Origin of the sequence: Pseudomonas sp. SZ57 (assembly GCF_009495975.1) — a bacterium.
Taxonomy (GTDB): Bacteria; Pseudomonadota; Gammaproteobacteria; order Pseudomonadales; family Pseudomonadaceae; genus Aquipseudomonas; species Aquipseudomonas syringae.
The window spans coordinates 1-56,347 of record NZ_WIBD01000023.1 but is presented as its reverse complement, the minus strand read 5'-3'; the positions used below and the strand labels follow the sequence as shown (position 1 = coordinate 56,347).

The following is a 56,347-nucleotide window of genomic DNA, read 5'->3' as shown; positions in this document are numbered from 1 at the left end:
CACGCAGGTACGAGTACGCCACGTCGATGGTCAGGTCGTCGGTCGGGCTCCAGCCGGCACCGAAGCTGATGATCTTGCGATCGCCCGTCGGGATGCGTGGGGAGCGGTTGACGTTGTTGGTCGGCGACTGATCAACGGAGAAACCGGTACGCAGCGTCCACTCTTTATTGACCTTGTACGAAGCACCGATGGCGTGCGCCCAGGTGTCGTGCCAGTTCTGTTCTTCGGTGATGGTGCCGATCGGGCCGGCAGAGCCGCCCAGCAGGGCAGGGACGCCATCGTTGTTGACGGTGATGTCTTGCAGGCGGCTCCAGCGAGTCCAGGTACTGCCGGCATAGACCGTCCAGTTTTCGTCGATCTGCTGGGTGATGGAGAAGTCCACGGACTCAGGCGTGGAGATGTCCAGAGAAGCGTCATACTTCTGACCGCCGAAAGGACCGAAACCCGAACCTTCGATCTTGGTCTTGCCCTTGAGCTTGTAATCGACCTTGGAGTGGTAAGTCAGGCCCAGGCGAGTGGTGTCGGTAGCCTGCACCAGGATACCGGCATTGAAGCCGATTGCGGTGTCATCGCCTTCGATCTTCACCTTGCCGTCGTTACGGCCAGGTGTTGCGGAGTTCAATGTTGCCGAGGTCAGCTCGCCGTCGATACGGTTGAGCGTCGGGCCGAAACCGATGGAGACCTTGTCGTTGAATGCATAGCTGACGGTCGGCTGAAAGGTCACGACCTGGACGTGACTCTTGTCACCCCAGTAGCGGCCAGCGAAGCCTTTTTCGTAATCGGTGACCAGGCCGAACGGTACGTACACGCCCAGACCAAATGCCCAGTGATCATCGATTGGTTTGACGTAGTAGCCCATGGGTACGCCGACCACCGGAACCATGTCGCCGTCGTTGCTGCCGCCAAATGTACCGCGACCATTCTTGATATCGGTCTTGGCGATCACGGCAGCTGCACCGACGCTGATTTCTTCACGTTTAAGGCGGGACATACCGGCAGGGTTGCCGAATACGGTACTTGCGTCATCGGCTGACGAGGAGCGACCTGCAAAGCCGGTGCCCATGCCGCTGATGCTTTGTTCGTTGAGGGCAAAGCCGGCAGCGAGCAGTTGAGAAGAGGCCAGACCCAGTGCGAGTCCAAGCGTTGTCCGGTTCAGTGCTTTTGTCATTATTTTCATTATTAGAACTCCTTGTTGTTCACCGGTCGAAAATTACCAACATTTTCGACGGCGCGCTATAGGCTGAGGAGCCCGATTTAGAGCTATTCTTGTAGGACAATCCCCTCAAGGGAGTAGGAATTGCTATTTAGAGCAGGTTCCAGTGCTGCAGGCATTGTGTAATGCAGAGGATACAAAGCGCGCATAAAAAAAGCCCCGCCTTTGCAGTGCGGGGCTTTCGGCTTGCGGTGCAGCGTTTTCGTCAGGCGATGAGGGCCTGACGGGTACGCTCGATCACGGCCTGCAGCGGTTCGGCGCTGGCGTACTGATCGGGGTACAGGCGTTCGCTGTGGCGGGCGATGCCGTGTTCATTGACGATGGTGAAGCTGAAGCAGCCTTTGCGAGCGGCCATGATCAGGCAGTTCATCGGGGCAAAAGCGTTGGTCAATGTGTGAATTGCATGTTGAGTCTGAGTATTCATATTCAAGGTGTTTCCTGAAGCAACACGGAACAATACCGTGCAAAAATAAAGATTCCAGTAAACGCGGGCCGACATTTGATACAAAAGCCTGGCTGGGCGGAGAACCTGACTGGAACAAAGACAGGCAGTTGAAGCGCGCTTTATCGTATGGCGCTCTGGCTGACCGGTAGGTACTTAGGAGGGCAGGCAACACAACAGGAGCAAAGGTTCTACGCTCCGGGTGAAGATCCTGATCAATTGCAGGCTGGTTGAAGCAGACCATGAGAGCCGTGTCGGCACTGTCACCCCAAATGGTGCATCAGCGCGAAAGGTTCATGTCTGGAAACCATCGAGGTGGTCGATCCCTTGTTGCCAACATTCTCGTCGCATGGAGGAGTGTCTGTCGGGGGACTTGTCGACCGGAATTGATTTTCAGCTTGGTACTAACGGCGGCGATGTTACCCGCCTGATCGGGGCATTGCAAGTGGCAGTGTATAAATCTTCACCAGTGCCCGGCCAATCGATAGATCAGTACGGTGATTGACGCAACCATCGAGCAGCCCAGCAGGTAGGCGGTGATGGTAAGCCGCAGCGACCTGCGGCTTTCAATGGCGCGCATGATGTCGCCTGTCGCGTTGATACGCCCGTTGCTCAGGTCACTGCAGATGATCAGCATCAGGGCGATCGCTGACAGCAACACGCTGTAGGCAAACACGCCGCCGTCCGGGGGTGGCAGTACGATACTGACTGCCAGGGCGACGAGGCAGACAGCCAACAACAGCAGGAAGAACTTGGCTATCTCCTTCATGGATCCCTTCACTGAATCGTTCGTAAATTAGGGTGAGCTGCATTTTTGCCAGTGCTTGGACCGCAATATGTGCAATTTGTCGCCCGAGTCGCTTTGATTGCCCAGAGTAATGCGCGAAATGCGCCGTCGCCCGTGTCGAGCCAGAAACCGAAAAACTGCTGAAAGCCTTGTATTCATTGAGAATGCGATGCGTTCGGGCACGCAAAATATGATGCATGAAATGACCAAAAACGGCCTTGATGAGGAGTTGTGCACATTAGCGGCACAAGCTGCTACATCACTGTCACAAGCGAAGCTAAAGGTTTGATTTATGATGGTGAATTATTAAGTCAATGAAAAACATCGTTTTTTTTAGCTGGTGAAAAAATCGTCAGTTTGAGCGCAGGCCCCATGCTGCTTGCGTTTGCGGAAGTTAAAGGGGGGTTGTCCACTGAGTTATCCACAGCTTCTGTGGATTGTCCCGCGCAAAATGTCCCCCTAATAGGGGCTGTGTGCCGTGTTGAAAACGCGTACAATCCGTTCCCCCGATTTGCCCCCGCCTGTTGATCCCGTCTCACCCGAGATGATGTTTCTGCTGCACTATCACGCTCTACCCAATCTGCCGCTGGCCTTTATTATTCAGCCCGCATGGAGTCTTTATGGCACTGGACCTGAACAGCCTGTTACTGGGGCTTGGCGCAGCAGCGTTGCCCTTGCTGGGCCTGCTCTGGCATCTACAGCGCCGGCTGGCCGCTCGTCAGGCCGAGAGCGCGCTGCTCGATGAGCGTCTGAGCATGGCGCAAATGGCGCAGGAAGGTCTCAATGCCCAGTTGGATGCGTGCCGTGACGAGGTCAGCGACCTCAGTCAGGCCAATGCCGCCAAGCAGGCTGATCTTGCGGCGTTGCGCCGCGAGGTCGAGTTGCTGCGCCAGGAAAGCGATAACGCGCGCGAAACGGCGCAGGACTGGAATCATGAGCGTGCCGCCAGAGAGGCTGAGTTGCGTCGCCTTGATGCGCAGTGTGCAGCGCTTAACGCTGAGCTGCGCGAACAGCAGGATGGCCATCAGCAGCGCCTGAACGATCTGCAGGGTTCCCGGGATGAGCTGCGCGCGCAGTTCGCCGAACTGGCGGGCAAGATTTTCGATGAGCGCGAGCAGCGCTTCGCCGAGACCAGCCAGCAGCAGCTGGGCCAATTGCTCACGCCGCTCAAGGAACGTATCCAGTCGTTCGAAAAGCGTGTCGAGGAGAGTTACCAGAACGAAGCGCGCGAACGCTTTTCCCTGGCCAAGGAGCTGGAACGTCTGCAGCAGTTGAATCAGCGTTTGAGTGATGAGGCGACCAACCTGACACGCGCCTTGAAGGGGCAGAAGACCCAGGGCAACTGGGGCGAGCTGATCCTGGAGCGCGTGCTGGAGCATGCCGGGCTTGAAAAGGGCCGTGAGTACCAGACGCAAATCAGCCTCAAGGGGCCGGACGGCGAACGCTTTCAGCCTGATGTGTTGATCATGTTGCCGGGCGACAAGCAGGTGGTGGTCGACGCCAAGGTCAGCCTGACGGCCTACCAGCAATATGTGTCTGCCGATGACGAGGTCATTGGTCAGGCTGCGCTGAAGCAGCACGTACTGTCGCTGCGTAACCATGTCAAAGGCTTGTCGGGCAAAGATTACAAACGTCTCGAAGGGTTGCACAGTCTGGATTTCGTTCTGCTCTTCGTGCCTATCGAGGCCGCCTTTTCTGCCGCCTTGCAGGCCGAGCCGAACCTCTTCCAGGAAGCCTTCGACCGCAACATCGTGATTGTCAGCCCTACGACCCTGCTGGCCACCTTGCGAGTGATTGACAGCCTGTGGAAGCAGGAGCGTCAGAGCCAGAACGCCCGTGAGATCGCCGAGCGGGCAGGTTGGCTGTACGACAAGTTCGTGTTGTTCATCCAGGATCTGGATGAGGTAGGCAACCGCTTGCAGCAACTTGACAAGGCTTATTCGGCAGCACGCAACAAGCTGACCGAAGGGCGCGGCAACCTGATCAGCCGCAGCGAGCAACTCAAACTGCTGGGTGCGCGCGCCAGCAAGAGTCTGCCCGCCGATTTACTGGAGCGGGCTATGACCGACGGCGATGGCCTGATCAGTCCGCCAGACTGAGCCGGTCGACTCGTCGACGTAATGTTCAGTAACAGGCCGTCCGTCGCAAAGACTAGAAGCGATCCTGCACAAATGTCACATTGGCTCCATCGGGAAAATTGTTTCTCGTTGCACTCGGCTAACAGTTCATTTGCTTCTATGATCTCTAGTGAGTGATGAGTACGGATCGACTGCCGAGTATTTCCCTCAAGGGGGCTCTATGAATAGCAAACTGCAAGAATGGCTCCACGATGTAGGCGTTGCATTGGGTCTGATAGAACGCCCAAAACTGCAACCCATTCCGGTTCGTGCCGACGATGATCGTCGCCGCCAACGCCGGTAAGCCTCTCGCCTGACCCTGGCCACAGGGTAGTGAGCATGTTGAGTTTCGTCGGGGCGCACAGGGCGTCCCGATACAAGGGCCGGCTTTCAATGCTGATGCCCGGGCTTTTCCTCAGACTTTCCCGGTTCCTTTTTCACCTCATGCAAAATCAGCTTGATGATCTTGTTCAGCGCAAACTGATCTGGTCTGGCGATTGCTTTTTCCCTGATGGCTTCAGGGAGGGTGAAATCGAAGGCTTCCTCCAGCGCGCGGAAAAAGCGCTCGATATCATCGTCATCAAGGGCCAGATCGGCGAGCGTTGCGTTATCCTGAATGGCGCTCTTGTCCACTAGGATGATGCCCAGGGCGTCGAATACCTTTTGCCTGATCTCTTTGCGGTTCATGAAAGCCCCTGATGTGGATCTTGTCAGATACAGCAGGCGTACTTCATTTCTCCAGCCCAGACCCATGAGGCTAGCTCAAATCGCCGTTGCGGCTGTGGATTGACCCGCGTTTGCGACGCTGATTTGTTTAAAATGCCTGGCTGTTCGACAGGCGGTGTGCCGCAACGCTGATTCGTCGCGCAGCGCAGCCTTTTTAACCTTGTGAGATTGACCGAGTGCCCATCGATGTCCCGCGCCCGTTGTGAACGCTGTCTGCGTCCTGCCACGCATTGTCTGTGCGCCCTGATTCCACAGCTGGACAGCCGCACGCGGGTGTTGATCCTGCAGCATCCCGATGAAGTCGGCCATGCCTTGAACACCGCCCGACTGGCCGCGCTCGGTCTGCTCAATGCGCAGTTGCTGGTGGGCGAGGTATTCGACGATCTGCAGGCGCTTCTGAATCCGCCAGGCTATCAACCGCGATTGCTGTTTCCGGGTGACGCTGCGCAGACGCTGACGCCTTATGCGCAGGATTCGCTGCCCATGCTGCTGGTCGTGCCGGATGGCACCTGGCGCAAGGCGCGCAAATTGCTGCACCTCAACCCCTTGCTCGCCGAGCTGCCAAGGGTGACGCCGGGCGCTGCGCCTGCTTCGCGTTATCGCTTGCGCAAGGCGCCGGGCCCGGAGGCCTTGTCGACGCTCGAGGCCATCGTGCATACCTTGCAGACGCTGGAAGCACCTGACTCGTTCGAGGCCTTGCTGAAGCCGTTCGATGCGTTGATCGAAGGTCAGATTCAGGCCATGGGCAGTGAGACCTACCAGCGCAATCACGGCGGCCAGGGGTAAGGAACACAATTCGCGCCGTTAACTGCACCCAGCTGTAACTGTTGCTTTGCCGATCAGCGCCTAGAATGGGTGTTCTGTTCTATCTCTTGCGGAAGTTGCAATGCACATCTCGTCTGGTCGCTGGGTCTATGGCCTCTGTCTGTCACTGTTGACCGCGCTGCTGTGGGGCATTTTGCCGATCAAGCTCAAGCAGGTGCTGCAGGTGATGGATCCGGTGACCGTGACCTGGTTCCGCCTGGCTGTGTCCGGAGCGCTGTTGTTCATCTGGCTGGCGTCGGTCAAGCGCCTGCCCAGCTTCAAGGTACTGGGGCGCAAGGGCAGGGTGCTGGTCGGGCTGGCGGTGTTCGGTCTGGTCGGCAACTATGTGCTGTACCTCATCGGCTTGCGCCTGCTGAGCCCTGGCACCACGCAATTGCTGGTTCAGGTCGGTCCGATTTTTCTGCTGATCAGCAGCATCTTTCTGTTCAAGGAGCGTTTCAGTCTGGGGCAGGGCATCGGCCTGATGGTACTGCTGGTGGGCTTCGGGTTCTTTTTCAATCAGCGTCTGGTGGAGCTTTTCACCTCGTTGGGCGAATACACCCTGGGCGTGCTGGTGGTGCTCCTGGCCTCGACCATATGGACGTTCTACGGGCTGAGTCAGAAGCAGCTTCTGACGGTGTGGAATTCGCTGCAGGTGATGATGGTGATCTACCTGTTTTGCGCCCTGTTGCTCACGCCATGGGCGCACCCTGCCGAGGCATTGCTGTTGAGCCCGTTGCAGGGCTGGCTGCTGCTGGCCTGCTGTCTGAACACGCTGGTGGCCTACGGTGCCTTCGCCGAAGCGCTGGCGCACTGGGAGGCCTCGCGGGTCAGTGCGACGCTTGCCTTGACGCCGTTGGTGACGCTGACCGCCGTGGCGGTTGCCGCCTGGCTGTGGCCGGATTACGTGCAGGCTGAAGAGTTGAACATGCTGGGTTACGGCGGTGCGTTGCTGGTGGTGGCCGGGTCGGCGCTGACTGCGCTGGGCCCTTCGCTGGTCGCCGGCCTCAGGGCACGCAAGGCCCGGCTGGCGCAGGCCTGAGGTGCGGGTGGCTGCGCAGATCAGCGTCTGCCCAGCCCTTGCGCCTGAATAATCCACTCCTGACGCTGCTGTTCGCTGGCGCTGTGTACCGGGGCGAACTCAGTCAGGCGTTTGGTCTTTATCCCGCAAAAGCCGAGTATGGTCCGCACCATCTGCCGGTGCGCCGGCGCGCCGTAAATCCACTGAAAGTAACGCGGCGGCGTGTCCATGGCGACCAGCAGTTCCGCCGTCCTGCCGCGAAGCAGTTCATTGGATGAGTGCTTGCGGCCGTGGACCTTGAACGCAAAACCCGGTGTCAGTACCCGGTCGAAAAAGCCGGTCAGCAACGCAGGCAAACCGCCCCACCAAACCGGGTAGACGAAGACCAGATGCTCGGCCCAGTGGATCTGACGCTGGGCTTCGAGCAGGTCGGGCTCAAGGGTTTGAGTCTGATCGTAGCCGTTGTGCAGAATCGGATCGAAGTCCAGTTCGCCCAGCTTGATGACCCGCACCACATGCCCCTCGCTACGCGCCGTTTGCGCATAGGCGTCGCCCAGGGCGTGACAGAAACTGATGGCCTTCGGCGTGCCGTAGACCATCAGGATTCGTTTGCCATTACCTTCCAGCGGCGTTGCGCCGCTTCTGGCATCAGCCATTACTGCCTGCCTCGAGCATTTTATCCGGCCGCACCCAGGCGTCGAACTCTTCATCGGTCAGGTAACCCAGCGCCAATGCCGCTTCGCGCAACGTCAGACCTTCGGTGTAGGCTTTCTTGGCAATCTGCGCCGACTTGTCATAGCCGATATGCGGATTGAGGGCGGTGACCAGCATCAGGCCGCGCTCCAGGTGCTCGGCCATTTTTTCGCCATCCGGCTCCATGCCCGCGATGCAGTGCTCGTTGAAATTGCTGCAGCCATCGGCCAGCAGGCGAATCGACTGCAGAACGTTATGAATGATCACCGGCTTGTAGACGTTGAGTTGCAGGTGACCCTGACTGGCGGCAAAACCGATGGTCACGTCGTTACCCATGACCTGGCAGGCCAGCATCGACAAGGCCTCGCACTGGGTCGGGTTGACCTTGCCGGGCATGATCGAACTGCCGGGTTCATTGGCAGGCAGTCTGACTTCTGCCAGCCCGGCACGTGGGCCTGAGCCCAGCAGGCGCAGGTCGTTGGCAATTTTCATCAACGTACCGGCCAGCGTTTTCAATGCGCCGGACAGCGCTGCAAGTGGCTCGTGACCGGCCAGCGCGGCGAACTTGTTGGGGGCGGTGACGAATGGCAGGCCTGAGAGAGCGGCCAGTTCTGCGGCAATGGCCTCGGCAAAGCCTTTGGGCGCATTGAGCCCGGTGCCAACTGCCGTGCCGCCCTGAGCCAGTTCGTAAACGGCGGGGAGGGCTGCGCGAATGGCTTTTTCCGCGTAATCGAGTTGCGCGACAAACCCCGACAGCTCCTGGCCGAAGGTGATCGGCGTCGCATCCATCATGTGCGTGCGCCCGGTCTTGACCAGCTTCATGTGCCGCGCGGCCTGTTCGGCCAGGCCGCTGGACAGCTCGGCGATGGCGGGCAGCAACTGCTCCTTGACCGCCTGGGCAGTGGCGATGTGCATGGCCGTCGGGAAGCAGTCGTTGGAGCTTTGCGAGCGATTGACATGATCGTTGGGATGGACTGGCGACTTGCCGCCACGACCCTGGCCAGCCAGTTCGTTGGCGCGGCCTGCGATCACCTCGTTGACGTTCATGTTGCTCTGCGTGCCACTGCCGGTCTGCCAGACCACCAGCGGAAATTGCGCGTCATGCTGACCGTCGAGCACTTCGTCGGCAGCCTGCTCGATCAGGCGGGCGATGTCGGCAGGCAAGTCGCCATTTCGATCGTTGACTCGTGCGGCGGCTTTCTTGATCAGAGTCAGCGCGTGCAGGACGGGCAGCGGCATTCGCTGGTCGCCAATCGCAAAATTGATCAGTGAGCGTTGGGTCTGCGCGCCCCAGTAGGCATCTTCGGGGACTTCGATCGGGCCAATGCTGTCGGTTTCGGTGCGGCTCACTGGTCTTACTCCTTTAAGTACGTTGCAGGGTTAGGTGTCCATATGCCCACAGGGTTCCCGCGCAGTGCTTTTTAACCGCTGGGTGAACCGGGGGTTGAGCCAAAAGCCCAGATAAGCGCAGAATGGTCGGCCCTGGGGTAATGCCTCGTTTGCTAGATAAGGAAACTCGATGACCCGTCTTCGTGCCATTTGTACCGCGGTAGCCCTGGTCTGTGCCAGCGGCCAGGTCTTCGCCGACACCGCCAGTCACAACGCGAGCGCCGAAACGTTCCTGAAGCTTGCCAACGCCGATCGCCTGGGCGCTCCGGTCTACGCTCAGGTTCAGCAGATGTTCGCTCAGCGTTTTGCTGAAACCAAGGCACCTGCGTCGAAAAAAGCCCTGCTTGAAACCTATCAGGCCAAGGCCAACACCGCTCTGGACCAAGCCATTGGCTGGAACAAGCTCAAGCCTGAGATGGTCAAGCTGTACACCGCCAACTTCACCGAAAGCGAGCTGAAGGATCTGGTTGCGTTCTACCAGTCGCCACTGGGCAAGAAAGTGATGACCAAGATGCCTGAGCTGGCTCAGCAGTCGGCCCAGCTGACCCAGAGCAAGCTGGAAAGCGCTGTTCCGGTCGTCAACAAGCTGCTGGCTGACATGACTGCCGAACTGGAACCTGCCAAGGCAGCTGCTCCGGCTCCGGCCAAAAAGCCCTGACAGGCGATTTCCATCATGACCATGCAACAACGAATCGAGTCGGCGCTTGCGCTGCTGCAACCGCATCACCTGCAAGTGCTCGACGAGAGTCATATGCACAGTCGTGGTCAGCAGACCCATTACAAGGCTGTTCTGGTCAGTGATCAGTTTCAGGGCCTGAACTCGGTCAAGCGGCACCAGAAGGTTTACGCCACGCTGGGCCCGCTCATGGGCGAGTTTCATGCACTGGCGTTGCACACTTACACGCCTGAAGAATGGTCGAAGATCGGTGCAGCGCCTGCTTCGCCTACCTGTGCCGGCGGGCATTGATCAGGGCTTTTTACTGATCCGCCCCCCTTGCCGGGGCGATTGCCCCGCCGAGCTGCCTGCTGTACTCCGGTTTTTGCTAGAATCCGCACCGCGCCGCCTGGCCGGTGCGTTTTTTTGGTCCGCAATTTTTTACCCGGTAGGCCCTTTGCGAGGGTCGCCACTGGAGAGATACATGACTCAAGAGCCGATGACTCAGCCGATCGTCGTGGCTGCGCTGTACAAGTTCGTTACCCTCAGCGATTACGTGGAACTGCGCGAGCCGCTGTTGCAGGCCATGATCGACAACGGCATCAAGGGCACGCTGTTGATCGCCGACGAGGGCATCAACGGCACGGTGTCCGGCAGTCGCGAAGGCATCGATGGCCTGATGGCGTGGTTGAAGAACGACCCGCGCCTGATCGACATCGACCACAAGGAATCCTACTGCGACGAGCAGCCGTTCTATCGCACCAAGGTCAAGCTCAAGAAAGAGATCGTGACCCTGGGCGTCGAAGGCGTCGACCCGAACAAGAGCGTCGGTACGTACGTCGAGCCCAAGGACTGGAACAACCTGATCAGCGATCCGGAAGTGCTGCTGATCGATACCCGCAACGATTACGAAGTCTCGATCGGCACCTTCGAGGGCGCCATCGACCCGAAGACCACGTCGTTTCGAGAGTTTCCGGAATACATCAAGGCGCATTTCGACCCGGCAGTACACAAGAAGGTCGCCATGTTCTGCACCGGTGGCATCCGCTGCGAAAAAGCGTCGAGTTACATGCTCGGCGAGGGCTTTGAAGAGGTCTATCACCTCAAGGGCGGCATTCTCAAGTACCTGGAAGAGGTCCCCGAGCAGGAAAGTCACTGGCGCGGCGAGTGTTTCGTGTTCGACAATCGGGTCACGGTGCGACACGACCTGACCGAAGGCGATTATGATCAGTGCCACGCCTGCCGTACGCCTATCAGTGCCGAAGACCGCGCCAGCGAGCATTACTCGCCGGGCGTCAGCTGCCCGCATTGCTGGGATTCGCTGAGCGAGAAGACGCGTCGCAGCGCCATCGACCGGCAAAAGCAGATCGAACTGGCCAAGGCACGTAACCAGCCTCATCCGATCGGTCGCAACTATCGTTTACCTTCCGAGGCCTGAGCCATGTCTGCCCGCCTGATCTATGTCATGGACCCGATGTGCTCCTGGTGCTGGGGCTTCGCTCCGGTTGCCGACGCGTTGGTGCAACAGGCTCGGGCGGCGGGCGTGCCGCTGCATCTGGTCATGGGCGGTCTGCGCTCCGAAGGTGCGGCGCTGGAGCCGGCCAAGCGTCGTTACATTCTTGAGCACTGGCAGGCGGTTGAAGAGGCCACCGGCCAGCCGTTTCGTCGCGAAGGTGCGCTGCCTGAAGGGTTTGTCTACGACACCACGCCTGCCTGCCTGGCCGTGACTGCGGCACGGCAGCTGGACCCGGATCGCGCCTGGCAACTGGTCGGACTCATCCAGCGGGCGTTCTACAGCGAAGCCCGGGACGTAACGCGTCCGTCATTGCTGGCTGAGCTCGCGGAGCAGACGGGGCTGTCGCGTCAGGCATTTGCCGATGAGTTCGAAAGTCCGCAACGGCAGGCGGCCACCGCCGCCGATTTCGCCTGGGCACAGGATCTGGGCATTGCCGGCTTCCCGACCCTGCTGGCCGAGCGCAACGGTCAGCTGGCGTTGCTGACCAACGGTTATCAGCCGCTGAGCAGCCTTGCGCCCTTGCTGGGTCGATGGCTGGAGCGTGCAGCCAGTGCATGATGAAGTGCCTGAGGCTGCCCGACAGCCGCACGCCACGCGCAGCGATGCATTGAGCTGGGCCGAGATCCGTCGTCTCGCCTTACGGCATAAAAAGTCCCTGTGGCTGGCCAACGGTGTCGCGGTGCTGGCCACACTGTGCAGTGTGCCTATCCCGTTGCTGCTGCCGTTGCTGGTCGACGAGGTGTTGCTGGGCCGTGGCGATGCTGCGCTCAAGGTCATGGATCACCTGCTGCCTGGCAACTGGCAAAAGGCGGCGGGCTACATTGGCCTGATGCTGTCGTTAACGCTGGTGCTGCGGGTCGGAGCGCTGGTGTTCAATGTGTTGCAGGCGCGGCTGTTCGCCGGGCTGGCCAAGGACATCGTCTATCGTATCCGGCTGCGGCTGATCGAGCGGCTCAAGCGCATTTCCCTGCGCGAATACGAAAGCCTGGGCAGCGGCACGGTGACCACGCACCTGGTCACCGATCTGGATACGCTGGACAAGTTCGTCGGTGAAACCCTCAGTCGCCTGTTGGTGGCCACGCTGACCCTGGCAGGCACTGCGGGCATTCTGATGTGGATGCACTGGAAGCTGGCGCTGCTGATCATGCTGTTCAACCCGCTGGTCATTCTGCTCACGGTGAAACTGGGCAAGCGCGTCAAGCACCTCAAGAAGCTGGAGAACGACAGCACGTCGCGGTTCACCCAGGCACTGAGCGAGACGCTGGATGCGATACAGGAAGTCAGGGCAGGGAACCGACAAGGCTTCTTTCTGGGGCGCCTGGGCGTGCGTGCGCAGGAAGTGCGTGACTACGCAATCAATTCACAATGGAAAAGCGACGCCTCGGGCCGTGCCAGCGGGCTGCTGTTCCAGTTCGGTATCGATATCTTTCGCGCCGCGGCAATGCTTACGGTGCTGTTCTCGGACCTGTCCATCGGGCAGATGCTCGCGGTGTTCAGCTACCTGTGGTTCATGATGACGCCGGTCGAGCAACTGCTGAACCTGCAATACGCCTACTACGCGGCGGGCGGGGCGCTGACGCGCATCAACGAGCTGCTGGCGCGTGCCGACGAGCCGCAATATGCCGGTGGCACCGACCCGTTCGAAGGCAAGGAAACCGTAGGGGTCGAGGTGCGTGGCCTGACCTTCGGCTATGGCGAAGACCTGGTGCTGGACCAGTTGAACCTGAACATCGCGCCGGGAGAAAAGGTCGCCATTGTCGGTGCCAGCGGCGGCGGCAAGAGCACCTTGGTGCAGTTGCTGCTGGGTCTCTATACGGCGCGTACCGGGGTGATCCGTTTTGGCGGCGTCAGCCAGCAGGATATCGGCCTGGAGACTGTGCGCGAGAACGTCGCCGTGGTGCTGCAGCATCCAGCCCTGTTCAATGACACCGTGCGCGCCAACCTGACCATGGGCCGTGACTGCAGCGATGAAGACTGCTGGCGCGCGCTGGAGGTTGCGCAACTCGACCCTGCTATACGCGATCTGCCACAGGGCCTGGACAGCGTGGTCGGACGCTCCGGAGTCAGAATGTCGGGCGGCCAGCGCCAGCGCATGGCCATCGCCCGCATGGTGCTGTCCGACCCCAAGGTGGTGATCCTCGATGAGGCCACCTCGGCGCTGGACGCGGCCACCGAGTACAACCTGCATCAGGCGCTCGCACGTTTTCTGCGCAGCCGTACGACGCTGATCATTGCCCATCGCCTGTCGGCCGTGAAGCAGGCGGACCGTGTACTGGTGTTCGACGGCGGGCGTATCGTGGAAGACGGTGACCATCAGCAGCTGATTGCCGATGGAGGTCTGTACGCCAAACTGTACGGACATTTGCAACAAATCTGATGCGCGAAGCCTCGATCAGCGCACAGGTTGGCCCGATTGCGGGAGAATCACCTGCCCTCAAGGGCGAATTTAGCCTAGTCTCTGCGCTAGACGTTTATTCAGGCATGTGGTGACGTGAAACCCATGAAGCAACCATGGATCTTCTCCAAGCCCCGTCTGTTGGGCATTGTGTGGCCTTTCATTGCTGTCGCGCTGTTTCAGGCGTTGCTGGGATGCGTCAGTCTCTACACCATGTCTGCCGTGCGCAGCTATGTGGCGGGGGAGAGTCTCTGGTCCAAGGGGCAAAAGGACGCTATCCACTACCTGAGCCTGTACGCCAACCGGCATGACGAGCGTGACTACCTCAAGTATCAAAAAGCCTTTTCCGTACCTCAGGGCGGCCACGCGCTACGCAGGGCCCTCGATCAGCCCAATCCGTCCCTGGCCGATGCCAGAAGTGGAATCATTCAGGGCGGCAATCACCCCGATGACGTAAACGGCATCATCTGGATGTACCTGAATTTCCACAGCTTCAGCTTCATGAAGCAGGTTATTCACTTCTGGGAAGTGGGTGACGGCTATCTCATGCAGCTCGATGAGCTTGCGCGGCATATTCATGAGCGGGTCGGGCAGGGCGCTGTGAGCGCCGCCGAGGTCGATCAATGGCGCGAGCAGATCAATGTCATCAATGAAGGCGTCACGCCTGCTGCGCGCGCGTTCAGTGATGCGCTGGGCGAAGGCTCCAGGCTGATCCTCAACCTGTTGATAGCGGTCAATCTGGTCACCGCCGTGATATTGATTCTTCTGGCGCTGCTGCGGGTGCGTCGTCTGATCGTCCAGCGCCGCGTGTTTGCCGACGCCCTGCAACTGGAGAAGGAGCGGGCGCAGATCACGCTGGAGTCCATCGGCGACGGGGTGATCACCATCGATGTGGCCGGTGCCATCGTCTACATGAACCCGGCCGCCGAGGGCCTCACCCACTGGAAAGCCAATCAGGCCAGCGGGCTTCCGCTGGCTGCGCTGTTCAATCTGCTGGATGAAAACGATCAGAAAGACCAGTCAACGCTGGTCGAGCAGATCATCGCCGGCAAGCTCAAGGGTGGCAGCGCCAACAGCAAGCTGATCCAGCGCCTTGATGGCAGCACGGTGTCCGTCGCGCTGGTCGGCACGCCGATCTACACCGAAGGCGTGATCAGTGGCGCGGTGCTGGTGCTGCATGACATGACCCAGGAGCAGCAGTACATCGCCGATCTGTCCTGGCAGGCTGCCCACGATCCGCTGACCGGCCTGGTCAACCGCAGCGAATTCGAACGCCGTTTGCAGTGCGTGCTCGACGAAGACTGCGGTCAGGGCCGGAGCCATTGCCTGATGTTTCTCGATCTGGACCAGTTCAAGCTGGTCAATGATACCGGTGGTCATGCGGCGGGCGATGAACTGCTGCGCCAGCTGTGTCGGGCCTTGCCGGAGGGCTTGCGCGAGGGGGATACGCTGGCCCGGTTGGGAGGTGACGAGTTCGGCGTGCTGCTGGTCGACTGCCCCGACGAAACGGCGCTCGATATTGCCGAGGCGTTGCGCGAGGCGGTGCAGCGTTTGCATTTCATGTGGAAAGGTCGGCCATTCATGACTACCGTCAGTATTGGCCTGGTGCACCTCGGCGACACACCTGCGTCTCTGGAAGGGTCATTGTCTGCCGCCGACATGGCCTGTTATATGGCCAAGGAAAGAGGTCGCAACCGGGTCCAGGCCTACAGTGTGGATGACCTGACACTGTCGATGCGTTTTGGTGAGATGGCCTGGATACAGCGGCTGCACATGGCCATGGACGAAAATCGCTTTTGCCTTTATGCGCAGGAAATCGCCTCGATAAAGGGTGAAGCGGGCGAAGTACGACACATTGAAATCCTCCTGCGCCTGCGCGACGAGTCTGGACGAATGGTCGTGCCGGACAATTTCATTCCGGCCGCCGAGCGCTACGGGCTCATGACTACGCTGGATAGGTGGGTGGTGCACAATGTGTTCAAAGTCATAGCCCAGTGCCAGAGTGATGATCGGCATCAGGTGCCTCAGGCGCTATGTGCTATAAATTTGTCTGGATCGAGTATCGGCGATGATACGTTTCTCGAATACCTGAAACAGCAATTCAAGACGTTTGCCGTATCGCCCGGGATGATCTGCTTCGAGATCACCGAGACCAGTGCGATTGCCGACCTGCAAAGTGCGATCAGATTCATCAATGAGTTGAAGGGCCTGGGTTGTCAGTTTTCCCTTGATGATTTCTGCTCGGGCATGTCGTCTTTTGCCTATCTCAAGCATTTGCCGGTGGATTTCCTCAAGATCGATGGCAGTTTTGTAAAGGACATGCTCGACAATCCGATCAATAAGGCTATGGTCGAGGTGATCAATAATATCGGTCATGTCATGGGCAAACGCACCATTGCAGAGTACGTTGAAACGCCGCAGATCGAATCTGCGTTGCAGGAAATGGGCGTGGATTTTGCACAGGGCTATCTGATTTCCCGCCCTGAATTGTTCACTTGCGAGAGTCTTTATATTCAGCCCGTACGGCCTGACCCCCTGATGTTCGGCGCGCCAGGAACGCTACGTTAATCAGTTGAAACCCTCATAAGGAGATACCCCAGTGATCGACGCTTTCGAAAGAACCGGTCCGCTCATGGAAGCCAGCAGTTATCCGGCCTGGGCGCAGCAGTTGATCAAGGATTGCAGCGCTGCAAAAGCACGGGTGGTCGAGCACGAGCTGTACCAGCAGATGCGTGACGCAAAGTTGAGTCCGCAGATCATGCGCCATTACCTGATCGGCGGGTGGCCAGTCGTCGAGCAATTTGCCGTGTACATGGCCAAGAACCTCACCAAGACCCGTTTCGGTCGTCACCCGGGTGAAGACATGGCGCGCCGCTGGCTGATGCGCAATATCCGCGTCGAACTCAATCATGCCGACTACTGGGTGAACTGGTGTGCGGCCCATGGGGTGACGCTTGAAGACTTGCACGATCAACGGGTAGCGCCCGAGTTGCACGCGCTGAGCCACTGGTGCTGGCAGACCAGCTCATCGGATTCGCTGGCCGTGGCGATGGCGGCTACCAACTACGCCATTGAGGGGGCGACCGGCGAATGGTCTGCCGTGGTCTGCTCCAGCGGTGTGTACGCCGAAGCCTTTCCTGAAGAGACCCGCAAGAAAGCCATGAAGTGGCTCAAGATGCATGCACAGTACGACGACGCGCACCCTTGGGAGGCGCTCGAGATCATTTGTACGCTGGTGGGTAACAAGCCGAGTGTGCAATTGCAGGCCGAGCTGCGTCAGGCCGTTACTAAAAGCTACGACTACATGCACCTGTTTCTTGAGCGTTGCATGCAGCTGGACAGGGTCAAGCCGCGAGGACGTGTTGCCGCGCTGGAGGCGTAGGGACGGGCGAGAAGGCGGGAGAGAGAGCTAGCTGGCCATGGCGATACGATTGCGGCCTTCGCGCTTGGCGACGTACAGCGCATTATCGGCACGGCGCAGCAGGCTGTCGGCTGTCTCAGTCGGCAGCAGTGTCGAGCAACCCAGGCTGACAGTCATGGTCAATGCCGGGCTAAGCTCGCGAAACTCGAGATTACGCACGGCCTGGCACAGCCGCTTGCCAATCAGTTCGGCAGAATCGGCGCCGGTGTTGGACAGAATCACTACGAACTCTTCACCGCCATAGCGGAACACCCGATCGATATTGCGCAGTTGCGCTTTCAGGCTCTGCGCGACGGTTTTCAGCACATCGTCACCGGTGTGATGACCGTATTCATCATTCACTTTCTTGAAGTGGTCGATATCCAGCATCAGCAGGGACAGGGGTTGCTTGTGGCGACGTGAAATTTCGATTTCACGGGCCAGGCCCTGATCCATGGCGATGCGGTTGCCGGTGCTGGTCAGCGGGTCACGCAGGGCAGTTTGTGTGGCAATGCGGTACAGCAGCGCATTCAGCAGCGGATACACCAGGCAGACCAGCAGGGATTCGAGGTCGCTCAGTTGCCGCGTGTCGAATGGCCTGGCGCCCTGGAACTCCAGTTCGCCGATGCATTTGCCTTCGTGACGCAGGTGAAAACTGGCGCTGTCGGATGACATCTCGCCCAGACGCAGCTGCAAGTCGCTTTCGATATGTCGATACATCAGACCGCTCAATGGCAGAAACCGTTGTACGCCTTGAAAGAACAGGGTCAGTATCCGCTCGGCTTCAAGACTGGTCTGCAATTGTCGTCCAAGCTGGTAGATCAGTTCGGGCAGTGACGGGGGTGGAAGCACGGCGTCAGGTCGATTTCTAAAACCCAGGCGCTGCAGTTCAGCCGTATCGAAGTCGATTGCATGGGTCTGGGTAGGAAAATTCATCTCTTCGCTCCTCAGCACATATTGCTGGCTTGGCTGGGTTAGAGGGGACGTGGTGCCATTCGGTTCATTTTTGGCCAGACTTATTAAAATCAGTGGTTTAGCTGACGCCATCTCTCTGACAGTGGCCCCGGATCGGCAATTCCTTGACTTGAAAAGCCGCTCGAAACAGCCTTTTTGACGGTTTTCCGTCACGACGGCCTTCCCCCTTCACTGGGCATTCAATGCCTGCCCATTGATGCCTTTGCTGTCCGGCCCCATCAGGTACAGATAGACCGGCATGATCTCGTCAGGTGCCGGATTGTTCTGCGGGTTTTCGTCCGGGTAGGCCTGCGCGCGCATGCCGGTACGGGTCGCGCCTGGGTTGATGCTGTTGGTGCGGACCGTGCTGACGCCTTCCAGCTCGTCAGCGAGGGTTTGCATCAGGCCTTCGGTGGCAAACTTCGATACGCCGTAAGCGCCCCATTGCGCGCGCCCCTTGCGGCCCACGCTGCTGGAGGTGAAGGCTATCGACGCATCCTCCGAACGCTGAAGCAGCGGCAGCAGTGCCTGTGTGAGCATGAAGGTGGCATTGACGTTGACGTGCATAACCTGCATGAAGTCTTCGCCGGGCAGGTGCTCCACTGAGGTACGCGGGCCGATGATCGAGGCGTTGTGCAGCAGCCCGTCAAGACGGCCGACTGTGCGCTCGATCATGGTCGCCAGCGCGTGGTACTGCGCAGGGTCGGTGCTTTGCAGATCGAAGGGTATGACCAGCGGCTGCGGCTGCGGCTGGCCTGCTGCTTTTATCTCGTCATGGACCTGCGCCAGGCTGGCTTCGGTCCTGCCCAGCAGCAGGACGGTGGCGCCATGTGCTGCGTAGGCTTTGGCGGCTGCGGCACCGATGCCGCGAGCGGCGCCGGTAACCAGAATGATCCGGCCCTTGAGCAGTTCCGGGTGCGCGGAGTAATCAAACATGTAGAGCCTCGTTCAGCAACTGCACAGTGCGTTATCCAGCACCTTGCGCAATTCCAGCGGATGATCGACCACCACGTCGGCGCCCCAGTGGTCGGGGTTGTCGTCGGGGTGGATGTAGCCGTAGCGCACGGCGGCGGTCTTTGTGCCAGCGTCGCGCCCGGACTCGATGTCGCGCAGATCGTCGCCTACGAACAGAACGCTGGCCGGGTCCAGGTCAAGCATCCGGCAGGCCAGAATCATCGGTTCCGGGTGTGGCTTGCTGTGTGTGACATGGTCCGGGCAGATCAGTAGCGCCGAGCGTTCCGCCAGGCCGAGGCGCTCCATGATGGGCTGAGCGAAGCGCACCGGTTTGTTGGTCACCACACCCCAGATCAGACCAGCCTTCTCGATGTCGGCCAGCAGTTCGTCCATGCCGTCGAACAGTTTGCTGTGGACGGCGCAGTCACGCTGATAGCGTTCCAGAAACTCCAGACGCAACGCCTCGAATTGTGGGTCTTCGGGGGACATCGCAAAGCTGGCCGCGACCATGGCTCTGGCGCCGCCGGAAACTTCATCGCGGATCAGTTTGTCCGGTACCGCAGGCAGGTTGCGATCGGCGAGCATCGCCTGGGCAATGGCGATGAAGTCCGGTGCGGTGTCGAGCAAGGTGCCGTCCATGTCGAATAAAACCGCTCTCAGGCGCATCTGTCATGCCTCCCGCAGGGTCTGGATCATGTAGTTGACGCCGACGTCGGAGGTCAGCTTGTAATGCTTGGTCAGCGGGTTGTAGGTCAGGCCGATGACGTCCTTGACCTGCAGGCCGGCGTCACGGCTCCAGGCGCCCAGCTCGGAAGGGCGGATGAATTTCTTGAAGTCGTGGGTGCCGCGTGGCAGCAGGTTGAGGATGTATTCGGCGCCGACCACCGCGAACAGATAGGCTTTCGGGTTGCGGTTGATGGTCGAGAAGAACACCTGGCCGCCTGGCTTGACCATGCGATAGCAGGCGCGGATCACCGAGGAGGGGTCCGGCACGTGCTCGAGCATTTCCAGGCAGGTCACTACATCGTATTGCTCGGGCATTTCTTCGGCCATGTCCTCGGCGGTGATCTGTCGATACTCAACGCTGACACCCGATTCGAGCTGATGCAGCTGCGCGACGGCCAGCGGCGCTTCGCCCATGTCGATGCCGGTCACCGTGGCGCCGCGCAGGGCCATCGCCTCGCTGAGGATGCCGCCGCCGCAGCCGACGTCCAGCACCTTCTTGCCCGCCAGGCCGACACGCTCGTCGATCCAGTTGACGCGCAGCGGGTTGATGTCATGCAGCGGCTTGAATTCGCTTTCGCGGTCCCACCAGCGATGGGCCAGGGCCTCGAATTTGGCGATTTCTGCGCGGTCGACGTTGCTCATGGGTGTCCCTCTTGAACTCAAAATTCTTTTCATCAGTCAGGCTTATAGATAAGCCTGACTGGCATGTGTTCGGTCCGAATCGAATTATTCGGCTTTACCGGAAATACGCTGGCCCCACGCAATCGCGGTGTCGCGCAGAGCGTGTTCATCCATACGAGTCAGCTGGCGAGCGTCGAGCAATTGCTTGCCGGCCACCCAGACATGGCTGACGCAATCGCGGCCAGTGGCATATATAAGCTGCGATACCGGGTCGTAGATCGGTTGCTGGGCCAGACCCGACAGGTCGAAAGCGACCATGTCCGCCGCCTTGCCGATCTCCAGCGAGCCGGTCTCGGCCTGAATACCCAGGGCGCGAGCGCCGTTCAGCGTCGCCATGCGCAACGCGCGGTGTGCATCCAGCGCCGTGGCCGAACCGGCAACAGCCTTGGCCAGCAAGGCGGCGGTGCGGGTTTCGCCGAGCAGGTCCAGGTCATTGTTGCTGGCGGCGCCGTCGGTGCCCACTGCAACGTTCACACCCGCCTGCCACAGTCGCTCGACCGGGCAGAAACCGCTGGCCAGCTTTAGATTGGATTCCGGGCAATGAATGACGCTGGTATTGCTTTCCACCAGCAGGGCCAGATCGTCGTCGCTGATCTGCGTCATGTGCACGGCCTGGAAGCGCGGCCCGAGCATGCCCAGTCGGTTGAGGCGGGCAAGAGGGCGTTCCTGGCGCTGTTCGACAGCCTGCTCGACTTCAAATGCGGTCTCGTGGACGTGCATCTGGATCGTGGCGTCCAACTCGTCGGCAATCACCCGGACCTTCTCCAGGTTCTCATCGCTCACGGTATAGGGCGCATGCGGGCCGAAGGCGATCTTGATGCGTGGATGGTGAGCGAGGTCGTTGAACAGTTCGATGCCGTTGTGCAGGGCTTCAGCCGTGGTGTGGGCACCTGGAATCGGAAAATCCAGCACCGGGACGGTGATCTGCGCACGCATGCCGCTGGCGTGGACGCGTTCGGCGGCCACCTTGGGGTAGAAGTACATGTCGGAGAAACAGGTGATGCCGCCCTTGAGCTGCTCGGCGATGGCCAGGTCTGTGCCGTCACGTACGAAGTCTTCATCCACCCACTTGCCTTCGGCAGGCCAGATGTGGTCCTGCAGCCAGGTCATCAGTGGCAGGTCGTCGGCCAGCCCGCGAAACAGGGTCATCGCCGCATGGCCGTGGGCGTTGATCAGGCCGGGGCTGAGCAGCATGCCGGGCAGTTCCTGCACCTGCACGGCGTTTTGCCGCAGCGCTTCGGCGCGTGGACCGATATAGACGATACAGCCATCGCGGATGCCGATGCCGTGGTCCTTGAGCACGACGCCTGCGGGCTCGACCGGCACCAGCCAGGCGGGCAGGAGCAAAAGGTCGAGCGGTGCTGTAGCGTTCGGCATGAGAAGGTTTCCATCGTTTATTACGTTGATGACGAAGTATACCCGAGCGTCTTCGCAGGCGGCTCGCTATAATCAGCGGCTTTTGATGCTGGGTTTCGGATGTTCAAGATGGAGTTGGCGATGCGCGATCGAATGTTGGCTGCAGAGAAAGTTAAGGCCATCGATTGGCGAGACGACGCTCTGTACCTGCTGGACCAGCGGGTACTGCCGTTCGAGGAAGTCTGGCACCGCTATACCACCGCCGAGGGAGTCGCCGAAGCGATTCGCACGATGGTCGTGCGCGGCGCGCCCGCTATCGGCATCAGTGCTGCCTATGGTGCGGTGCTGGCCGCACGTGCGCGTATCGCGCAAGGTGCAGACTGGTATCCGGCGCTGGAAGAGGACTTGCAGTTGCTGGCCGATTCGCGCCCGACGGCAGTGAATCTGTTCTGGGCGCTGAACCGGATGCGTGATCGTCTGATGCGCGTCAAGGACGGCGATGACCCACTGGCGGCCCTTGAGGCCGAAGCCGTGGCGATTCACCTGAGCGACCGCGAGGCCAATCTGACTATGGCGCAGCTGGGCGCCGACCTGATCCGCAAGCATCAGGGCAATCTGCAGACGGTGCTCACCCACTGCAATACCGGGGCGCTGGCCACTGGGGGCTTTGGCACGGCGCTGGGCGTGATCCGTGCGGCGCATCTGGAAGGCATGATCGAGCGGGTCTACGCCGACGAAACCCGGCCCTGGCTGCAGGGCTCGCGTCTGACCGCATGGGAGCTGGCCAATGAAGGCATCCCGGTGACCCTGAACGCAGATTCCGCCGCCGCGCACCTGATGCGCACCAAGGGCATCACCTGGGTCATCGTTGGCGCCGACCGCATCACCGCCAACGGCGACGTGGCGAACAAGATCGGTACCTATCAGCTCGCTGTTGCCGCCATGCACCACGGGGTGCGCTTCATGGTGGTCGCACCGAGCTCGACCATCGACATGGACATGGCCAGTGGCGACGACATCATCATCGAAGAGCGCGACGGCCGCGAACTGCTTGAAGTGGGCGGTCAGCGGGTAGGCGCCGAAGTCGAGGCATTCAACCCGGTGTTCGATGTGACGCCGGCAGACCTGATCGACGCCATCGTGACCGAAAAGGGCATCGTCGAGCGTCCCGATACCGCGCGCATGGCTCAATTGATGAGCCGTAAACACCTCCACTGAGGTCGACAGGCCCGACCCTTCGCCGCTGTGCAATGCGGCTGGACGGGCCTGTAAGCGTTTCTCAGGCGTGTTATGTGTCTGTGGCTTGCTTTCAGCGCCTGCAAAGGATGTGAGCGCCTCGGCGATTGTGGTAATATCCGGCGGTTATCGGGGACACTGATTGTGGTCGCCCACGCTGCGTAGATTCATGGCATAACTCGTTGATTTGTCGTAAGTCGCTGCCCTGCACATGCTGGCAGCGGCGAGCTTCGTATACCCCGAATGGGTTTGCGAGGTTTCACCAGAAAAAGGAATCAGGCTTCTCATGGGCGAACTGGCCAAAGAAATCCTCCCGGTCAATATCGAAGACGAGCTGAAGCAGTCCTACCTCGACTACGCAATGAGCGTAATCGTCGGTCGCGCACTGCCCGATGCACGCGATGGCTTGAAGCCCGTGCACCGGCGCGTGTTGTTCGCAATGAGCGAGCTGGGTAACGACTGGAACAAGCCGTACAAGAAATCCGCCCGTGTGGTTGGTGACGTGATCGGTAAGTATCACCCGCACGGCGACACCGCCGTGTACGACACCATCGTTCGTATGGCTCAGCCATTCTCGCTGCGCTACCTGCTGGTAGACGGTCAGGGCAACTTCGGTTCGGTCGACGGCGACAACGCTGCCGCCATGCGATACACCGAAGTGCGCATGACCAAGCTGGCGCACGAGCTGCTGGCCGACCTGCACAAGGAAACCGTGGACTGGGTGCCGAACTACGACGGCACCGAGATGATCCCGGCGGTCATGCCGACCCGTATTCCCAACCTGCTGGTCAACGGTTCCAGCGGTATCGCTGTGGGCATGGCGACCAACATTCCGCCGCACAACCTCGGTGAAGTCATCGACGGTTGCCTGGCACTGATCGACAACCCCGAGTTGACGATCGACGAGTTGATGCAATACATCCCCGGTCCGGATTTCCCGACCGCGGCGATCATCAACGGTCGCGCCGGCATCATCGAAGCCTATCGCACGGGCCGTGGACGCATTTACATGCGTGCCCGCTCCATCGTCGAAGACATCGACAAGGTGGGCGGTCGCCAGCAGATCGTCATCACCGAGCTGCCTTACCAGCTGAACAAGGCACGTCTGATCGAGAAGATCGCCGAGCTGGTCAAGGAAAAGAAACTCGAAGGCATCACCGAACTGCGCGACGAGTCCGACAAGGACGGTATGCGCGTGGTCATCGAGCTGCGTCGCGGCGAAGTGCCTGAGGTTATCCTCAACAACCTCTACGCCCAGACCCAGCTGCAAAGCGTTTTCGGTATCAACATCGTTGCCCTGATCGACGGTCGTCCGCGCATTCTGAACCTCAAGGATCTGCTGGAAGCCTTCGTTCGTCACCGCCGCGAAGTGGTGACCCGTCGTACCGTCTTCGAACTGCGCAAAGCGCGCGAGCGTGGCCACATCCTTGAAGGTCAGGCCGTTGCGCTGTCCAACATCGATCCGGTCATCGCCCTCATCAAGGCCTCTCCGACACCTGCCGAAGCCAAGGAAGCGTTGATCAAGACGCCTTGGGAGTCGAGCGCAGTGGTCGAGATGGTCGAGCGTGCCGGTGCCGATTCGTGCCGCCCCGAGAACCTCGATCCGCAATACGGTCTGCGTGAAGGCAAGTATTTCCTGTCGCCGGAACAGGCTCAGGCCATTCTGGAGCTGCGTCTGCACCGCCTGACCGGTCTCGAGCACGAGAAGCTGCTGGGCGAGTACCAGGAAATCCTCAATCAGATCGGCGAGCTGATCCGCATCCTGAACAGCGCAACGCGCCTGATGGAAGTGATCCGCGAAGAGCTGGAACTGATCCGCTCCGAATACGGCGATGCCCGTCGCACCGAAATTCTCGATGCGCGTCTGGACCTGACGCTGGGTGACCTGATCACCGAAGAAGAGCGTGTCGTCACTATTTCCCACGGCGGCTATGCCAAGACTCAGCCATTGGCGGTCTATCAGGCTCAGCGTCGCGGCGGCAAGGGCAAGTCGGCCACCGGCATCAAGGATGAGGACTACATCGCTCACCTGCTGGTCGCCAACAGCCACACCACGCTGCTGATGTTCTCCAGCAAGGGCAAGGTCTACTGGCTCAAGACCTACGAGATTCCGGAAGCGTCCCGCGCTGCCCGTGGTCGTCCGCTGGTCAACCTGTTGCCGTTGAGCGACGGCGAATACATCACCACCATGCTGCCGGTCGATCTCGAAGCCATGCGCAAGCGTGCCGATGAAGAAGGCGAAGCCCTGGAAGGCGAGCTGGACGACGCGGAAAACAGCAGCGAGACCGAAGAAGAGCGCAAGGCCCGTATCAAGGCTGCCGACAAGAAGAAGGCTCCGTTCATCTTCATGTCCACCGCCAACGGTACCGTCAAGAAGACCCCGCTGGTTGCATTCAGCCGTCAGCGCAGCTCGGGCCTCATCGCCCTCGAACTGGACGAGGGCGACATCCTGATCTCTGCAGCCATTACCGATGGCGAGCAGGAAATCATGCTGTTCTCCGACGGTGGCAAGGTGACCCGCTTCAAGGAATCCGACGTACGCGCCATGGGCCGTACCGCCCGCGGTGTTCGTGGTATGCGTCTGCCAGAAGGGCAAAAGCTGATTTCGATGCTGATCCCGGAAGAAGGCAGCCAGATTCTGACCGCTTCCGAGCGCGGCTACGGCAAGCGTACGGCCATTTCCGAGTTCCCTGAGTACAAGCGCGGCGGTCAGGGCGTCATCGCCATGGTCAGCAACGAGCGTAACGGCCGTCTGGTCGGCGCGGTTCAGGTGCTCGATGGCGAAGAAATCATGCTGATTTCCGACCAGGGCACGCTGGTTCGTACCCGCGTCGGCGAAGTCTCCAGTCTGGGTCGTAACACCCAGGGCGTTACCCTGATCAAGCTGGCCAGCGACGAGAAGCTGGTTGGTCTGGAGCGTGTTCAGGAGCCGTCGGAAGTCGAAGGCGAAGAGCTTGAGGGTGAGCTTGTCGACGGCGTGATCGTCGATGCCGCTGAAGTGGACGATGCCGGTGAAGACCTGCAGGCGGATGCTGCGTCAGACGAAGACGAACCACAGAACTAAACGGTAACGTAAATCAGGTAAGGGCTGGCTCGTCTGTGCATGCATCTGCATTCCAGGCAAGTCCAGCCCTTGCAGCATTCGGCCAGCCCGGCGGCCGGATCAAGATTCCCGCAAGGAGCTGCCAGTCGCTGCGGCGTCTGTCTGCTCGTGGCAAGCAACCAGAAACAAGCGCGTACAGACCCAACGTATTTGACGAGAGTGGATATGAGCAAGCGAGCCTTTAACTTCTGCGCAGGTCCTGCTGCGCTTCCTGAAGCTGTTCTGCTGCGTGCCCAGGCGGAACTCCTCGACTGGCATGGCAAAGGCCTTTCCGTCATGGAAATGAGCCACCGCAGTGATGAGTTCGTCTCCATTGCCACCAAGGCCGAGCAGGATCTGCGTGACCTGCTGTCCATTCCTTCGAATTACAAAGTGTTGTTCCTGCAAGGCGGTGCCAGCCAGCAGTTCGCCCAGATTGCGCTGAACCTGCTGCCTGAAAACGGCAAGGCTGATTACATCGACACCGGCATCTGGTCGCAGAAGGCTATCGACGAGGCGTCGCGTTACGGCGCAATCAACGTCGCGGCCAGCGCCAAGGCCTACGATTACTTTGCGATTCCCGGCCAGAACGAGTGGAAGCTGTCCAAGGACGCGGCTTACGTCCACTACGCGCCAAACGAAACCATTGGCGGCCTGGAATTCAACTGGATTCCGGAAACCGGCGACGTGCCCCTGGTGGCCGACATGTCTTCGGACATCCTCTCGCGTCCGCTGGATATCTCGCGTTTCGGCATGATTTACGCCGGCGCTCAGAAGAACATCGGCCCCAGCGGCATCGTGGTGGTGATCATTCGCGAAGACCTGCTGGGCCGCGCGCGCTCGCTGTGCCCGACCATGCTCGACTACAAGGTCGCGGCCGACAATGGCTCGATGTACAACACGCCGCCGACCCTGGCCTGGTACCTGTCCGGGCTGGTGTTCGAATGGCTGAAAGAGCAGGGCGGTGTCGAAGCGATCGGCAAGCGCAACGAAATCAAGCAGCGCACGCTGTATGACTTCATCGACGCCAGCGAGCTGTACAGCAACCCGATCAACAAGCCTGATCGTTCGTGGATGAACGTTCCGTTCCGTCTGGCTGACGATCGTCTCGACAAGCCGTTCCTGGCCGGTGCCGATGCAAACGGCCTGCTTAACCTCAAGGGCCATCGCTCGGTGGGTGGCATGCGTGCATCCATCTACAACGCAATCGATATCAACGCTATCAACGCGCTGGTGGCCTACATGAAAGACTTCGAGAAGGAGCACGGCTGATGTCCGAGCAAGAACTCAAGGCGCTTCGCGTCCGTATCGACAGCCTCGATGAGAAGGTTCTGGAACTGATCAGTGAGCGTGCCCGCTGTGCCCAGGAAGTGGCCAGGGTCAAGATGTCCTCGCTGGCTGAAGGCGAAGTGCCTGTGTTCTATCGTCCGGAGCGCGAAGCTGCGGTGCTCAGGCGAGTCATGGAACGCAATCGCGGACCGTTGAGCAACGAAGAAATGGCGCGTCTGTTCCGCGAAATCATGTCTTCCTGCCTGGCGCTGGAACAGCCGCTCAAGGTTGCCTATCTTGGCCCTGAGGGGACGTTCACCCAGGCCGCTGCGATGAAGCATTTCGGCCACGCCGTCATCAGTCTGCCGATGGCTGCAATTGACGAAGTGTTTCGCGAAGTGGTCGCCGGTGCTGTGAATTTCGGCGTGGTTCCGGTGGAAAACTCCACCGAAGGCGCGGTCAATCACACCCTCGACAGCTTTCTTGAACACGACATGGTGATCTGCGGCGAAGTCGAATTGCGCATTCACCACCATCTGCTGGTGGGCGAAAGCACCAAGACGGAAAGCATCACGCGCATCTATTCTCATGCCCAGTCACTGGCTCAGTGCCGTAAATGGCTGGATGCCCATTACCCGAATGTCGAGCGCGTCGCCGTTGCCAGCAACGCCGAAGCCGCCAAGCGGGTCAAGGGCGAGTGGAACTCGGCGGCCATCGCCGGCGATATGGCGGCAGGTCTGTATGGCCTGACCCGTCTGGCAGAAAAGATCGAAGATCGTCCAGACAATTCCACGCGCTTTCTCATTATCGGCAATCAGGAAGTCCCGCCGACCGGCGATGACAAGACGTCCATTATTGTGTCGATGAGCAACAAGCCCGGCGCGCTGCACGAGCTGCTGGTGCCGTTTCACGAGAATGGCCTGGACCTGACGCGTATCGAGACCCGTCCTTCGCGCAGCGGCAAGTGGACCTACGTGTTCTTCATTGACTTCGTCGGCCATCACAAGGATCCGCTGGTCAAGGCCGTGCTGGAGCAAATCAGCAGCGAAGCCGTCGCCTTGAAGGTGTTGGGTTCTTACCCGAAGGCGGTTCTCTGAGGGTGCGGTCCATGATTCGTATGTTTTTTACCTTGCCGGGCTGTCAGGTGTGTTCGCGTGGTTGATGTGATTGCAGAGCCGTCGGTACGGCCGGTGATCGGTCGTCTGGTGGTCGTCGGACTCGGGCTGATCGGTGGTTCATTTGCCAAGGGTGTGCGCGAAAGCGGCCTGTGTCGCGAGGTGGTCGGCGTCGACCTCGATCCGCAGTCGCGACAGCTGGCGGTCGAGCTGGGGGTCGTGGACCGTTGTGAGGCTGACCTTGCCACCGCCTGCCGTGGCGCGGACGTGATTCAACTGGCGGTGCCGATACTGGCCATGGAAAAGCTGCTTGGGCTGCTGGCGCCGATCGATCTGGGTCATGCAATCCTGACCGACGTCGGCAGCGCCAAAGGCAATGTGGTGAGGGCTGCACGTCAGGCGTTCGGGCACATGCCGTCGCGCTTCGTGCCTGGCCATCCGATTGCCGGTTCCGAGCAGAGCGGCGTCGAGGCCTCCAATGCGGCGCTGTTTCGTCGTCATAAGGTCATTCTCACGCCGCTGGCTGAAACCGATTCCCAGGCGGTGGCGATTGTCGACCAGTTGTGGTCAGCCCTTGGGGCCGACGTAGAGCACATGCAGGTCGAGCGCCACGACGAGGTGCTGGCTGCCACCAGCCATCTGCCGCATCTGCTGGCATTCGGTCTGGTCGATTCGCTGGCCAAGCGCAACGAAAACCTGGACATATTCAGGTATGCCGCAGGCGGGTTTCGTGACTTCACGCGCATCGCAGGCAGCGATCCGACCATGTGGCACGACATTTTCATGGCCAACCGTGATGCCGTACTGCGCACTCTGGACAGCTTTCGCACCGATCTCGACGCCTTGCGTGACGCGGTGGATGCCGGTGATGGCGCGCAGTTGATGGATGTATTTACCCGTGCACGCGCCGCGAGGGAGCACTTCGGCAGAATTCTCGCCAGCCGTGCCCGTGTCGATAGCGCCGCTGGCGAGCCTCGTGCAGTTCACGGCGGGCCTGCGGAGGGTGTCAGTCATCGCATCAAAGGGCCGGTAGATTTGACGTCAGCGGTGCTGTTCATGGTCGCGACGTCGATCAGTGAAGGCTGCGACCTGCTGCTGGAGGACGTTCCCGTCAGTTCCTCATGCGAGGGTGCGATCGATATTTTGCGCCTGATGGGCGGCGATATCGTGCTGCAGAACGTCCGCAAGCTGGCGGATGAAACGGTCGCTGACCTGCATGTTCGCTCGGCCCGGCTCAAAGGCGCTGACATCCCGGAAGCACTGGTGCCGCTGGCGCTGAATGCATTTCCGGTGCTTCTTGTTGCCGCAGCCTGTGCAGAAGGGCGTACCATTCTGCGCGGCGCGCAGGCTCTGCAAGCCGACGAGTCGGAGTGCGTCAGGCTGATGGCTGACGGTTTGCTGGTGCTCGGCATCGAGGCCGAGCCCGTGCTGGATGGCATCATTATCGAAGGCGGTGTGCCGGGTGGCGGCGAGGTGGATGCTCGCGGTGATCAGCGTATCGTCATGGCGTTTCGCGTTGCATCGTTGAGGGCTTCGGCACCCATCCGTATCCAGGCGTGCGCGGATGCCGCCGCATTGTTTCCCCATTTTCTGGCGCTGTGCGCTCAAGTTGGCATGCGTGTAGCGCAAGAGGACAAAAAGTGAAAATCAAAGCTCCTGTTATTACCATCGACGGACCCAGCGGTTCCGGAAAGGGCACGGTTGCCGGATTGCTGGCCAGGAAACTCGGCTGGTGCCTGCTCGACTCCGGTGCGCTGTATCGCCTGCTGGCTTTCGCGGCGCGCAATCACGGTGTCGACCTGACCAATGAAGAAGCGCTCAAGCTTCTGGCCGCTCATCTGGATGTTCAGTTCGAAGCGACTGCGGCAGGGCAGGGGCAGCGCATCATTCTGGAAGGCGAGGACGTCACCCACGCCATTCGCAACGAACAGGTCGGCAGCGGCGCATCGCAGGTGGCCTCGCTGCCGGCGGTGCGCGATGCGTTGCTGTTGCGCCAGCGCGCGTTTCAGGAAGAGCCGGGCCTGGTCGCGGATGGTCGCGACATGGGCACCGTGGTCTTCCCGGATGCCCCGTTGAAGATATTCCTCACCGCCAGTGCCGAGGAACGTGCGCGTCGACGTTACTTGCAGTTGAAGGCCAAGGGCGATGATGTTAGTCTGTCGAGTCTGCTAGATGAGATATGTGCACGCGACGAGCGTGACACCCAGCGAGCGGTAGCACCGTTGAAGCCGGCGCACGACGCCATACAGCTGGATTCCACTGAATTGTCCATCGAACAGGTGCTGGAACGCATTCTGAGTGAAATCGCGCTTCGCGGTATTGCCGGATGACGAAGAGGCGTGTGGGAGACCAGTCATAGTCCCGCAGGCTTTCTTTTACTTGAACGAAACCCACGTTGTCTGGAGCGTGGCAGATGGGCGTATTCTTCGCCCTTGATCAACAGGAATTAAAATGAGCGAAAGCTTTGCAGAACTTTTTGAAGAAAGCCTAAAGACCCTCAACCTTCAGGCCGGTTCGATCATCACCGCGATCATCGTTGATATCGACTACCAGGCAGGTTGGGTTACGGTTCACGCCGGTCTGAAATCTGAAGGCCTCATCCCGCTGGAACAGTTCCACAACGACGCTGGCGAGCTGACCATCAAGATCGGTGATGAAGTTCACGTTGCGCTGGACGCGGTCGAAGATGGCTTTGGCGAAACCAAGCTGTCCCGCGAAAAAGCCAAGCGTGCCGAGTGCTGGATCGTTCTGGAAGCGGCTTTCGCAGCTGAAGAAGTGGTCAAGGGCGTTATCAACGGTAAGGTTAAAGGCGGCTTCACTGTCGACGTTAACGGCATCCGTGCGTTCCTGCCTGGTTCTCTGGTTGACGTCCGCCCTGTGCGTGACACGACTCACCTGGAAGGCAAAGAGCTCGAGTTCAAGGTCATCAAGCTGGACCAGAAGCGCAACAACGTTGTCGTTTCCCGTCGCAGTGTCCTGGAAGCCGAGAACAGTGCCGAGCGCGAAGCTCTGCTCGAGTCCCTGCAGGAAGGTCAGCAAGTCAAGGGTATCGTCAAGAACCTCACCGATTACGGCGCATTCGTCGATCTGGGTGGCGTCGATGGCCTGCTGCACATCACCGACATGGCCTGGAAGCGCATCAAGCATCCATCGGAAATCGTCAACGTTGGCGACGAGATCGATGTCAAGGTCCTGAAGTACGATCGCGAGCGCAATCGTGTTTCCCTGGGTCTGAAGCAACTGGGTGAAGACCCATGGGTTGCTATCAAGGCTCGCTACCCGGAAAGCACCCGCGTTACCGCGCGTGTTACCAACCTGACCGACTACGGCTGCTTCGCAGAGCTGGAAGAAGGCGTGGAAGGCCTGGTACACGTTTCCGAAATGGACTGGACCAACAAGAACATCCACCCTTCGAAAGTCGTTCAGGTTGGCGACGAAGTGGAAGTCATGGTTCTGGACATCGACGAAGAGCGTCGTCGTATCTCCCTCGGCATCAAGCAGTGCAAATCCAACCCATGGGAAGATTTCTCTGGCCAGTTCAACAAGGGCGATAAAATCTCCGGCACCATCAAGTCGATCACCGATTTCGGTATCTTCATTGGTCTGGACGGCGGCATCGACGGTCTGGTTCACCTGTCCGACATCTCCTGGAACGAAGTGGGCGAAGAAGCCGTACGTCGCTTCAAGAAGGGCGACGAGCTCGACACTGTGATCCTGTCGGTTGATCCTGAGCGTGAGCGTATCTCGCTGGGTATCAAGCAGCTGGAAAGCGATCCGTTCTCCGAGTACGTCACTGTCAATGACAAGGGCGCCATCGTTCGCGGTATCGTTAAAGAAGTTGACGCCAAAGGCGCCATCATCACTCTGGCCGACGACATCGAAGCGACCCTCAAGGCTTCCGAAATCAGCCGTGACCGCGTAGAAGACGCGCGTAACGTTCTGAAGGAAGGCGAAGAGATCGAAGCCAAGATCATCAGCGTTGACCGCAAGAGCCGCGTAATCAGCTTGTCCATCAAGTCGAAAGACGTTGAAGACGAGAAAGAAGCGATCCAGAGCCTGCGTAGCAAGCCTGAAGTCGCTGAAAGCACTGGTCCTACCACTATTGGTGACCTGCTGCGCGCGCAAATGGAAAAACAGAACTAAGTTCTGCTTGACCAAAAAAAGGACGACTTCGGTCGTCCTTTTTTGTTTCTGTCGTTCAGGCCCTGCAGGTTCGGATCTTCCTGGCTTGCTCTCACGTACAGCGTGAGTCGCAAAACGCCTCCAGTGGCCTCTCAGGCTGTCTCGTTTCGTCTATTGCTCCAGCTCTCTTCCTCTACCTCCCTCCTGTCATGTCGCTGTAATCTGTTCATGCCTGGTTAGACGGTGTTGAACATAAGTCAATAGATGGGCTGTTCAAATTCATCCGGTCATGCTAAAACCTTCCAAGCGCTGATCTAGCTGCTTGAAAAAGAAGGGAAAAATATGACGAAGTCGGAGTTGATCGAACGAATTGTCACCCATCAAGGGCTGCTCTCATCCAAGGATGTCGAGCTGGCCATCAAGACCATGCTTGAACAAATGTCCCAGTGCCTGGCAACCGGAGACCGAATCGAGATTCGGGGCTTTGGCAGCTTTTCGCTGCATTACCGCGCACCGCGGGTTGGGCGCAACCCGAAGACCGGTCAGTCGGTCAGTCTCGATGGCAAGTTTGTCCCGCATTTCAAGCCGGGCAAGGAACTGCGGGATCGGGTCAACGAGGATGAAGAAGAGGGCTTTTAAAGCCATTCACCACAGGATCACCAGATGCGTATCTTCAAACGAGTCATTTTGATCGTCGCCGTGTTGCTCGTTGTTTTGGCAACAACCGTGTTTGTGCTTGAGAACCGGCAGTCTGTTGCCGTGACGTTTTTCGGTTGGTCGGCGCCTCAGCTTCCGCTGGCATTGCCTGTTGTCCTTGCGTTGCTCGTGGGCATGATCATCGGTCCGATACTGGCATGGATAGCCAGCCTTCGTAAAAAGCGCGTACCTTCCCCTCGCTCTGTCTGAGCAGCGCTGATCAAGCGTCGTCGGAGATCGATCTGGCGACACGATGTCGCGCGTCTTTTACTCCCTTCTGTTCACGAAGCAGCAGGCGCTGCTGCTGACCTGGCGCGCTTCATTGTGTCTTCAAACGGTTTTATCGAAAAAAGAGCCTTATAATTCTGTCGGTTTATTCTTGGCTTACATGACGACTAGTTACTTCATCGTGTAGGAATATTCGCTTTTTTAATTCGTGTACCCATTTTAAAGGGGGTGCGGGTTATATTCATTTTCAGCGTCGATTACTGCTGCCCTGACAGCCTTGTGTCAAGGCTTGAAAATGAATCGTTCAAGTGCAGAATGCGCCGAAACTTAATGTCCAGACCTGATGCCGGATGTCCCGCATATTCAGAGCAGGCTGGCGAGAAAAGGTGACTGCATGTCTTATCCGCAAATCATTCATCACGGCGCTGTCGATACAGTGACGGGCTCGTGTCACCAACTGCACATGGACGCATCGAGCAGCCTGTTGATTGACTGTGGGTCGGTACAGGAGCGCGGCAGGCAATCCGGGACCGCGTCATTCGGATTCGATCCGCAGACTATCAGGGCGCTGTTGATCAGCCACGTACACAATGACCATGTCGGGCGTATTCCCGAGTTGCTGGCATCCGGTTACAAGGGGCCGATACTGTGCAGTGAGCCCAGTGCTCATCTGTTGCCACTGGTCATGGAAGATCTCCTGAAAATTGAATTTGCACACGACCCCGGGCAAGTCGCGCGCTACCTGGACGTCATCAACAAGAGAATCATCGCTCTGCCATTCAATGACTGGTTCAGCCTGGTCGACAACGAATCCGTGCATTGCCGGGTCCGTTTGCAGCGCGCCGGACACATATTGGGGTCAGCCTATATAGAATGCGATCTTCAATATCCTGACCGGGAGCGTTCTGTGCGGGTGGTGTTTTCCGGTGATCTGGGGGCGAGTCATACACCGTTTCTACCTGCGCCGAAGCCGCCCGAGCGCGCGGATGTGTTGGTGCTGGAAAGCACCTATGGCAATCGTGTTCACGAAGATCGCAACGTTCGTCAGCAAGGGCTTGAGCGCATCATAGACAAGGCGCTGGAGGATAACGGCACCGTGCTGATACCGGCGTTCAGCATCGGCCGAACCCAGGAATTGCTCTACGAACTGGAAGACATACTGCGACGCAAGGTACCGTCGACTCACTGTGCGGGAAACAGCGGGCATCCGAGTGAGGGTGACCCGGACTGGTCGAGGTTGCCGATCATCCTTGATTCGCCTCTGGCGAGTCGTTTTACCAAGGTCTATCAGTCGTTCGAAGATTATTGGGATGAGGACGCCCGGCTGAGGCTCGACATCGGCAGAAAGCCGTTGGGCTTCGAACAGCTGGTTACCGTCGACACTCATGAGGAGCACCTGCGCACGGTCAATTATCTGGCCAGCACGGCGCGTCCGGCCATCGTGATTGCCGGTAACGGCATGTGTGCCGGAGGCAGAATCGTCAACTATCTGAAAGCCATGCTCGGCGACACACGACATAATGTGGTATTTGTCGGCTATCAGGGCAAGGGAACACCGGGCGAGGCCATTCAGTTGCATGGCCCATCGGGTGGCTATGTTGAGCTGGACCGCGAGCGCTTTGATATAAAAGCCGGTGTCCACACCGCAAAAGGCTATTCTGCTCACGCCGATCAGGTCGAATTGGTCGAGTTCGTCACGGAGATGAAAGAGTGGCCGACGCAGATTCGGCTGGTGCATGGCGAAACGGCTGCGAAAAAAGTGCTGGGTAATATTCTGAGTCGTAAGTACTCGCTCGAAAAGCGCCCATTGGAACTGCTCATCCCTTGAAGGCACCATGAGCACGTTAGTTGTCGGCTGGCGTGGTAATCGACTTCTTGCAAGTGAGTCCCAGGGCGTGATTATTGCGCATTGACCTTGGTGCACGTTGAGCGTCATCTTGAAAGTTATAAAATGGATTGAACATATTTCAGTTGTCAGAAGGCGTTACTTGAGCAATATTTGGCCGATTTGGAAGGGCGTGTTTGTATGAGCGGTGATGTTGCATTGGTTGCAATAACAGGTGCGACAGGTTTCGTGGGCAGTGCCGTGGTTCGTCGGCTGATCGAGCGCACAGGCTTTGCTGTGAGGGTTGCAGTCCGGGGCGGTTATGTCGCTTCCAGTCCGCGCGTCGATGTTGTCAGCGCGCAATCATTGGCACCGGACAATCAATGGGCAAGTTTTGTAGCTGGCGCGCACGTGGTGATTCATTGTGCTGCCCGGGTTCATGTACTGAACGAGACCGCTGAAGCGCCGGATCAGGAATACTTCCGCGCCAACGTCACCGCAACGCTTAATCTGGCCGAGCAGGCCGCAGCAGCAGGCGTCAGACGCTTCATCTTTATCAGTTCCATCAAGGCCAATGGCGAGTCTACGCTTGCGGGTGCGCCATTCACGGCCAGCGACCCGTGCAATCCGCTGGATGCCTATGGTGTGTCAAAGCACAGGGCTGAAGAGGGCTTGCGCGAGTTGTCTGCCCGCACCGGTATGCAGGTGGTGATCATTCGACCGGTATTGGTCTATGGTCCGGGGGTCAAGGCCAACTTCAGAAGCATGATGCGCTGGCTGGACAAAGGGCTGCCGCTGCCGCTCGGGGCCATCGACAATCGCAGAAGCCTGGTGGCGGTGGATAACCTGGCAGACCTGGTGACGGTCTGTGTCGATCATCCCGCTGCGGCTGACCAGACGTTTCTGGTCAGTGACGGGGATGATCTGTCGACGTCCAGGCTGCTGCGCGAAATGGGCAAGGCCCTGGGCAAACCTGCCCGGCTGCTGCCGGTGCCGGCCGTACTGTTGAAGGCGGCTGCAGCACTGTTGGGCAAGAAAGCTTTTTCACAACGGCTGTGCAACTCGCTGCAGGTCGATATCAGTAAAACCTGTACGATGCTGGATTGGCATCCACCTGTGAGTATTGAACACGCCATGCAGGACACCGCTCGATACTATCTGGAACACGACAAGCATGATTGAGTGGCTGTCGGTAATCGCTATTGCCTTTCTGTCTCTGATTCTAACGGCGTTGCTGCGCAAGTATGCGCTCGCCAAAAGTCTGATCGACATTCCAAACGCCCGAAGTTCGCATTCCATACCCACGCCCAGAGGCGGCGGCGTTGCCATCGTCATTACTTTCATCATGGCGATGGCTGTGCTGGGGTGGGCCGGTTATCTGCCTTCCTCCGCGCTTGTCGCCATCGTCGGTTCGGGAGGCTTGGTGGCGGTGATCGGTTTCATGGACGATCACGGGCATATCGCCGCACGATGGCGTCTGCTGGGGCATTTTGCTGCGGCTGCCTGGGCCTTGTTCTGGCTGGACGGGCTTGCCCCGCTCGATGTCATGGGCTGGAGGGTCGACCTGGGGCTGCTCTGGCAGGTGCTCGCGTCGTTCTATCTGGTGTGGATGCTGAACCTCTACAACTTCATGGACGGAATAGACGGCATTGCCGGTATCGAGGCGGTCACGGTATGCCTGGGCATGAGCATTATCTATGCGCTGGGCGGCCACGCCGGGCTGTCCTGGGAGGTACTCATGCTGGGCGCTGCCGCAGCGGGTTTCCTCTACTGGAACTTCCCTCCGGCGAAGATATTCATGGGCGATGCGGGCAGTGGTTTCCTCGGCATAGTGCTCGGTGTGCTATCCATTCAGGGTTCCTGGGCCTCGCCTCAGTTATTCTGGTCCTGGTTGATTCTGCTGGGAGTGTTTATCGTCGACGCGACTGTAACCCTAGTGCGACGCCTGTTACGCAAGGAAAGGCTCTACGAGGCACATCGCAGCCATGCGTATCAGTTTGCGTCGCGTCATTACGGCAGGCATGTGCCGGTTACGCTTGCGGTGGGGTTGATCAATCTTGTCTGGTTGCTGCCCATTGCACTATGGGTTGCGCTGGGCGATGGAGAGGGGCTTATATGGGCGGTGATTGCTTACTGCCCGCTGATTCTGCTGGCGTTGAGGTTCCGCGCCGGCAAGGCAGAATAAGGTAACGAAGTGTTTTTCTGGTTGTCTCAGACACGTAGCTGTTTCACAGGTACCGATTTCAGGTCATGTTGCAACCGGTAGCATAACGGAGCATAAAAAAATTGATGAGCAGGTTGCGGACCAGATTACTGGCTCTACCACGCCGCAAAAAACGAATAATTCAGGTTGCTACCGACGTCTTCCTGGTCTGGCTGGCTCTGTGGATGGCGTTTGTCGTACGACTGGGTATCGATGAGCTGATCAATCCTCTCGAGAAGCACACGTGGCTGTTCATCAGTGCGCCCGTTGCGGCTATCCCGCTGTTCATCCGCTTCGGCATGTATCGCGCAGTGATGCGCTACTTCGGCAATGATGCGCTGATTGCCATCATCAAGGCCGTGACGATGTCGTCATTGATCCTTGGGTGCATGGTCTACGTTTACAGTAACCACCAGCAATTGGTACCGCGTTCGGTGATCTTCAACTACTGGTGGTTGAGCATGGTCATGATCGGTGGTCTGCGCCTGGCCATGCGGCAGTATTTTCTCGGCGACTGGTTCGCTGCGGCGCAGCACGTGCCTTTTGCCAAGAGCGACAACGGTTTGCAGAAGGTTGCCATTTACGGCGCCGGTGCAGCGGGCAACCAGTTGGTCGCCGCATTGCGCATGGGCCGCCTGATGCATCCGGTGGCATTCATCGATGATGATGAGTCGATTTCCAACCGGGTCATTTCCGGTCTTCAGGTCTACAAGCCGCGAAACATCCAGCGAATGATCGATTCCACGGGGGCTCAGGAAATCCTCCTGGCAATCCCGTCATCGTCGCGTGGGCGTCGTCGGGAAATCCTCGGTTTTCTGGAAGGCTTTCCGCTGCACGTACGAAGCGTTCCGGGCTTCATGGATCTGGCTGCTGGCAGGGTCAAGGTCGATGACCTTCAGGAAGTCGACATCGCAGACCTTCTGGGCCGCGACGCAGTCCCGGCTCGCGATAACCTGCTCGAGCACTGCATCAAGGGCAAGACGGTGCTGGTGACCGGCGCTGGCGGCTCGATCGGTTCCGAGCTGTGCCGACAGATACTGCTGCTGCAACCTACCCAATTACTGTTGCTGGACCATAGCGAGTTCAATCTCTACAGCATTCTTTCCGAGCTTGAACAGCGCTCGGCTCGCGAGTCACTCTCGGTGAAATTGCTGCCCATACTCGGTTCGGTACGCAATCACCCCAAGCTGCTGTCGATCATGAAAACCTGGAAGGTCGACACGGTCTATCACGCTGCGGCCTACAAGCATGTGCCAATGGTCGAGCACAATATTGCCGAAGGCGTGATCAACAATGTCGTGGGTACGCTCAATACTGCCCAGGCGGCGTTGCAGGCAGGGGTGTCCAACTTTGTCCTGATCTCTACCGACAAGGCGGTTCGCCCGACCAACGTGATGGGCAGCACCAAGCGCCTTGCCGAACTGATATTGCAGGCACTGAGCCGCGAAACCGCGCCAGTGATCTTCGGTGACAAGGCCAACGTCTATCAGGTCAACAAGACCCGCTTTACCATGGTTCGCTTTGGCAACGTGCTTGGCTCTTCCGGTTCGGTGATCCCGCTGTTCCACAAGCAGATCCAGTCAGGCGGGCCGCTGACGGTGACGCATCCGAAGATCACTCGCTATTTCATGACCATCCCCGAAGCCGCTCAGTTGGTCATTCAGGCGGGCTCCATGGGGCATGGCGGCGATGTCTTCGTTCTCGATATGGGTGAGCCGGTCAAGATCGTCGAACTGGCCGAGAAGATGATCCATCTGTCCGGACTGGCCATTCGCTCGGAGAAGAACCCACACGGTGATATCTCCATCGAGTTCACCGGGCTGCGTCCTGGGGAAAAACTCTATGAAGAGCTGTTGATCGGCGACAACGTGGTTGCCACCGAGCACCCGATGATCATGAGTGCAAACGAAGATTGCCTGCCGTGGGATGTATTGAAAGGCCGCCTGACAAAACTGCTGGATGCGGTCGACCGCGACGATTACACCAGCGTGCGTCAGTTGCTGCGCGAAACGGTAAATGGCTATACGCCAGAGGGTGAAATCGTTGACTGGATGTATCAGGAGCGCAGCGGCGAAACGTGATTTCATCAGTACTTCCGGGGCATCGGGCAGAGGCGGAAATACGTTGAACAATCTGGCAACAGGCAGCAACGCTCGACTTCTTTTCCAGAAGGGGACGCTGATCTAAGTTTCAGGCACAGCATGTGAATGCTGCCTTGAACTGCTATGGAGCTTTATCTATGCGAACCCCTATCTTCAGTGCCTTGATCTTTGCCTTGCTCACCAGTGCCTCGGTTGCGGTCAACGCCGCGCCTGCGTCTCAGCCCGCCATGGCAGAGCCCGCGATGTCCCATTCGCCGATGATGGAAGACACAGCGCCCGCTATGGCGCATGAGCAACGCAAGGACAGGGTCAATCTCAATACTGCCGATGCGCAGACACTTCAGAAAGAACTGGCGGGGATCGGCAAGAACAAGGCCGATGCCATTGTTGCTTACCGGGAAGCCAACGGCGAGTTCACATCGATTGATGAACTGATCGAAGTAAAGGGGATCGGCAAGGCCATCCTGGAGAGGAATCGCGAAAAGCTTGCAATCGACTGATCAGCGTTTCATCCGGTAAACACACAGGCCGATCAATGATCGGCCTGTGTGTTTATAAACTCTCACCAGGAAAGCTCACTGAGAAAGTATCTGTTCCAGAGGGTCAGTTGGTGCTCTTTTTTATCTCCTTTTTGAGATATTCGCGGGTCGTGTCCAGAATGCGCTGCGACAGCTCCTCGTCAAAAGCGCTGCGGGCGAGTGCCAGACCACCTACCAGTGCGGACAGCACCGGCAGGCTCTTGGACTCCAGTCCATTCTCCGCCAGGGGCTTGTCGAACTGCTCCAGCAGGTGAAGGATGATTTTATCCGTCGTCATGCTGGGCTGATCTCGCTGGCCCAGTTCCAGGCACATGGTCGGTAACGGGCACCCGCCGTCTTCCGCATCGCGACTGGCTATTGATAGATAGAGATCAATGAATTCACTGAGCGAGTCCTGCCTGGCGAAAACGTCGCTGGTGATTCCCTTTACATTGTCGAGGGCGTGACTCAATGCCTGTTCAACAAGATCATCCTTGGATTTGAAATGCGCGTAGAACCCGCCATGGGTCAAGCCAAGTGCCTTCATCAAAGGTTGCAAGCCCGTAGCACCAATGCCGTCACGACGGAAGCGCATGGACGCTTCCTTGACAATGCGTTGGTGCGTTTGGGCCTTATGATCAAGCGCGTAACGCATGCGCTGAGTCTCCGAGAGGGCCAATGTGTACGCGCATTTATACATGGATAGGTGAAACGATGCAGCAGGCTTTCGCTCGCAATGACAACTTCATCTCAATCAGGCAGGTGAATAGCTGACTATTTATCCAGATAATGAGTGAGGCTGGCGCTGGACAATTCGCCCAAATGACTGCCGATCAGGCGTCCATCCGGCCAATAGAAGAGAGTGGTTGGCAGCGCCGCCGAACCCACCTGGCGGGCGAACTCGCCGTCCGGATCCAGAAAGCTGTTGCTTAGCACCAATTGCTGTTTCGACAGGTAGTCGCTGACTTCTCCGGCGCTTTCGGCCTGATTGACGAACAGAAATGTAATGTCCTCGCGTTCCCGTTGCATATCGCGCAGCACTGGCATTTCGCGGCGACACGGAGGGCACCAGGTGGCCCACAGGTTGATGACCACTGGTTTGCCCCGGTAGTCGGAGACCCTGACCGGCTCGCCAGTCAGCGTCCGAAGGGTTGTATCAGGCAATGAATTGCCCTTTTGATAATGGTCCAGAATAAAACCGCCTGATACCCAGATCCCCAGTCCGATGCTGATTCCGAATGTCAGGGCGCGACGCTGTTCGGGGCGGCGCCAGCCGATGATAAGGCCGCCCAGCAGGGCGCAGATAACCCCGGGCCAGACCAGAAAGCCGCCGTCACGGATGTCCAGTGCCTTCCAGGGGGCGTCGCTGTACTGCGGGAAATAGGTCAGGACGAATGCGATACGTGCAGTAGCGATACCCAGAATGAAGAGTCCGAATACCGCAGTCTTTCTGGACAGGGTATGCCGGACAAGCCGTGCTTCTACCCAGGTGGCCGTTATCAAGGCGCCCAACAACAACAGGTGGGATATCGCGAGGGCGAACGGTCCGGCGTTGATGCTCAACATCGTTTTGGTCCTTGAAAGGTTTTTGCCGGGCGTACTGCACAGGCGCGGCATGATATCGCTGCTGCCCCTCCAGGAAAAATGCAGAACTGTTCCCGGATGTTAGGCCGTGTGGGCGGCTGGATTGAGCCCGTAAGCTGTTGAAACACTAATTCCTCGACAATAGGTCGACCGCCCTCCAGGCCTTTGTACAAAGGGCGTGCGCTCGAATGCCAGCATGCGCTGCAGAAACTATTGTCCTACAAGCCTTTGACTTCTGCCGTCAATCCCGGAGAATCTCGCCCGCTGTTTTCGAGGGGGGCGCTGAACTGCCGATTTTTTCGATGCGTTTCCCTTTTTGATAAACCGGCCACGGAGAGTCGACCGGATGAATGATCAGGCTAATGGCGTCGTAGAACGTCTGGATGTAGCTCCCGAGAGCATCGCGTCGTGGAATCGTAATGACACCACCTGGATGCTTGGATTGTTCGGTACCGCCATCGGTGCGGGTACCCTGTTTTTGCCAATCAACGCGGGTATTGGTGGTTTCTGGCCATTGATGGCGCTGGCACTGCTGGCGTTTCCCATGACGTTCTACGCTCACCGCGGTTTGACGCGCTTCGTGCTCTCAGGGCGTGAAGGTGCCGACATTACCGATGTGGTCGAAGAGCATTTCGGCAAGAGTGCGGGCGCGATGATCACCTTGCTGTATTTCTTCGCCATCTTCCCGATCCTGCTGATCTACAGCGTGGCCCTGACCAATACCGTGGGCAGTTTTCTTGAGCACCAGCTGCACATCACGCCACCGCCGCGCGCCGCACTGGCGTTTGTGCTGATCATGGGGCTGCTGGCCGTGGTGCGTTGTGGCGAGCGGTTCATCGTCAAGGCCATGAGCCTGATGGTTTATCCGTTCATCGTCGCACTGTTGTTCCTGGCGATATTCCTCATCCCGCACTGGACCGGCGGCATTCTGAGCACCGCTACTACGTTCCCTGAGCTATCGGCGTTCATACCCACGCTGTGGCTGGCCATTCCGGTGATGGTGTTCTCTTTCAACCACACACCGATCATTTCTGCGTTTGCCGTCGATCAGAAGCGTCAGTATGGCGAAAACGCGGAAGTACGCAGTTCGCAGATTCTGGCCCGTGCCCACGGTCTGATGGTCGTGATGGTGCTGTTCTTCGTGTTCAGTTGCGTGTTGACCCTGTCGCCTGTCCAGCTGGCCGAGGCCAAGGCGCAGAACATCTCGATCCTGTCCTACCTGGCCAACCACTTCAACAACCCGACCATCGCCTTTGTCGCACCGCTGATTGCGTTCGTGGCCATTTCCAAGTCGTTTCTCGGCCACTACATCGGTGCCAGCGAGGGCTTGAAAGGCCTGGTTCTGAAGGCAGGTCGTCGTCCTGCACCCAAGGCGCTGGATCGCATGACGGCGGCGTTCATGCTGGTGGTGTGCTGGCTGGTGGCAACGCTCAACCCAAGCATCCTGGGCATGATCGAAACCCTGGGCGGGCCGGTGATTTCGGCTTTGCTGTTCCTGATGCCGATGTACGCCATCCACAAGGTACCGGCCATGCGTAAATACGCTGGCGCGTGGTCCAACTACTTTGTGGTGGCCGCCGGTGTGGTGGCGATTTCAGCACTGGTCTTTTCGCTGATCCGCTGAAGCCAGCAAGCGAAACCTCGCAGTCTGCGCCGATTTAACGGCGCAGACTGCGATGAGGTCATGCGATCGTGATCAGTCCACTGGCTCGGGATACAACGGCCTGGACAAGTGCATGATGCTCGCATAGTCGTAAACGTACTGCCGTCCCGCATGGCTGGTCGAACGCAGTTGGTCGATCAGTTGTCGTTCTTTCTTGTTCAAGTATCTCAACGCCGGATCTTGGCTGGACTTCAGGCGATCACGTTCATGGGCGTCAGGGAATGCGATGACGTTCGTCATGAAAAATCTCCTTGGGTTTTAGTCCTTGTTTGCTTTGATGTTGCCCCGGTTGCGGTGTTGATGGCGACGGTTCACCTTACCCACAAAAACTTGATGCGATCAACCCTGCAGATGCCAGGTATGTCACAACGTTTGTGTGATCTCGTAGGATTGTCGACTGCCGTTGATGACAATCTGTACAGCATCGTCTTCGAATTTGCCCAGCAGGCTCTGCCCGAGCGGGGCTCTGGCAGTAATGACGGTGACCATCTGATCGCCTGCACTGACCTTCAGGCCGGCAGCATCCGGGCCGAGAAACAGATAATGTGTCTGCCCGCCAACATCCTCGACGACCACCAGATCACCGGTCTGAATGCCTCGCGATTCATCGAATGGCTTGAGCGACCATTTCCGATAAAGCGTCAGCGACTGACGAATCTCCTCGACGCGGCGTGCCTGGCCAGCGGCCAGATAGGACGCCTCCAGCCCTAGCGTGTCGTACTTGTTCTCGGCGATGTTCTCTTCATGCGTAGCCGTTTCGTAGGCGGTCTGCGCCGCTCGTTCTGCGATGTCCAGATCAATGTTCAGTTTGTCGATGATCCGTTGCAGTACATCCTGTTTGTTCATGGTTTATCCGCAGTACTGATCAATGCTGGCACGGCTTTTTTCGCTCGGTGCAGTGCGATCCTGCTGTATCCAGAAATCACACTTCGAGCGGTTGAAGGTGCGCTGTTGTTGCTCCTGCGCCTGTTCGCGCGCCTGACGGGCCTCGCTTTCACGCAGGCTTTGCTCATATTTGCGAAACATCTCGGTCTCCGGCGCAGACGGGGAAGCGGCCTTTTGCGCGGGCGGGGCGGTCAACTGTGCGGCGGCATTGTCCAGCGCCTGGGTCTGAGCCGGTGGCAGGCTTTTGTAATAGAGCAGGGCGGTCAGAAACACCGCCAGGGCGCCCAGCCAGATGCCCAGCGCAATGCACACGATCAATTTCAACGACACGTACAGGTCGCGACGGCGGGTAGGGAATGACATGGCTGAACTCCTTGCAGGCCAACAGATGTGATTGTGCCATGCCTGATGGTCAGGCATGAAAACTGTGCCGCCTGTTTGTCCGGCAGCATCAGGCTGGTGACAACGTGCCGTTCTGAACGACAATCAGCGTTTTTTGCCATCCAGCCTCAGGGAGCCAGAATGAAAGCCTCGTGGGACATTTTTTGCAGCGTAGTCGACAACTACGGTGATGCGGGCGTGACCTGGCGTCTGGCGCGCCAGCTGGTTGCCGAGCATGGCCTGCAGGTGCGTTTATGGATCGATGATCTGTCAGCCTTCGTTCGCTTGTGCCCCGCAGCCGATCCTCAGGCCCGGCAACAATGGCAAGAGGGCGTGAGCGTCTGCCAGTGGCCGACCGAATGGCTGAACACCGATATTCCTGATGGGGTCATCGAAGCGTTCGCCTGCCGCCTGCCGACGCGCTACACCGAAGCGATGCTGCAGCGTTCGCCAAGGCCGCTATGGCTGAACCTCGATTACCTCAGCGCCGAGGACTGGGTGTCTGGCTGCCACGGCCTGCCATCGCCACAGTCGAACGGTTTGAAGAAGTTCTTTTTCTTCCCGGGTTTTTCCGACGCTACGGGTGGCCTGTTGCGCGAAAAAAACCTCATCGAGCAGCGCCAGGCGTTTAAGCAAAACAGCGCGGCAAGGCAAGCCTTCCTGAGCGGGTTGGGTATCGAAGCGTTGGCCGGTGCGCGCCTGATCTCGGTATTTGCTTATGAAAATGCCGCGCTCGGCAGTTGGCTCGATGCCCTGGCCAGCGACAGCCGGCCGACGCATCTTCTGGTGCCAGAGGGACGCATCCTCGGCGACCTGCAGCGTTGGCTGGGCACCGAAGACCCGCTGCGCGCCGGGTTCATTCAGGCCAACGGCGGGCTGACGGTTCAGGTCCTGCCGTTCATCCGTCAGGAGCTTTACGACCAACTGCTCTGGAGCTGCGATTTCAACATCGTGCGCGGCGAGGACTCGTTCGTGCGTGCGCAGTGGGCGGGGCGGCCGATGCTCTGGCACATCTACCAGCAGGAAGACGACGCGCATCTGCCCAAGCTCGATGCGTTTTTAACGCTCTATCTCGCGGGTCTTTCGCCCGCGGTCGCGCAGGCGTTGAATCAGTTCTGGCAGCGCTGGAATGTCGGCGGCGACCTTGGCGAGTGCTGGGCTGCGCTGGCAGAACACTGGCCGCAGATCGAGCGACATGCCGAACACTGGTGCCAGCAACAAGCCGCACAGACTGATCTTGCCACGGCGCTGGTGCAGTTTTATGTAAATTCGCTATGATACGCGGCCTTGATACAAGGCTCTGTACGAAAAAGGCCTGCGCAGGTTGTTTCTCGTACAGAGCCTTTGGTTAATTCCATCCAAATTCGGATATATGCAATGAAAACTGGTAAAGAGCTGAAACCCGGTACCGTGATCCGTCTCGAAAACGATCCTTGGCTGGTTCAGAAAGCTGAATTCACCAAATCCGGTCGTAACAGCGCGATCATGAAGACCAAGCTGAAAAACCTGCTGACCGGTTACAAGACCGAGATCGTTTACAGCGCCGACGACAAGCTGGACGACGTGATCCTGGATCGCAAGGAAGCCACCCTGTCTTTCATCAGCGGTGACACCTACACGTTCATGGACACCACTGACTACACCATGTACGAGCTGAACGCCGAAGACATCGAAAGCGTTCTGCCTTTCGTCGAAGAAGGCATGACCGACGTCTGCGAAGCCGTGTTCTTCGAAGACCGTCTGGTTTCCGTAGAGCTGCCGACCACTATCGTGCGTCAGGTCGACTACACCGAAGGCTCCGCTCGTGGCGACACGTCGGGCAAGGTCATGAAGCCTGCCAAACTGAAAAACGGCACCGAGCTGAGTGTTGCTGACTTCATCGAAATCGGCGACATGATCGAGATCGATACCCGTGAAGGCGGTTCCTACAAAGGCCGTGCGAAGTAAGCATGGTTTTGTAACCCCGTTACGCAAAAAACCCGCATCGCTGCGGGTTTTTTTGTGCCTGAGATTCTTGCCAGGCAGCCGTCACTCAGACGCCAGACGGGTTCAGACTGTTACATGCAGGCGCACATCAACGTTACCGCGAGTGGCGTTGGAGTAAGGGCAGACCACGTGAGCGGCATCGACCAGTTGCTGGGCGTCGGCTTGCTCCAGGCCTGGCAGGCTGACATGCAGGTCGATGTCCAGACCGAAACCGCCCGGGATCTGGCCGATGCCTACGTGGGCGGTGATCGAGGTGTCTGCCGGAATGCTGCGTTTGCTCTGACCGGCCACGAACTTCAATGCACCGATGAAGCAGGCCGAATAACCGGCAGCGAACAGCTGCTCAGGGTTAGTGGCTGCGCCGCCAGCACCGCCGAGTTCTTTCGGGGTCGCCAGCTTGACGTCGAGAATCTTGTCGTCGGAAACAGCACGACCATCACGGCCGCCGGTGGCGGTTGCAACTGCGGTGTAAAGAGTGTCCATGATCTTGCCTCGTTCAATGAAGGTTTGATTGCGCTAAATACTTGCGCGCTAACTAATCGCAAAGCAAAGGTAGTCCAAGAATAGTTTGCGCGCAAGCTAATTTTGTAAAAAGGTCGAGGGTGGTCGCTGGAGGGCGAGGTAACAGGCCTGGAGGGCCTGCCAGACCTCACACTGGGTGGCCGGGCATGGCGAGAGTGGGGTGACGCCTTTTCCTAGAGGCTATGGTGCAGGTGCTCGCGCAGCTTCAGCAATTGAGCTTGCAGGTCGCGAAGCTTTTCAATGGTCAGCCCGCTCGACGAAAGAACACAGCCAGGTACGGTCAAGGCCTTTTGCTGCAATTCGCGGCCCTGCGCGGTGAGGTGGAGCAGCACCACCCGCTCGTCTTCCTTGCTGCGCGTACGGCTGATGAAGCCCTCGCCTTCGAGGCGCTTGAGCAAGGGCGTCAATGAACCCGGATCGGTGAGCAGGCGAGTGCTGACGTCGCCGACGGTGAGCCCGTCCCTTTCCCACAGCACCATCATCGCCAGATACTGCGGATAGGTCAGCCCGAGAGCCTGCAATAGCGGCTTGTAAACCTTGGTCATCATCAACGAGGTGGAATACAGGGCGAAACACAATTGGTTATCCAGCAGCAGCGAATCGCAATCGGCAGGTGCGGAGCGGGTCGGGCTTTCGTCGGCACTCATATCAGGTCCTCAAACTCGGTCGGATGAGTTTAACTTAGTGTTGCACTCTTTAATGCGCCAGATAATTTCGCTCATTCGCGCTCAAGGCGCCGGGATCGTGCGTGACGCGTGAAAAAAACGCCGTCATCGGGTGTCGGTCCAGAGCAGGACTGCGTAGCATTTGGTGATTGACCGGGTGGGGACGCAGTGTGATTGAAATTGTGATGTTTGTGTTGCTGGGTGCAGCGATGGGCACCCTGGGAGGGTTGTTCGGTATCGGTGGTGGTCTTGTGGCAATTCCCGCACTCGGGGTGCTGTTCGGTCTGGATCAGCAACTCGCTCAAGGGACCGCCTTGTTGATGGTCCTGCCCAATGTGTTGCTCGCTTTGTGGCGTTACAACCAGCGCAACCGGATTCTGCTGCGTAATGCGCTGATGTTGATCATCCCCAGTTTCATTTTTGCCTGGTTGACCTCTCTGCTGGCGGTCCGCGTCGACCCGCAGGGCATGCGCCTGGGCTTCGTCGGTTTTCTGGTGGTGCTGACCGTATTCAATGTTGCGCAAATGTATTGGCGCAGCAAGCAGGTCGCTGGCGGATTGCGTCATGAAAAATGGCTATGGCTGCTGGGCGTCGGATCCGGCGTGACCGGTGGTCTGTTTGGCGTTGGCGGCGGGGTCGTGGCGACGCCGATCCTTACCAGTGTCTTCGGCACGACTCAGGTCGTGGCCCAAGGGCTGGCGCTGTCCCTGGCGGCACCGAGCACCGGCATCACGCTGGTCACCTATGCACTGCACGATCACGTCAATTGGTCGATGGGCATTCCGCTGGCCATCGGCGGCCTGGCCAGCATCAGCTGGGGCGTGAAGCTGGCGCATTCGTTGCCGGAGCGAACCCTGCGCCTGATGTTCTGCGTATTTCTGGTGCTTTGTGCGGTCATTCTCGCGCTCAAGGTTTGAAGCCGGCGATGATGTAATCGGCCATGCATTCGGTGATGGGCGAGGGATTTCCAGACTTGCGTAGCAGGACGATGCTGGCGGTTGGCAGCTGTGGCAATTGTTCCGCCTCGCCGAGGATACGCAAATCCGCTGTGGCCAGGCTCTGGAACTGCGCGGTGACTGCCAGGCCCGCGCTGACCACTGCAGTGATCGCCGCCATGCTCGAGCTGCTGTAGGCGATGCGGTAATCACGCCCGACGCCGTCCAGCGCGTTGCACGCCCAGTCACGACAGAAGCAGTGGGTGTTGAACATCGCCAGCGGAATAGGCGTTTGCTCATGCGGGGCAAAGCCGATGGCCTCCATCCACATCAGACGTTCCTGACGCAGCAGTGTGCCGATCTCGGTGCCGGGCTTGCGCGTGACAATGGTCAGATCCAGGTCGTGACGTTGCAGCAGAAGGTCCGATGGCTCGCAATGCACTTCCACCTGAACCAGCGGATACGCCTGGGCGAACTGCGCCAGAATGCCGGGCAGGAAGCGCATCACGTAATCATCCGGCGAGCCGATTTTTACCACGCCGATCATGTGCGGCTCGCGCAAGGTGTTGAACACCTCGCTGTGCAGCTTGAGGATTCGTCGCGCGTAACCGAGCAGCACCTGGCCCTCGGCAGTCAGGTTCAGCACCCGACCTTCACGCTGAAACAGCGGGCGCTGCACGACATCTTCTTCCAGACGCTTCATCTGCATGCTGACCGCCGACTGAGTGCGGTTGACGGCTTCGCCTGCACGGGTGAAACCACCGTGATCGGCAATCGCCACGAAGGTGCGCAACAGTTCGGTATCAATGCTCGGGTAGGTGGCCAATACATCAATCTCCCAGATGGAAGGCATAACGAACATTCGTTGGATTGATCCTACGCCCGAAGCGAGACTTCAGTCATCCCACAAGGAGGGCAAGATGATGAAAGGTCAGAAACAATGCGTAGGTGTGGAAGGAGCTGATGGGTATTTGCAGGCGGGCACGGTGTTCATAGCGCTGAAGCGTCATCTGCAGCGCTGGCTGGAGCTGCACCGCCAGCGTCACTTGCTGGCGCAAATGAGTGACGGAACACTGAAGGATCTGGGCTTGAGCCGCGCGGATATTCAGCAGGAAGCCGAGCGTCCGTTCTGGGACGACCCGCTCAAGCATTGAGCGGGCAGTTGCTCCGGGTTTTCCTGTTTAGCGCCTGACCTGCTTGAGGGTCTCGGCAATCAGGAAGGCCAGTTCCAGTGACTGATCGGCGTTCATGCGTGGGTCACAGTGCGTGTGATAGCGATCCGAAAGGCCGTCTTCAGTAATCGGACGGGCACCACCGATGCATTCGGTGACGTTCTGTCCGGTCATTTCGATATGGATGCCGCCCGCATAAGTGCCCTCGGCTTGATGCACCTGAAAGAACTGCTTCACTTCGCCAAGAATCTGCGCGAAATCGCGGGTCTTGTAGCCACTGCTGGCCTTGATCGTGTTGCCGTGCATCGGGTCCGAGCTCCACAGCACCTTGCGGCCTTCGCGCTCGACGGCGCGGATCAGCTGCGGCAAGTGATCACCCACCTTGTTGGCGCCCATGCGCGCGATCAGGTTAAGGCGGCCCGGGTCGTTGTCCGGGTTGAGGATGTCGATCAGGCGAATCAGGTCGTCGGTATTCATGCTCGGGCCGACCTTGACGCCGATCGGGTTGTTGACCCCGCGCAGGAACTCGACATGCGCGCCGTCCAACTGACGGGTGCGGTCGCCGATCCACAGCATGTGCGCCGAGCAATCGTAGTAATCGTTGGTCAGGCTGTCGCGTCGCACGAAAGCTTCTTCGTAATTGAGCAGCAGCGCTTCGTGGGCGGTGAAAAAGCTGGTTTCGCGCAATTGCGGCGAGCTGTCCATGCCGCAGGCGCGCATGAACGCCAAGGTTTCATCGATACGCCCGGCCAGCTGGCTGTATTTTTCGGCGAGCGCCGAGTTGGCGATGAAGTCCAGGTTCCATTTGTGGACCTGATGCAAGTCGGCGAAACCGCCCTGAGCGAAGGCGCGCAGCAGGTTCAGGGTGGCGGTGGACTGGTTATAGGCCTGCAGCAGGCGCTCCGGGTCCGGTACACGGCTCTTCTCGTCGAACCCGATGCCGTTGACGATATCGCCGCGGTACGCCGGGAGCGTCACGCCGTCGATGATTTCGTCGTTGGCCGAGCGTGGCTTGGCAAATTGCCCGGCCATACGTCCGACTTTCACCACCGGGCAGCCGGCGGCAAACGTCATCACGATTGCCATCTGCAGCAGAACCTTGAACGTATCGCGAATCTTGGCGGCGGAAAACTCCATGAAGCTTTCCGCGCAGTCGCCGCCCTGTAGCAGGAACGCACGCCCCTGGGTCACTTCGGCAAACTGACGGCGCAACTCCCGGGCCTCGCCGGCGAACACCAGCGGCGGGTAGCTGGCCAGCGTTTGTTCAACCCTGTGCAGGTGCTCGGCATCAGGGTAGTGAGGTTGCTGCTGAATCGGCAGTGCCCGCCAGCTGTCGGGGCTCCAGGGTTGGCTCATTATTGGCTCTAGAGTTGTGCAATCGGATCGGCATGTTAGCAGTTCGCCGTTGCTCTGCCAGTCTGGTGCGGACCATTGGAGCGACGCCGTGCGCCACAACGTGTGACAAAGCCGTGCGCTTGCCCGACAATTCGTATTTTGCGCTCGGCGCAGACAACCAGGAACGGTGATGACGGAAGAGCGTGAGCGCGTAGAGCGAATCCTGGCCGAGGTCCACGACGACTTCGGCATGATTCGCGTGCTGGAAGTGGAGGATTACCGTTTTCTGGAGTTTGGCGATGCCATCGAGCAAAGCTGCACCTTTACAGCCGATCCGAGCTGGCTGGAGTACGACTACACCCGGGCGATGCTGATCGGCGCGCTGTGCCATGACGCGCCGGAAAGCGCACTGTTTCTAGGGCTGGGGGCCGGCACGCTGACCCAGGCCTGCATGAAGTTCCTGCCCCTCGAGGACGTGGAAGTCATCGAGCTGCGCCCGGATGTGCCGCGTCTGGCCATGGAGTTCATGGGGCTCGACGACGATCCGCGTCTGTATATCCGTATCGGCGATGCGCTGGACCTGCTGGACAGCGCCGAGCCTGCCGATCTGATCTTTGTCGACCTGTACACCGATGTCGGGCCGGGCGTCGGGCACCTGGCCTGGAATTTCCTGCAGAGCTGTCAGCAGCGGCTGAATCCGGGCGGCTGGCTGATCATCAATCAATGGGCCACCGACGACGGCAAGCCGCTGGGGGCCGCCTTGCTGCGTGGCTTGTACCATCGCCATTACTGGGAGCTGCCGGTGAAGGAGGGCAACGTCATCCTGCTCGTGCCGGCCGACCTGGATCAGACGCTGGATATCGACGCGTTGAGCGGACGAGCCGAGGCACTTGCGCCGCATCTGGGTTACTCGCTGGCGTCGCTGATCAAGGCTATTCGTTCTGCCACCTGAGCAGGTGACAGCTGAGTCGATTGTGCTGAAAACGAGGTGGGACAATTCGCCACACCTCGAAGGCCGGAATGCCGGTCATGTGCAAGAATAGATTAAACGTTTAAGCGGTAATGCCCGCAATCTCGGGCCCGCGCCCTGATCGGGCGGCCTTCTGCCCGGACTCAGGGCCTGCCGCCGCTCAAAAATGGCGCAATGTTTCGTAAAAAAAGACTCACCAAGGTGCGTATTTCCGGTATAGTGCGCGCCGGCCTTAACACGGCCCTCGTCAAGGTATTGCAGTTCCCCGAAGCCAGCTTCGGTTGCTTGTTCGCACAACGGACTAGCCTGGACGATCCATTCATCAAACGTTTTCGCAAATCCCCGCCGACAAAGCAGCCAGGGTGACCTCAAGGTCGTACACGGCACGCGCAGCTTTGAAGCATGGGTCTTTGCGGATGCACTAGAGGCAGACCCATGACCCAGGAAATCGGCGGCTTCGCCGCTCTCGAACTTCATCCAAATATCGTTGCAGCAGTCGTCGCCACTGGCTACGAAGAGCCTTCGGCCATTCAGCAGCAATCGATCCCGATTATTCTCGCCGGTCACGACATGATTGGTCAGGCGCAAACCGGTACGGGTAAAACCGCCGCGTTCGCACTGCCTATCCTGCATCGTATCGACCCGAGCAAGCGCGAGCCGCAAGCACTGATCCTGGCCCCGACCCGCGAACTGGCACTTCAGGTTGCCACCGCGTTCGAGACCTACGCAAAACAAATGCCGGGCGTGACCGTTGTAGCGGTCTACGGCGGCGCGCCGATGGGCCCTCAGCTCAAGGCTATCCGTAATGGCGCACAGATCGTCGTCGCTACCCCGGGCCGTCTCTGCGACCACCTGCGTCGTGACGAGAAAGTCCTGGCGACCGTGAACCACCTGGTTCTCGACGAAGCGGACGAAATGCTCAAGCTGGGCTTCATGGACGACCTCGAAGTCATCTTCAAGGCCATGCCTGAAACCCGCCAGACCGTACTGTTCTCGGCCACGCTGCCACAGTCGATCCGTGCCATCGCCGAACGCCATCTGCGCGATCCGAAGCACGTCAAGATCCAGACCAAGACCCAGACCGTTACCGCGATCGAGCAGGCTCACCTGCTGGTTCACGCTGACCAGAAGACCTCGGCCGTACTGAGCCTGCTGGAAGTCGAAGACTTCGACGCCCTGATCATGTTCGTCCGCACCAAGCAGGCCACCCTGGATCTGGCCAGCGCTCTTGAAGCCAAAGGCTACAAGGCTGCTGCACTGAACGGCGACATCGCCCAGAACCAGCGCGAGCGCGTTATCGAATCCCTCAAGGATGGCCGTCTGGACATCGTTGTGGCGACCGACGTTGCTGCCCGTGGTCTTGACGTTCCGCGTATCACCCACGTATTCAACGTGGACATGCCTTACGATCCAGAGTCCTACGTTCACCGTATCGGCCGTACCGGTCGTGCCGGTCGCGAAGGTCGCGCCCTGCTGCTGGTGACGCCTCGTGAGCGCCGCATGCTGCAAGTGATCGAGCGTGTTACCGGTCAGAAGGTTGCGGAAGTCCGCCTGCCGGATGCCCAGGCCGTTCTGGATGCGCGCATCAAGAAACTGACCAACAGCCTGTCGCCGCTGGTCGCTGATGCCGAGTCGACTCACGGTGATCTGCTCGATCGTCTGACTGCCGACATCGGCTGCAGCCCTCGCGCTCTTGCCGCTGCACTGCTGCGCAAGGCTACCAACGGTCAGGCACTGACCCTGGCAGCCATCGAGCGCGAGCGTCCACTGGTTCCGAACAACGCCCCGCGCGGTGATCGTCCAGAGCGCAGCAGCGACCGTGGTGACCGTCCTGAGCGTGAGCGTCGTGCGCCGGTTCCATTGGCCGAAGGTCGTGCTCGTTGCCGTACCGCGCTGGGTGCGCGTGATGGTATCGCTGCCAAGAACCTGCTGGGTGCCATTCTCAACGAAGGCGGCCTGGCCCGCGAAGCGATCGGCCGTATCCAGGTTCGTGACAGCTTCAGCCTGGTCGAACTGCCGGAAGATGGTCTTGAGCGTCTGCTGACCAAGCTCAAGGACACCCGTGTTGCTGGCAAGCAGCTCAAGCTGCGTCGCTATCGCGAAGACTGATCGGCTCTTGAGCTGATCGGCCAATAAAAAATCCCCGACTGGTTCGGGGATTTTTTTGCCTTGAATTCGGGCAGGTTGGCGCTATTGGCTTCACCCGAACCGATAGATATCCATCCCGAGCGCGCCCATGGTGAAGCCCTGATGGGCAATGCCGAAGACACCGCCAGCGCCGCGTGCGAAATACAGCGGCAGCAGGTGCTCGTCACTGGGGTGCGCTCGAATCGCGTGAGGAGCGAGGCTGCGGTAGTCGTGCAGTGCGGCTTCGTCGTCGTTTTGCAGCTTGTCGATCATCCAGTCGCGAAACGCGGCAGCCCAAGGCTTGATACTGTCGGGGCCGGCGTTCCAGTCAAGGTCACGCAGGTTATGCGTGATGCTGCCTGAACCGATGATCAGCACACCCTGTTCACGCAAGCTGGCCAGTGCCCGGCCCACGCGGGTCTGCAATTGCGGCCCCTGGCGGCTGGGCAGCGAAACCTGCACCACCGGAATATCGGCGTCCGGGTACATCAGCGACAACGGCACCCAGACGCCGTGGTCGAACGGGCGTCTGCTGTCGATGCGTGCAGGCAGGTCGCTGGCGGCAAGCAGATCAACCACCGTGCGCGTCAATTCCGGCAGCCCTTGCGCCGGGTACTTCACTGCAAACAATTCGGCTGGAAAGCCGCCGAAGTCATGCCATGTCTCGGGTTGTGGGTTGCCGTTGACGATCAGTTCATGGCTTTCCCAATGGGCAGAGACCATCACGATGGCGCGAGGCCGTGGCAGGCTGGCAGCCAGTCGCTTCAGAGCCGGGCCGCTGTCACCGGGTTCCAGCGCCAGCATGGGGGAGCCATGGGAAATAAACAGGCTGGGGAACATTTAAAGCTCCAGAATAGTGGGATGACTCATAGTCGGTCATTTTTATGATCTAAATCTAATATAAGTTCTGGCGCTTTTTTATCGAATTTTCAGGAGGTTTCATGCAGGCGGATTTTTGGCTGCAGCGCTGGAGTGCCGGGCAGATCGGCTTTCATCAGTCCGAGGTCAATCAGGACCTGCAGCAATATTGGTCCTCGTTGAGGGTTGCGCCAGGGGCGCGGGTTCTGGTGCCGTTATGTGGCAAGAGCCAGGACATGAGCTGGCTGAGGGGGCAGGGGTATCACGTGGTGGGCGCCGAGCTTTCCGAGGCGGCGGTAGAGCGCTATTTCACCGAGCGTGATGAGCAGCCGCATATCACGTCGCAGGGCGACTTCAAGGTCTATGCAGCGCCGGGTATCGAAATCTGGTGCGGTGATTTCTTCGCCCTGACTGTGCGCGATATCGGTCATTGCGCGGCGTTTTACGACCGCGCCGCGCTGATCGCCTTGCCAGCGGACATGCGTGAACGCTATGTGCGGCACCTTGAAGCGCTGATGCCGCAAGCGTGCGGCGGTTTACTGATTACCCTGGAATACGACCAGACCCTGCTCGAAGGCCCGCCATTCTCCGTCCCGCACACATGGCTGCAGAGGGTCATGTCAGGGAACTGGGAGGTCACCAAGGTAGGTGGGCAGGATACGCTGCACAGCAGTGCCAAGGGGTTGAGGGCCGGATTGGAGCGTATGGATGAGCATGTTTATGTGTTGGAGCGTCAATCGCGCTGAGTGGGTCCTGAATCTCTATGAATCGCAGAACCGTTTGACACCCTGCGTCACACATCTTCAGTCTGGCGAGACAGCGCGCGTAAACCAGACTCAGGCTTTAAGGGTGCCTGCATTTCGTACAGTCTGAATCAGGCGTCAGCGCTCCAATATGTGACGCGGAGCGTCACGAACTGCATGCCGACACAGAGCATCGGCACGATAATTAAAGCGAGGTGTCTGTTCCGGCCCCTTCGCGAGCAAGCTCGCTCCCACAGGTCTTCGATCACTCGGCCAATTGCGCGCTCAGCGCCATA

The 56,347-nt window shown here is 59.0% G+C and carries 54 protein-coding genes (1 of these 54 cut by a window edge); 33 read left to right on the top strand and 21 right to left on the bottom strand.

All coding sequences use genetic code 11. The features are described from left to right. The 3 genes from GE543_RS20020 to GE543_RS20010 all read right to left on the bottom strand — a co-directional run. On the bottom strand, positions 1–1,177 hold the 5' portion of the coding sequence (locus GE543_RS20020) for an OmpP1/FadL family transporter (RefSeq protein ID WP_004411199.1). 107 nt of this gene lie to the left of the window's left edge; the window shows 1,177 of its 1,284 coding nt (coding positions 1–1,177); its start codon is at positions 1,175–1,177; the stop codon falls past the left edge of the window. Positions 1,178–1,418: 241 nt separating this feature from the next. Beyond that, positions 1,419–1,637: a hypothetical protein gene (locus tag GE543_RS20015; protein WP_002554588.1), complete on the bottom strand. Its 219-nt coding sequence runs from the start codon at positions 1,635–1,637 to the stop codon at positions 1,419–1,421. A gap of 481 nt (positions 1,638–2,118) precedes the next feature. Further along, positions 2,119–2,424, bottom strand: coding sequence for a hypothetical protein (locus GE543_RS20010; protein ID WP_003418158.1), 306 nt, complete (start codon positions 2,422–2,424; stop codon positions 2,119–2,121). Between the two features lie 752 nt (positions 2,425–3,176). Between GE543_RS20010 and rmuC the strand changes: the two genes are divergently transcribed. Together rmuC and GE543_RS27660 are read left to right on the top strand one after the other, a co-directional pair. Continuing rightward, positions 3,177–4,541 (top strand): DNA recombination protein RmuC, encoded by a 1,365-nt coding sequence (gene rmuC / locus GE543_RS20005; protein ID WP_161420716.1) that lies wholly within the window; start codon positions 3,177–3,179, stop codon positions 4,539–4,541. A 199-nt stretch (positions 4,542–4,740) separates the two neighbouring features. Further along, on the top strand, positions 4,741–4,863 hold the full coding sequence (locus tag GE543_RS27660; protein WP_003418154.1) for a PA1414 family protein: 123 nt from the start codon (positions 4,741–4,743) through the stop codon (positions 4,861–4,863). An 86-nt stretch (positions 4,864–4,949) separates the two neighbouring features. Here GE543_RS27660 and GE543_RS19995 read toward each other — a convergent pair whose 3' ends face one another. Then, positions 4,950–5,246, bottom strand: coding sequence for a hypothetical protein (locus tag GE543_RS19995; protein WP_153222212.1), 297 nt, complete (start codon positions 5,244–5,246; stop codon positions 4,950–4,952). A 225-nt stretch (positions 5,247–5,471) separates the two neighbouring features. On the opposite strand from GE543_RS19995, the gene GE543_RS19990 reads away from it, so the two are divergent. Further along, on the top strand, positions 5,472–6,071 hold the full coding sequence (locus GE543_RS19990) for a tRNA-uridine aminocarboxypropyltransferase (protein WP_003418149.1): 600 nt from the start codon (positions 5,472–5,474) through the stop codon (positions 6,069–6,071). Between the two features lie 100 nt (positions 6,072–6,171). Continuing rightward, positions 6,172–7,131: a DMT family transporter gene (locus tag GE543_RS19985; protein WP_153222211.1), complete on the top strand. Its 960-nt coding sequence runs from the start codon at positions 6,172–6,174 to the stop codon at positions 7,129–7,131. A 20-nt stretch (positions 7,132–7,151) separates the two neighbouring features. Here the strand turns inward: GE543_RS19985 and GE543_RS19980 are convergent, their stop codons facing one another. Continuing rightward, complete coding sequence (locus GE543_RS19980) at positions 7,152–7,766, bottom strand: NAD(P)H-dependent oxidoreductase (protein ID WP_103696736.1); 615 nt, start codon at positions 7,764–7,766, stop codon at positions 7,152–7,154. Then, a complete protein-coding gene (locus GE543_RS19975) occupies positions 7,759–9,153 on the bottom strand; it encodes a class II fumarate hydratase (protein WP_003342769.1) in 1,395 nt (464 codons plus the stop codon). The genes GE543_RS19980 and GE543_RS19975 overlap by 8 nt, the downstream gene beginning before the upstream one ends. A 169-nt stretch (positions 9,154–9,322) precedes the next feature. On the opposite strand from GE543_RS19975, the gene GE543_RS19970 reads away from it, so the two are divergent. The 7 genes from GE543_RS19970 to GE543_RS19940 all read left to right on the top strand — a co-directional run bounded on the left by GE543_RS19970 (position 9,323) and on the right by GE543_RS19940 (position 17,140). Beyond that, entirely contained in the window at positions 9,323–9,850 is a 528-nt protein-coding gene (locus GE543_RS19970; protein WP_003314637.1) for a DUF2059 domain-containing protein, read from the top strand. A 15-nt stretch (positions 9,851–9,865) separates the two neighbouring features. Continuing rightward, positions 9,866–10,159 (top strand): BolA family transcriptional regulator, encoded by a 294-nt coding sequence (locus tag GE543_RS19965; RefSeq protein ID WP_003314638.1) that lies wholly within the window; start codon positions 9,866–9,868, stop codon positions 10,157–10,159. A gap of 172 nt (positions 10,160–10,331) precedes the next feature. Then, entirely contained in the window at positions 10,332–11,285 is a 954-nt protein-coding gene (locus GE543_RS19960) for a rhodanese-related sulfurtransferase (protein ID WP_080344030.1), read from the top strand. 3 nt (positions 11,286–11,288) lie between these two features. Then, positions 11,289–11,921: a DsbA family protein gene (locus GE543_RS19955; protein WP_003418139.1), complete on the top strand. Its 633-nt coding sequence runs from the start codon at positions 11,289–11,291 to the stop codon at positions 11,919–11,921. Beyond that, on the top strand, positions 11,914–13,740 hold the full coding sequence (locus GE543_RS19950) for an ABC transporter ATP-binding protein (RefSeq protein WP_004411187.1): 1,827 nt from the start codon (positions 11,914–11,916) through the stop codon (positions 13,738–13,740). Before GE543_RS19955 ends, GE543_RS19950 begins: the two co-directional genes overlap by 8 nt. A gap of 123 nt (positions 13,741–13,863) precedes the next feature. Then, positions 13,864–16,326, top strand: a complete 2,463-nt coding sequence (locus GE543_RS19945; RefSeq protein WP_153222210.1) for an EAL domain-containing protein — start codon at positions 13,864–13,866, stop codon at positions 16,324–16,326. Positions 16,327–16,357: 31 nt separating this feature from the next. Further along, positions 16,358–17,140: a TenA family transcriptional regulator gene (locus GE543_RS19940; protein WP_003418131.1), complete on the top strand. Its 783-nt coding sequence runs from the start codon at positions 16,358–16,360 to the stop codon at positions 17,138–17,140. 27 nt (positions 17,141–17,167) lie between these two features. Here the strand turns inward: GE543_RS19940 and GE543_RS19935 are convergent, their stop codons facing one another. The 5 genes from GE543_RS19935 to GE543_RS19915 all read right to left on the bottom strand — a co-directional run bounded on the left by GE543_RS19935 (position 17,168) and on the right by GE543_RS19915 (position 21,850). Further along, positions 17,168–18,094, bottom strand: coding sequence for a GGDEF domain-containing protein (locus tag GE543_RS19935; protein WP_003418129.1), 927 nt, complete (start codon positions 18,092–18,094; stop codon positions 17,168–17,170). Between the two features lie 207 nt (positions 18,095–18,301). Beyond that, positions 18,302–19,048, bottom strand: a complete 747-nt coding sequence (locus GE543_RS19930; protein WP_046236212.1) for a YciK family oxidoreductase — start codon at positions 19,046–19,048, stop codon at positions 18,302–18,304. A 12-nt stretch (positions 19,049–19,060) separates the two neighbouring features. After that, complete coding sequence (gene mupP, locus GE543_RS19925; RefSeq protein WP_003418124.1) at positions 19,061–19,732, bottom strand: N-acetylmuramic acid 6-phosphate phosphatase MupP; 672 nt, start codon at positions 19,730–19,732, stop codon at positions 19,061–19,063. Between the two features lie 3 nt (positions 19,733–19,735). Next, positions 19,736–20,434 (bottom strand): bifunctional 2-polyprenyl-6-hydroxyphenol methylase/3-demethylubiquinol 3-O-methyltransferase UbiG, encoded by a 699-nt coding sequence (gene ubiG / locus GE543_RS19920; RefSeq protein ID WP_003369710.1) that lies wholly within the window; start codon positions 20,432–20,434, stop codon positions 19,736–19,738. 84 nt (positions 20,435–20,518) lie between these two features. Further along, positions 20,519–21,850 carry a TRZ/ATZ family hydrolase gene (locus tag GE543_RS19915; protein WP_153222209.1) on the bottom strand — a complete coding sequence of 444 codons (1,332 nt, stop codon included), beginning with the start codon at positions 21,848–21,850 and terminating at the stop codon, positions 20,519–20,521. 120 nt (positions 21,851–21,970) lie between these two features. Here GE543_RS19915 and mtnA point away from each other — a divergent pair, with 120 nt between their 5' ends. From mtnA to GE543_RS19845, 14 genes are all read left to right on the top strand, one after another. Next, positions 21,971–23,047, top strand: a complete 1,077-nt coding sequence (gene mtnA / locus GE543_RS19910; protein ID WP_065088655.1) for an S-methyl-5-thioribose-1-phosphate isomerase — start codon at positions 21,971–21,973, stop codon at positions 23,045–23,047. Positions 23,048–23,351: 304 nt separating this feature from the next. Next, on the top strand, positions 23,352–26,129 hold the full coding sequence (gyrA, locus tag GE543_RS19905) for a DNA gyrase subunit A (protein WP_003418115.1): 2,778 nt from the start codon (positions 23,352–23,354) through the stop codon (positions 26,127–26,129). A 204-nt stretch (positions 26,130–26,333) separates the two neighbouring features. Then, positions 26,334–27,419, top strand: a complete 1,086-nt coding sequence (gene serC / locus GE543_RS19900) for a 3-phosphoserine/phosphohydroxythreonine transaminase (RefSeq protein ID WP_003393775.1) — start codon at positions 26,334–26,336, stop codon at positions 27,417–27,419. After that, positions 27,419–28,513 carry a prephenate dehydratase gene (pheA, locus tag GE543_RS19895; protein ID WP_003404232.1) on the top strand — a complete coding sequence of 365 codons (1,095 nt, stop codon included), beginning with the start codon at positions 27,419–27,421 and terminating at the stop codon, positions 28,511–28,513. Before serC ends, pheA begins: the two co-directional genes overlap by 1 nt. Before the next feature lie 57 nt (positions 28,514–28,570). After that, on the top strand, positions 28,571–30,175 hold the full coding sequence (locus GE543_RS19890; RefSeq protein ID WP_371927206.1) for a prephenate dehydrogenase/arogenate dehydrogenase family protein: 1,605 nt from the start codon (positions 28,571–28,573) through the stop codon (positions 30,173–30,175). Beyond that, positions 30,172–30,861: a (d)CMP kinase gene (gene cmk, locus GE543_RS19885; protein ID WP_002554563.1), complete on the top strand. Its 690-nt coding sequence runs from the start codon at positions 30,172–30,174 to the stop codon at positions 30,859–30,861. Before GE543_RS19890 ends, cmk begins: the two co-directional genes overlap by 4 nt. Before the next feature lie 121 nt (positions 30,862–30,982). Then, positions 30,983–32,674 carry a 30S ribosomal protein S1 gene (gene rpsA / locus GE543_RS19880; RefSeq protein ID WP_002554562.1) on the top strand — a complete coding sequence of 564 codons (1,692 nt, stop codon included), beginning with the start codon at positions 30,983–30,985 and terminating at the stop codon, positions 32,672–32,674. 321 nt (positions 32,675–32,995) lie between these two features. Next, positions 32,996–33,292 (top strand): integration host factor subunit beta, encoded by a 297-nt coding sequence (ihfB, locus tag GE543_RS19875; RefSeq protein WP_002554561.1) that lies wholly within the window; start codon positions 32,996–32,998, stop codon positions 33,290–33,292. A gap of 24 nt (positions 33,293–33,316) precedes the next feature. Further along, a complete protein-coding gene (locus GE543_RS19870) occupies positions 33,317–33,559 on the top strand; it encodes a lipopolysaccharide assembly protein LapA domain-containing protein (protein ID WP_032699275.1) in 243 nt (80 codons plus the stop codon). A gap of 412 nt (positions 33,560–33,971) precedes the next feature. Beyond that, positions 33,972–35,405, top strand: a complete 1,434-nt coding sequence (locus tag GE543_RS19865; protein ID WP_153222208.1) for an MBL fold metallo-hydrolase — start codon at positions 33,972–33,974, stop codon at positions 35,403–35,405. A 198-nt stretch (positions 35,406–35,603) separates the two neighbouring features. Continuing rightward, on the top strand, positions 35,604–36,584 hold the full coding sequence (locus GE543_RS19860) for an SDR family oxidoreductase (RefSeq protein ID WP_153222207.1): 981 nt from the start codon (positions 35,604–35,606) through the stop codon (positions 36,582–36,584). Beyond that, the gene (locus GE543_RS19855) at positions 36,577–37,587 is read left to right on the top strand and encodes a glycosyltransferase family 4 protein (RefSeq protein WP_153222206.1); all 1,011 of its coding nucleotides are present in this window, start codon (positions 36,577–36,579) and stop codon (positions 37,585–37,587) included. Before GE543_RS19860 ends, GE543_RS19855 begins: the two co-directional genes overlap by 8 nt. Positions 37,588–37,691: 104 nt before the next feature. Then, positions 37,692–39,686 carry a nucleoside-diphosphate sugar epimerase/dehydratase gene (locus GE543_RS19850; protein WP_003393786.1) on the top strand — a complete coding sequence of 665 codons (1,995 nt, stop codon included), beginning with the start codon at positions 37,692–37,694 and terminating at the stop codon, positions 39,684–39,686. A gap of 158 nt (positions 39,687–39,844) precedes the next feature. After that, positions 39,845–40,207 (top strand): helix-hairpin-helix domain-containing protein, encoded by a 363-nt coding sequence (locus GE543_RS19845; protein ID WP_003418099.1) that lies wholly within the window; start codon positions 39,845–39,847, stop codon positions 40,205–40,207. Between the two features lie 103 nt (positions 40,208–40,310). Here the strand turns inward: GE543_RS19845 and GE543_RS19840 are convergent, their stop codons facing one another. After that, on the bottom strand, positions 40,311–40,880 hold the full coding sequence (locus GE543_RS19840) for a TetR/AcrR family transcriptional regulator (RefSeq protein ID WP_032699299.1): 570 nt from the start codon (positions 40,878–40,880) through the stop codon (positions 40,311–40,313). 119 nt (positions 40,881–40,999) lie between these two features. Then, the gene (locus GE543_RS19835; RefSeq protein ID WP_153222205.1) at positions 41,000–41,791 is read right to left on the bottom strand and encodes a TlpA disulfide reductase family protein; all 792 of its coding nucleotides are present in this window, start codon (positions 41,789–41,791) and stop codon (positions 41,000–41,002) included. A 364-nt stretch (positions 41,792–42,155) separates the two neighbouring features. On the opposite strand from GE543_RS19835, the gene GE543_RS19830 reads away from it, so the two are divergent. Further along, the gene (locus GE543_RS19830; RefSeq protein WP_003418093.1) at positions 42,156–43,433 is read left to right on the top strand and encodes an aromatic amino acid transport family protein; all 1,278 of its coding nucleotides are present in this window, start codon (positions 42,156–42,158) and stop codon (positions 43,431–43,433) included. 72 nt (positions 43,434–43,505) lie between these two features. Here the strand turns inward: GE543_RS19830 and GE543_RS19825 are convergent, their stop codons facing one another. The 3 genes from GE543_RS19825 to GE543_RS19815 form a co-directional block, all read right to left on the bottom strand. Next, positions 43,506–43,712: a hypothetical protein gene (locus GE543_RS19825; protein ID WP_002554553.1), complete on the bottom strand. Its 207-nt coding sequence runs from the start codon at positions 43,710–43,712 to the stop codon at positions 43,506–43,508. Between the two features lie 123 nt (positions 43,713–43,835). Further along, positions 43,836–44,318 (bottom strand): transcription elongation factor GreAB, encoded by a 483-nt coding sequence (locus GE543_RS19820; protein ID WP_153222204.1) that lies wholly within the window; start codon positions 44,316–44,318, stop codon positions 43,836–43,838. Positions 44,319–44,321: 3 nt separating this feature from the next. Continuing rightward, entirely contained in the window at positions 44,322–44,720 is a 399-nt protein-coding gene (locus tag GE543_RS19815; protein ID WP_153222203.1) for a hypothetical protein, read from the bottom strand. Between the two features lie 159 nt (positions 44,721–44,879). On the opposite strand from GE543_RS19815, the gene earP reads away from it, so the two are divergent. Both earP and GE543_RS19805 read left to right on the top strand, forming a co-directional pair. Beyond that, the gene (earP, locus tag GE543_RS19810; protein ID WP_044312322.1) at positions 44,880–46,016 is read left to right on the top strand and encodes an elongation factor P maturation arginine rhamnosyltransferase EarP; all 1,137 of its coding nucleotides are present in this window, start codon (positions 44,880–44,882) and stop codon (positions 46,014–46,016) included. Positions 46,017–46,115: 99 nt separating this feature from the next. Beyond that, positions 46,116–46,685, top strand: a complete 570-nt coding sequence (locus GE543_RS19805) for an elongation factor P (protein ID WP_002554550.1) — start codon at positions 46,116–46,118, stop codon at positions 46,683–46,685. A gap of 102 nt (positions 46,686–46,787) precedes the next feature. Here the strand turns inward: GE543_RS19805 and GE543_RS19800 are convergent, their stop codons facing one another. Further along, complete coding sequence (locus GE543_RS19800; protein ID WP_003342698.1) at positions 46,788–47,207, bottom strand: organic hydroperoxide resistance protein; 420 nt, start codon at positions 47,205–47,207, stop codon at positions 46,788–46,790. A 212-nt stretch (positions 47,208–47,419) separates the two neighbouring features. Next, on the bottom strand, positions 47,420–47,893 hold the full coding sequence (locus GE543_RS19795) for a MarR family winged helix-turn-helix transcriptional regulator (RefSeq protein ID WP_004411150.1): 474 nt from the start codon (positions 47,891–47,893) through the stop codon (positions 47,420–47,422). A 188-nt stretch (positions 47,894–48,081) separates the two neighbouring features. Between GE543_RS19795 and GE543_RS19790 the strand changes: the two genes are divergently transcribed. Continuing rightward, positions 48,082–48,828 carry a sulfite exporter TauE/SafE family protein gene (locus tag GE543_RS19790; RefSeq protein ID WP_371927205.1) on the top strand — a complete coding sequence of 249 codons (747 nt, stop codon included), beginning with the start codon at positions 48,082–48,084 and terminating at the stop codon, positions 48,826–48,828. On the opposite strand, the gene GE543_RS19785 is transcribed toward GE543_RS19790, so the two are convergent. Continuing rightward, positions 48,818–49,672 carry a LysR substrate-binding domain-containing protein gene (locus GE543_RS19785; protein ID WP_218161367.1) on the bottom strand — a complete coding sequence of 285 codons (855 nt, stop codon included), beginning with the start codon at positions 49,670–49,672 and terminating at the stop codon, positions 48,818–48,820. The two genes, GE543_RS19790 and GE543_RS19785, sit on opposite strands and share 11 nt — an antisense overlap. A gap of 94 nt (positions 49,673–49,766) precedes the next feature. On the opposite strand from GE543_RS19785, the gene GE543_RS19780 reads away from it, so the two are divergent. Continuing rightward, positions 49,767–50,000, top strand: a complete 234-nt coding sequence (locus tag GE543_RS19780; protein WP_046236226.1) for a DUF1127 domain-containing protein — start codon at positions 49,767–49,769, stop codon at positions 49,998–50,000. 27 nt (positions 50,001–50,027) lie between these two features. On the opposite strand, the gene GE543_RS19775 is transcribed toward GE543_RS19780, so the two are convergent. After that, complete coding sequence (locus tag GE543_RS19775; RefSeq protein WP_003418074.1) at positions 50,028–51,374, bottom strand: class II 3-deoxy-7-phosphoheptulonate synthase; 1,347 nt, start codon at positions 51,372–51,374, stop codon at positions 50,028–50,030. 169 nt (positions 51,375–51,543) lie between these two features. On the opposite strand from GE543_RS19775, the gene GE543_RS19770 reads away from it, so the two are divergent. Together GE543_RS19770 and GE543_RS19760 are read left to right on the top strand one after the other, a co-directional pair. Next, positions 51,544–52,305, top strand: a complete 762-nt coding sequence (locus GE543_RS19770; protein ID WP_003418072.1) for a spermidine synthase — start codon at positions 51,544–51,546, stop codon at positions 52,303–52,305. A 420-nt stretch (positions 52,306–52,725) separates the two neighbouring features. Then, the gene (locus GE543_RS19760; protein ID WP_172452258.1) at positions 52,726–54,432 is read left to right on the top strand and encodes a DEAD/DEAH box helicase; all 1,707 of its coding nucleotides are present in this window, start codon (positions 52,726–52,728) and stop codon (positions 54,430–54,432) included. Positions 54,433–54,522: 90 nt separating this feature from the next. Here the strand turns inward: GE543_RS19760 and GE543_RS19755 are convergent, their stop codons facing one another. Next, positions 54,523–55,290 (bottom strand): class III extradiol ring-cleavage dioxygenase, encoded by a 768-nt coding sequence (locus GE543_RS19755; RefSeq protein ID WP_153222201.1) that lies wholly within the window; start codon positions 55,288–55,290, stop codon positions 54,523–54,525. Between the two features lie 101 nt (positions 55,291–55,391). On the opposite strand from GE543_RS19755, the gene GE543_RS19750 reads away from it, so the two are divergent. Then, a complete protein-coding gene (locus GE543_RS19750; RefSeq protein ID WP_153222200.1) occupies positions 55,392–56,054 on the top strand; it encodes a thiopurine S-methyltransferase in 663 nt (220 codons plus the stop codon). Positions 56,055–56,347: the final 293 nt, after the last annotated feature.

Coding starts and splice junctions, on each gene's coding strand:
- GE543_RS20015 (WP_002554588.1), bottom strand. CDS start 1,637: ATGAATACTCAGACTCAACATGCAATTCACACATTGACCAACGCTTTT.
- GE543_RS20010 (WP_003418158.1), bottom strand. CDS start 2,424: ATGAAGGAGATAGCCAAGTTCTTCCTGCTGTTGTTGGCTGTCTGCCTC.
- GE543_RS27660 (WP_003418154.1), top strand. CDS start 4,741: ATGAATAGCAAACTGCAAGAATGGCTCCACGATGTAGGCGTTGCATTG.
- GE543_RS19995 (WP_153222212.1), bottom strand. CDS start 5,246: ATGAACCGCAAAGAGATCAGGCAAAAGGTATTCGACGCCCTGGGCATC.
- GE543_RS19990 (WP_003418149.1), top strand. CDS start 5,472: ATGTCCCGCGCCCGTTGTGAACGCTGTCTGCGTCCTGCCACGCATTGT.
- GE543_RS19985 (WP_153222211.1), top strand. CDS start 6,172: ATGCACATCTCGTCTGGTCGCTGGGTCTATGGCCTCTGTCTGTCACTG.
- GE543_RS19980 (WP_103696736.1), bottom strand. CDS start 7,766: ATGGCTGATGCCAGAAGCGGCGCAACGCCGCTGGAAGGTAATGGCAAA.
- GE543_RS19970 (WP_003314637.1), top strand. CDS start 9,323: ATGACCCGTCTTCGTGCCATTTGTACCGCGGTAGCCCTGGTCTGTGCC.
- GE543_RS19965 (WP_003314638.1), top strand. CDS start 9,866: ATGACCATGCAACAACGAATCGAGTCGGCGCTTGCGCTGCTGCAACCG.
- GE543_RS19960 (WP_080344030.1), top strand. CDS start 10,332: ATGACTCAAGAGCCGATGACTCAGCCGATCGTCGTGGCTGCGCTGTAC.
- GE543_RS19955 (WP_003418139.1), top strand. CDS start 11,289: ATGTCTGCCCGCCTGATCTATGTCATGGACCCGATGTGCTCCTGGTGC.
- GE543_RS19945 (WP_153222210.1), top strand. CDS start 13,864: ATGAAGCAACCATGGATCTTCTCCAAGCCCCGTCTGTTGGGCATTGTG.
- GE543_RS19935 (WP_003418129.1), bottom strand. CDS start 18,094: ATGAATTTTCCTACCCAGACCCATGCAATCGACTTCGATACGGCTGAA.
- GE543_RS19930 (WP_046236212.1), bottom strand. CDS start 19,048: ATGTTTGATTACTCCGCGCACCCGGAACTGCTCAAGGGCCGGATCATT.
- mupP (WP_003418124.1), bottom strand. CDS start 19,732: ATGCGCCTGAGAGCGGTTTTATTCGACATGGACGGCACCTTGCTCGAC.
- ubiG (WP_003369710.1), bottom strand. CDS start 20,434: ATGAGCAACGTCGACCGCGCAGAAATCGCCAAATTCGAGGCCCTGGCC.
- GE543_RS19915 (WP_153222209.1), bottom strand. CDS start 21,850: ATGCCGAACGCTACAGCACCGCTCGACCTTTTGCTCCTGCCCGCCTGG.
- mtnA (WP_065088655.1), top strand. CDS start 21,971: ATGCGCGATCGAATGTTGGCTGCAGAGAAAGTTAAGGCCATCGATTGG.
- gyrA (WP_003418115.1), top strand. CDS start 23,352: ATGGGCGAACTGGCCAAAGAAATCCTCCCGGTCAATATCGAAGACGAG.
- serC (WP_003393775.1), top strand. CDS start 26,334: ATGAGCAAGCGAGCCTTTAACTTCTGCGCAGGTCCTGCTGCGCTTCCT.
- pheA (WP_003404232.1), top strand. CDS start 27,419: ATGTCCGAGCAAGAACTCAAGGCGCTTCGCGTCCGTATCGACAGCCTC.
- rpsA (WP_002554562.1), top strand. CDS start 30,983: ATGAGCGAAAGCTTTGCAGAACTTTTTGAAGAAAGCCTAAAGACCCTC.
- ihfB (WP_002554561.1), top strand. CDS start 32,996: ATGACGAAGTCGGAGTTGATCGAACGAATTGTCACCCATCAAGGGCTG.
- GE543_RS19870 (WP_032699275.1), top strand. CDS start 33,317: ATGCGTATCTTCAAACGAGTCATTTTGATCGTCGCCGTGTTGCTCGTT.
- GE543_RS19865 (WP_153222208.1), top strand. CDS start 33,972: ATGTCTTATCCGCAAATCATTCATCACGGCGCTGTCGATACAGTGACG.
- GE543_RS19860 (WP_153222207.1), top strand. CDS start 35,604: ATGAGCGGTGATGTTGCATTGGTTGCAATAACAGGTGCGACAGGTTTC.
- GE543_RS19855 (WP_153222206.1), top strand. CDS start 36,577: ATGATTGAGTGGCTGTCGGTAATCGCTATTGCCTTTCTGTCTCTGATT.
- GE543_RS19850 (WP_003393786.1), top strand. CDS start 37,692: ATGAGCAGGTTGCGGACCAGATTACTGGCTCTACCACGCCGCAAAAAA.
- GE543_RS19845 (WP_003418099.1), top strand. CDS start 39,845: ATGCGAACCCCTATCTTCAGTGCCTTGATCTTTGCCTTGCTCACCAGT.
- GE543_RS19840 (WP_032699299.1), bottom strand. CDS start 40,880: ATGCGTTACGCGCTTGATCATAAGGCCCAAACGCACCAACGCATTGTC.
- GE543_RS19835 (WP_153222205.1), bottom strand. CDS start 41,791: ATGTTGAGCATCAACGCCGGACCGTTCGCCCTCGCGATATCCCACCTG.
- GE543_RS19830 (WP_003418093.1), top strand. CDS start 42,156: ATGAATGATCAGGCTAATGGCGTCGTAGAACGTCTGGATGTAGCTCCC.
- GE543_RS19825 (WP_002554553.1), bottom strand. CDS start 43,712: ATGACGAACGTCATCGCATTCCCTGACGCCCATGAACGTGATCGCCTG.
- GE543_RS19820 (WP_153222204.1), bottom strand. CDS start 44,318: ATGAACAAACAGGATGTACTGCAACGGATCATCGACAAACTGAACATT.
- GE543_RS19815 (WP_153222203.1), bottom strand. CDS start 44,720: ATGTCATTCCCTACCCGCCGTCGCGACCTGTACGTGTCGTTGAAATTG.
- earP (WP_044312322.1), top strand. CDS start 44,880: ATGAAAGCCTCGTGGGACATTTTTTGCAGCGTAGTCGACAACTACGGT.
- GE543_RS19805 (WP_002554550.1), top strand. CDS start 46,116: ATGAAAACTGGTAAAGAGCTGAAACCCGGTACCGTGATCCGTCTCGAA.
- GE543_RS19800 (WP_003342698.1), bottom strand. CDS start 47,207: ATGGACACTCTTTACACCGCAGTTGCAACCGCCACCGGCGGCCGTGAT.
- GE543_RS19795 (WP_004411150.1), bottom strand. CDS start 47,893: ATGAGTGCCGACGAAAGCCCGACCCGCTCCGCACCTGCCGATTGCGAT.
- GE543_RS19780 (WP_046236226.1), top strand. CDS start 49,767: ATGATGAAAGGTCAGAAACAATGCGTAGGTGTGGAAGGAGCTGATGGG.
- GE543_RS19775 (WP_003418074.1), bottom strand. CDS start 51,374: ATGAGCCAACCCTGGAGCCCCGACAGCTGGCGGGCACTGCCGATTCAG.
- GE543_RS19770 (WP_003418072.1), top strand. CDS start 51,544: ATGACGGAAGAGCGTGAGCGCGTAGAGCGAATCCTGGCCGAGGTCCAC.
- GE543_RS19760 (WP_172452258.1), top strand. CDS start 52,726: ATGGGTCTTTGCGGATGCACTAGAGGCAGACCCATGACCCAGGAAATC.
- GE543_RS19755 (WP_153222201.1), bottom strand. CDS start 55,290: ATGTTCCCCAGCCTGTTTATTTCCCATGGCTCCCCCATGCTGGCGCTG.
- GE543_RS19750 (WP_153222200.1), top strand. CDS start 55,392: ATGCAGGCGGATTTTTGGCTGCAGCGCTGGAGTGCCGGGCAGATCGGC.